Genomic DNA, 57,671 nt, shown 5'->3' with positions numbered 1-57,671 from the left:
CCACGCTGCTCATACAGGACATGGAGCCTTACACCACCTATTACCTGGACCTGAGCCGCAGCGCTTTTGATAATATTGCCTGGCGGGCAAAAAATCAGGTGATCAGCGTGGTGGTAGTACCTAACCAGCTAAAGCTGATTGAAGTGCCGGTAGTGGTGGTAGGAGAAGTATCAGGCCAGGTGCTTTTACATGAAAGCGAAACCTCAAAAGGGCTGGGCCGCATCAGGGTTTGCTTTTACCGGCCGGATTCCAGCATGGCGGCCAGCACCTTAACAGAAACAGATGGTTTCTTTAACTATATGGGCTTAGCCCCCGGAGCATACACCGCCCGGATAGATCCGGAGCAATTAAAAAAACTGGGGCTGCGCTCCACTCCTCCTGCTCTTCCATTTCATATTTCGGCAAACAAGGAAGGCGATGTAATAGACGGGCTGCGGTTTATAGTGGAACGTGAAGCCGGGGCAATTGGGAAAGCGTGGTAGTTACTAACGCAGCACCACAACCATGGTTAGGCTAAACAGGATATGCCCGTTGCCAATAACGGGAAGATAAGATGATAACTGAACGCCCGGCGGTTTATAACGCAGCGCAAAAGTAATCCGCCACACCACCATCGCTAAAATACCAATAGCAACGCCGTACAAAGCCGCACTGGCAAATGAATAGCTGGTAACACCTGCATCAGCCAGCTTACGGTATGCTATAGCAAATAAGATCCCTATTGCATAATGAACAATACCTGCTGTTATCAATCGCCCGCGTGTGTAAGGCACGGGCTGCACCTGTAACCGTGGGCCGCTGAGCACCGCTGCCAGCACATGTATCACCCGCCAGTTTTTGTGCGCTAACAAAGACAATAAATAAGAAAAGCCAGTCATGACTGCAGTACCGGCAATACCAGCTAAAATGGGCTTCATTTTATGATCACTTTAAATTAAACATGGTTATTTATTCTACCGGCGCCGCTAAGATCTCCCGGAGCTGCTTAAAACCTCAACCAACATTCATGCCTTTCATTCCTCCTGGATCCACAAATTTTCACATTTTATTAGCAAATGGTTTGAAATTTCACCATTAATTTGGCGCTGTTTAAAAAACATTCTACTGTAGGAAAATAAATAGCTGTTATTTCATAAAGGACGTAATTATTATTTATTAATTCTATGATAGCGATTTTAACTACCAGAAAACTGCATCGGCGGCTTATTCAGCTGCGTCCACGTATCCTTCTTTCAGGCTTCTTTTTACTGATGTTATGCGGCCGCCACGCCGCCGCACAAACAGCTAACCGTTCAGCGCCACCTTTTACCGCAAGGCTTATGAACCTGGAAGCCGCAGCCAACACCACATTCACCTACAATGCACAATTACGCAATGCAGCCCCTGTACCGCGTATATTCCGGCTTTCAGGCAGGGTACCTGAAGGCTGGGGCATTTCCTTCAAGGTAGAAGGTATGCAGGTAACCTCCATCAACATTGATTCCGGCCGAACGCAGGACATACAGGTAGAGATCAGTCCTACACCGGAAGCAAAACCGGCTAAGTACGATATTCCCCTGGTGGCCGTAACCGGTATGGACTCTTCCAAACTAGCCCTGGAAGCCGTGGTAAAGGGCACCTACAATGTGCAGCTGACCACACCAACCGGCAGGCTGAGTGATGATGTAACGGAAGGCAGCCGTAAAGAGATCCGCCTGGTGGTGAAGAACATGGGCACCATCCCGCTTGACAATCTAACCCTTTCCTCCCAAACGCCCAGCCAGTGGCAGGCATCCTTTCAACCGGCCACCATTGCGCAGCTGGCCCCGGGTAAGGAAGCGGAAGTAGTAGCTACCCTGCAGGTACCTGATAAGACCATTGCAGGCGACTACGTAACCAACTTCACCGTTAAAAATAATTATTCCACCGCTACAGCATCTTTCCGTATGACGGTAAAAACTTCCCTGCTTACCGGCTGGATAGGCATACTGGTAATATTACTGGCGCTGGGAGCTGTTTATTACCTTATCCGTAAATATGGCAGGAGGTAAAAGCTATGGAACAACCAATCATTGAGATCCATGGGCTAACCAAACACTATGGTTCCCTGAAAGCGGTCGATGATCTGCACCTGGCTATCCATAAAGGAGAAGTTTTCGGTCTGCTGGGCCCTAACGGTGCAGGCAAATCCACCACTATCCTGATGCTGCTGGGGTTAACGGAACCTACCGCCGGCGAGGCACGTATCTGCGGGGTAAATGCGTCCCGTAATCCTATCTATGTAAAGAAGAAGGTGGGTTATATGCCTGATAATGTTGGCTTTTACAATGACCTTACCGCGCTGGAAAACCTGGTGTATATAGGACGGCTGAACGGCATCCCGGAAAAGGAGGTGAAAGCGCGTGCCGGCACTATGCTGCAGCAGGTAGGCCTGGAAGATGCGCTGCATAAAAAGGCAGGCACCTTTTCCCGTGGCATGAAACAGCGTTTAGGCCTGGCCGATGTACTGATCCGCCAACCGGAAGTGATCATCCTGGATGAGCCTACCCTGGGCATAGACCCTGCCGGGGTAAAGGATTTCCTGGAGCTTATCCGGCAGCTGAACCAGCAGCAGGGAATGACGGTGCTGCTATCATCCCACCATCTTCACCAGGTACAGCAGATCTGTAACCGTGTAGGCATTTTCGTGGGGGGCCAGCTGCTGGCAGAAGGTAATATTGAAACCCTGGCCGCTAACCTGTTCAGATCAGCGCCCTATGAGGTACAGGTAATGGTTAAAAAGCTGCCGGAACAAACGGCGCAGCTGCAGGGACAGCTGCTGGCGCTGCCTGCCGTAAAGCAGGTAACCTTATCCGCCAACAGCGCACAGATTGCCGGACAGGAAAATATTACGCCCGAAATTGTGCGCTTCTTTGTACACAACGGGTATGATGTAACCGGCGTACAGGAGCGCACTTACGGCCTCGATGAGATCTATCAACGTTATTTTGAAAATAATTTAAAGGAAAATATCTCCAATGAAAAGTCAACCGGCTTTTTTAAAAGGTCTTTTACCGGCAAATGGGGAAAGCAATAATGCCAGCCCTTTTTCTGTAATGGTACGAAAGGAAGTGGCAGACCAGGTACGCAGCTGGCGGTTCATTATACTGGCCGGGCTTATACTGGTTACCTTCCTTGGCTCGCTGTACGTATCGCTTACCAACATTGGCAGGGCCGTTACCAACCCGCAGGATCCGGACAGCTTATTCCTTTACCTGAAGCTGCTCACCATCACCGACGGATCCTTACCACCCTTCCATGTATTTATTGGCTTTCTGGGGCCTTTGCTGGGAATTGCCCTGGGCTTTGATGCCATTAACTCGGAGCAGTCCAATGGTACCCTCATACGCCTGGTGGCACAGCCCATTTACCGGGATTCCCTGCTGAATGCAAAATTTACGGCCTCCCTCATTGTGGTCAGTATTCTGTTCTTTTCACTCAGTCTTTTAATGATAGGCGGCGGGCTTATAACAACCGGTGTTAAGATGGAGCCTTCGGAGTTTATAAGGATCATGTGTTTCACTGCCCTCAGCGTGATCTACATTGCCTTCTGGCTGAACCTTTCCATTCTTTTATCCGTGAAGTTCCGGCAAACAGCCACTTCCGCGCTAACTGCCATTGCCATCTGGTTATTCTTTACAGTTTTTTACCAGATCCTTTTAAGGATTGTTGTGAGCGCATTCCTGCCTGATCCCGGTACTTTGAGCCAGGAACAGGTAGCATCTTATAATGGCGCCATCATCACCATCATGCGGCTGGTACCCAGCCAGCTGTATACCGATGCCACTACCACCCTGCTAATGCCCTCCGTGCGCAGCCTGGGACCGCTGACAATGGAACAGATGGCAGGTGCCATCCCATCGCCCTTGTCAATACGGGAAAGCCTGCTGGTGGTATGGCCGCAGGTAAGCGGGCTCATAGCAGCAACAGTAGTGTGCTTTGCGCTTTCCTATTATTTATTTATGAGAAGGGAGATCAGGACCTGAGAAAGAATGTAAAATTTCAAATGTAAAAGTAAAAGCCACGGATATAGGTTTACTTGGTTTCGCGGTATTTTACTTTTACATTTATGATTTAAAATTTTACATTTTACATTCTTTTTAGCAGGGCTTTAAACTCCTTTCCCGAATGATCGAGATCTTCGACAATATCAGGAAGTTGTACAACTTCAGCAGCCCTTGCCCGGAGCTGGCTGATTACATTGAATTTTTCTCTGAATCCTCTCCTGCAGCTACCAGCCGGCATGCGGCCAATGAATGTTTTACAGTAAAAATGTTCCCCAGCTGGACGCCCACCATCTGGATCAACCTGGGCGCGCCCTATCATCTGGTTACTGGCAAAGATTGCCATATGATCCACCCTGCAGATGATGTACTTGTTTTAAGGGACTCGCCCTAAAAAATACTTTTCCATTCTGCGTGCAAGAATGGCTTTAACAGCTTATGTAGCCAATAAAAAAGCCTTTGCACCCTGCAACTATGGCTATTATGATATGAGCCACTTTTATAGGGAAATGATCCGGTTCACCGGTCAAAGCGTGAGCAGCTCCCTTTAAAATGTCCGTTTTTTACCTTCCATATTCCCCGCCCCCGTTCTATTTTTGATTAAAACAGCTCCCGGATGAAACCTGTACTCCTGATGTTTATAGCTTTTTGCTGCTGCGTACCAGCTGCCCGCTCTCAGCAAAAATCAGTTTATACGCCAGCCATTGTTCCCTGTGCCTGCCCTGTTAAAATAGACAGCAGCTTTAAAACCCGCTGCGGTTACCTGGTAGTGCCGGAGAACAGGAAAAAGAAGAATGGAAAAACTATTCAGCTCCCGTTTATTGTAGTAGAAAGTAAAAACCCGCATAAAAGGAAAGACCCGCTGCTGTTCACTACCGGGGGGCCCGGGGGCAGCTCACTTGGTTGGGCAGCAGGCGCCGCCAAAAGCACTATTATTAATGACCGGGATTGTATTGCATTTGAGCAAAGAGGCACCAATTATGCCCAGCCTAACCTCTACGGTCCGGCGTTGGCGAACGCCATTAAAACCGCTTACCGTAAGAACCTTAATAAAGACAGCATGGTGATTGAAGGTGTAAAACAGTACCGGAAAGACCTGCAAGCCCGTGGCATTGACCTTTCCGCTTATAATACAGATGAAACAGTGGCAGACATTCACGACCTGCTGACCAGCTTGCGCATTGATTCCGTTAATCTCTGGGGCATTTCTTACAGCGGCGGCCTTATGCTGGCAGTGCTGCAGCATGATCCTTCCCGCATCCGCTCTTTGATACTGGATTCCCCGCTGCCCACCTTTGTGCATATTGATGAAGATGAACCGGCTAATTTTAACGAAGCGCTTACCATATTATTCGCACGTTGTGAAAAGGATTCAGCAGATAAGGTTTTATACGGCAACCTGATGGAAAAGTTTCAGCAATATTTTACCTCCATTGCAGGAAAGGTCTTTTACATTCCTTACCTGGAAAAAGGCGCCACAGATACCCTCAACATTCAATACACCCGGAACGATCTGCTGGATATTGTCCAGAACTATCTTTCCGGTCAGCGGAAAGCGTTAGCTTTTGTTGTTACAGAGCTCATTAAAGGTAACCATCACGGCTATGTGAAACAGCTGCTGGACGATCTGTTCCAGTATGGCCGGGGACCTTCCGGCATGCGCATCTCAGTATACTGTGCAGACCAGGCAGCCTATAACTATGAAAATGTTAAACGTCAGCTTTATAATGCCTACCCTTACATGGAAGGCTATCACATTAATGATGTTTACAACGCCATGTGTGATTGCTGGGCATCGTCCCCTGTTAAAGCAAGCACCAAACAACCTTTTTATTCCAATAAGCCGGCATTGCTGGCCGATGGAGAGCTGGATAATGCCTGCAGGCCGCTTTATATTGATATGATCCATCATTACATGCCTAACAGTCAGCGGCTGCTGTTCACCAACCGCGGGCATGGCGTAGGCGGCCGGGATTTTCAGACTTTCATGCAGCAGTTCCTTAACGATCCGTATAAAAAAGTAGCGTCCGGGAAAAATGATATTGTTGTTTATTGAATAACATGCATGATTCAGGAAGTGTAAAAGGTCACGGCATTTTAAGCCGCTGCGTTCTTTCAACGATCCCTTTTATCACATTATCCAGCTCATTACCGGAAACAGATAGGAACCCGATATATTTAAGGAAATCTTCCCGGGAAAGGTCTTTATCCTTTAATACATCTATTAACGCCATTATGCGGGCAAGGGGAGCGCGCACAACATGCGACTGGATCCATGCAATTTCCCTGAGCCGGGCATTCTGTTCTTCAATGGCATTCATATAAGCCAGATGGGCGCTAACATCAATAGCAAGTACCAGTCTTGCTTCCTGCCCGTCAAAGTCTATCACATTCCCCTGGATCTTCACATTAATTACCTCCCCGCTTTTCGTACAGTGTTTAAAAATCCCTTCATTAAAACGCTCGGTTCCCCTGATCTTATTCACTTCCGCCTCCAGCCTGCCTATCTCGCTAACGGGTCTTATATCTTTAAGGGTCATTGAAAGAAATTCCTCCCGGGTATACCCATAATGGCGGATGGCTGCATTATTCACACTCAGGAACTTATAGGTTTCCATATCATACACCCACATTGGAAGCGGGCTTGAATTAAACAGGTTGCGGTATTTCTTTTCACTTCTTTTAACCAGCAGCTCCGCCGTCTTTTTTTCGGTCATTGCTTTTTGATAAACATCCCTGATGGCAGGTGTGAGCTCCCGGCTAAAAACATCAAATATATTCTTACCTATCAGCTCACTACGCTTTTTGCCGGTCATTTCTTCAGCAGCCTTATTCCAGCCGGTTATGGTCCAGGATTCATTTACCGTGCATAACCCGTCCGTTATACTCTCAATGATCCGGCCCATCTGGTCATGCAGGGAGTTACCCGCGCCATCAACCGGGCTCTCTCCTATAGTGCTGGCCACACCATAAAATGCCTGGTGCTCCGGCTGCCATTTCAGGGTCCATTCAACACTTATAATTTTATGATGGTTAGCCAGGAAATGGCATGCAAACTTTACCGGCGCCAGGGTGGATGCCGATTGCTCAAACACATGCTGAACATCTGCCCCGGCAGGGTTTGTGATGCGTTTAATCAGGCTGCCCAATGGTTTGCCTGATAGTGATGCGGGATCATACCCCCAGGGCATTCCTCCGGCGCCGGCAACTTCTGCGAACTGCAGTTGCCGGTCAAAAATGCAAAATACGTCGGAAGACAGGGCCAGCATGGTATTCAGTTGAACATTGCTCATCATAGCAGATCCTGCATTTAAAGTAGCAGTTTTCGGATAGTTAAAATTTTTTCCTGGTAAACAATTATAGCGCCAGCGCTCAGAACAATGGTTGCTGCCCGCGTTAGGTCAGTAGGTGATCTGGTACTATCAGTGTTTCATACGCTATTTCACAACAGGAAAATAGTGCCGTAAAATGTTCTACTAAAATAAACATTCACGGCAACCATCACAAGTGTTCTTCCAACCCGGTTTAAAGTTTGTGACGCAGTGGTGATGGCTTACCTGTTTGCTATGTGTAAGGGCCTTTTAGTAAAAAATTTAAGGGAATGATGATTACGGTAAGTTCCCGAACATACCGTGTACCGTGTCACTGCTACCCTTCCGTATAAAAGCAATATTAATTAAGCCTCCTGCGGCAGCAATTGTTCCAGCACAGTGTAAAGGTTTTGAATGTGAAAGGGCTTTTCCATAAATGCGTCTGCCCCGCAGGCCGTTATAGATGCCGGGTTATAGCTTTTGGCGGAAAATAGTACAATAGGTAAGTGCTCTTCCGAAGGAGAGCTTTTAAGCTGGTAACATAACTCCCTCCCGTCATAACAGCCCATGCTGATATCCATTAACAGCAGGTCAGGCTTATGCATTTGCAAATACGGCAGCAACAAAGCAGGGTCGGCAATAGTAACTACTACTATCTTTCTTCTGCTTAGAATAAAATGAATGGCCTCCAGAATAGCCTCATTATCGTCGAGTACTAAAATTTTACTCATATAATGGAGAGGTTGTGAGAGTATTGTTGAGTATGCTGACCGTTTCGTGTAACTGCTTCTATTATAAAGTTAAATCGTTTTTCCCTTAAAATTGCAATGTTCTCAATTCCCGGCAGATTGTATTCAATCTTTAAAGGATTGAAAAGTCTTCGGCCAGGTTGTAAGTAACGGCTGTGCTTACCATGGCATTTAAATTGAATGTGCTCCTTTATTAAACACAGCAATATGAAAGACCTTGGTATTACGGAAAAAATAGCCCGTTTTGCTTTGCAATCGGCCTATTCCCATCTCAGCAATGATATACGCGATCAGCTTAAAAAGCATTTATTGGATTCCATTGGCTCCATGTTATATTCCCTGCAGGCACCTACTGTGCAAAAGCTATTAAGACAAACAGCAAGCTTACAGCAGGACGGCGCCTGCCAGGTACCGGTGATTGGCCATACTGCTGTAGACAGGGCTGCACAATTATACACGCTGCTCATACGCTATCCTGATTTTATGGACAATTTCCTGGGCAAAGAAGCTACCTGCCACCCCAGTGATAATATTGGCGCTGTGTTAGCCGCCGCCCAGCTGGCAGGCGCAAGCGGCCGTGATCTTTTAACTACCATGGCAGTTGCCTACCAGTTGGAATGCACGCTGGTAGAACAAATGCCGCTAATGGCCAAAGGTATTGACCATACGGTATTACTGGCCATGTCAGTAACTGCGGCGCTTGGCAAAATGTTCTCACTAACAGAGGAGGAAACAGCCCATGCCATTGGTATTACAGCCAGCACCTTTAACACCACCGTTACTACGCGCGCTTCATATACCTATGAGTGGAAAGGCTTTGCATCTTCACTGGTAGCATTAGGCTGCACGAATGTAGTTTTGCTGGCAAAGGAAGGCGTTACCGGCCCTGTAAGCTATTTTGAAGGCCCCAAGGGATTCAAGGAAGAATTTGGAATGGATCCCGCTTTTGATTGCGCCACCGGGGATTTTTCCCTCATCAAAAAATGTATACTAAAAAGCTATAACGCAGAAGTACATACGCAGCCCGCAGTGGAAGCTATGCTGGAGCTGCGGCAGCAATATAATATAGCGCCTGCGGAGGTGGAAAAGATAGACGTAACCACTTTTCTCACCGCTTATAACATTGTAGGCGGAGGCCAGTATGGCAACCGTAAGCTGGTGCAAACCAAAGAGCAGGCGGATCACAGCTTGCCCTACCTGATGGCAGTAGCCCTGCTGGATGGCGAAGTATGGCCACAGCAATTTTTGCCGGAGCGTATTCGCCGGGCAGATGTGCAGGCATTGCTGCAAAAGGTGGAAACAGGCACCGGTTTGCCTTTACATTCACCCCGAAAGCTCATAGAAAAAATTGATCCGTATACGGCTCCATATCCTGAAAAAATGAATACCAAAGTTTGTGTAAAATTAAAAAGCGGAGAAGAGCACTGTATAAAAAAAGAAGACTTCAAAGGCTTCCACACCCGCCCCCTTAGCTGGGATGATGTAATCGCAAAATTTCACAGGCTGGGCGCCGGCAGCCTGGATGAAGCCACCCGGGAACAGATCATAAGAACAGTGCAAAACCTGGAAAATGAAGATGTTTCCACTTTAACAAATGAGCTGTCAGGCTCACATGCGCTGGCATAACGCGGGTTAAAAATTAATAATTAATAATCGTGCTGCATGCACTTCATGCACAAACTGTCCTCTTTATTATTAATTATAAACAGAAGCAGGCGGCAATTCATCTGCATCGGCAAAAGCCCGTTTAAATGCCAGCTGGTATTTACGCGCCGCGGTTGTTTTATGCTGCATCATCAAACTTTGATATAAACCCAGCAAAGACCAGCCATTACCGGGGTTAAGCACCAGGTCCTGCCGGTATACTTTCTCTGCCCGGGATACCTGTTTCATTTTCAACAAATGAGCGCCTAAAAAATGACGTGCAGGTATGGGCCAGTCTTTCGGCTCCCGGTATATCAGCTCATCCTCATATGCCACGGCCTTTTTCAGCGATTGTGCTGCAGCATCCATTTTGCCCTGTGCAGCAAACAGCTCGCCCTCCAGTATAGCAGCTGCAATTTTTGCGGAGCCCAGCGCCGCATTAAAAGGAAGGTTCCTTACCGGCAGGGAGCTGTCTTTTAATAAACCCTTCAGCCCCTGTAGCTGCCTGCCCGCAGCTGCCGTATCATGCAGCTTAATGGATGCCAGCCCTTTCCCAAAATGGTCCAGCAGCAGGGCGTAATGCAGGTCTGTGCCCGGTTCCGGCATAGCGGTAACTGCTTCCCATTTACCGGATCTTATGGCCGTGAACATGGGCAGCATGTATAAATATTGAAAAAAGGTATTAGACAAACGCGCCCTGTGATCCGTTGCTAAAATATCATGCAGCTGCCCGGCCATCTCACTGCCCTTTTTATACATGTTTGCATTCATAGCGCAGAAAGATCCTACGGCATTAAAATGGGTTAAGCTGAATACACCCAGCTTCAGGTTTGGCGCCATAACATTATACTCCGTTTGTAATGCGCCAGCAGCCTGGTTTACATCAACACCTTTTGCATACAGGCCATTGCGCTGGTACATATGGCTGGCCATATGCACCATATGGGATACCCCTGGCATAGCCACTTTCAGCACGTCTGCATTATGCAGCGCTTTTTCAGGATGCAGGGATGCTTCAACCAGGTGTATCTGGTAATGCAAAGCCGCCGGGTGTTCAGGATGCACCTTCAGGATCTCATCACAATCATTCACCAGCTCCGCGGTCCATGCTTTGGGAGTACCGTCGTTGTTCCAGAAGTCCCAGGTATGTTCCAGCATTACAGCATCCACATACAAAGCTTTTATGTCTGCATCACCGGGATATTTTTTCACCAGGGCTGCCAGGGCTGCCGCATAAGCGCGGTTTAGCTCACTGCGTTTCCTGTCAGTGGTATCAGTTGAATATCTTTTATTAATGGCATTCACCAGGTCTTTTTCCTTTTCCGTACTGTTAGCAGCTGCCCGGTTCATTTGCGCCAGCACAGGTAAAACAGCGGCCGGCATTTTATAAACGTAGCTGTTATAATAAGGCCCCATTGATAAGGCCTGGCCCCAGTAGGCCATGGTACAGGAAGCATCATGCCGGGCAGCCTCCTTAAAGGAAGCCAGTGCTTCGGTAAGGTGATAGCTGTAGTACATATTCAGCCCCTGGTTAAAAAACAGCTGGGCGCTGTCGCTGCTGGTATGCACCGGGTAGCTATACCTGCCCCATCCGGGAAAAACCGGTACATATCTTCCGCTTGCATCCGGCCGCAGATCCAGGCTGGCAGGCGGCGCACAGCCAATGTAGCTGCGGTTATCCGATACCTCCCTGTTGTTTTGATGATCAGCAATGAACCGGAAAGAAAGCATCCCTAAAAGTAAAAAGGCTGACCCCACAAATAAGAAGTGAACTTTCATAATAACCAGTATTATTGAGTTAGAGGTTGGCTGATCCCTGAACCGGCAATTCGTTTGAGGTTAGTTTGTTTTACCAGACTGTTATTGTAAGTTAAGCTGTTTTTGCCATATGATGTTACCTTAACATTAATTCTATTTCAGAAAGCCCTCTTGTACGCGCAGGAGGGCTTCTTATCATGTGAAAAATTGGTTATATTGCAATACTACTATCTGACTCAATTAGAAAAACCGTCCTTCACCCCACAACCCTGTAAGGACCATTGTAATCGCTAAAAGCAACTCATTATGCTGGTTAGTAACAAGCATTTTACGCCGGTGATTGGTTTGGACATTCACATTGTGCTGATCTTAGGCGTTCCGGTTCCTTTGCCGCACCCCTACATAGGCCTTGTGGTAGACCCGATGGATTACATTCCGTTTATAGGCGCCACTACTAAGATCAATCATGTGCCCCGCGGTAAAAGCGACACCAGTGGTATCCTGATCATCCTTTTTCACATTCCCATGGGCGGCCCTTTCCTGCTGGCGCCCATGATAGGCCACGATTCCGTGAATTTTTTCGGCAGTCAGAAAACCAAGGTGGAAGGCAATCTTATGAGCCCCTCCGGTTACATGATGATGACCTGTAACGATATAGGCATGCCGCTCTCCATAAAACCGGGCAAAAAGTTCAAGCCCATTCCCAGCATGTACCTGCCTACCTCCTATTCCATACCGGTTTCTTTTGGTAAGCCGGTAAGTGTAGGCGGCCCCTATGTGCCGGATTGGGCCGGGGCTTTATTGAACATCGTCATGTCTTTTGGATTTGGCGCATTAATGAAAGGCCTGGGAGCAGCCGGTAAAAAGCTGGCCACCAAATTTAACCACGCCTTAAAAGGAAAAGTAGGCAGCAATAAGCTGAGTAAGTTCCTCTGTAAAAAAGGCCTTGAACCGGTTGACCTGGTGCAGGGTATTGTAATATATGACGGTACTGATTTTGAGCTGCCCGGTCCCATTCCCCTGAAATGGACCCGCTCCTGGAACAGCGACAGCTCATTTAACGGTGTATTAGGCCATGGAACCCACCTGGGTTATGACATGCGCATCCGGGAATTTGCCGCAGAAAATGCTACCGTAGTGCTGCTGGGCGATGGCCGCAGCACCGTGTTTGAGCCGCTGCCTTACACAGGAAATACAGATTACAACCGGCATGAGAAATTAACCCTTACCCGCACAGATCTGGAAGAATACCAGGTGCTGGATCATACGGAACGCTTGCAATACCATTTCCGCAAAGTGCATCCAACGGATGAGGACTACCGCCTGTATGCCATCCGCAACCAGGCTGGTTTTATGATCAGCTTCCACCACAACAGCAAGGGCCAGCTGGTGCAGGTAATAGACAGCGCAGGGCGCCACCTGCAGGTAAGCAATGATCCGCAGGGCCGCATCACCAGCGTAACCGCACAGCACCGCGGCGCACAGCAGCTCATGGTCCGTTATACTTATAATGAAGCCGGCGACCTGGCCGCCATTACCGATGCGCTGAACCAAACTACCCACATACGGTATCACAACCACCTGATGGTGGAAAAAACAGACCGTAACGGGTTATCCTTTTACTGGGAATATGATCATAAGGCCCGCTGTACCCACAGCTGGGGCGAGGGCGGTGTTGCAGAAGGCTGGCTGGAATACCATCCGGAAAAAGGTTATAACTTATTCACTACTTCACAGGGCCATACTACAACCTACTACTATACGCCGGATTTTGTAGTAAGCCAGGTAAAAGATCCTATGGGTAATTCAAAGTTCTTTGAGTATACCGAAGATTTTGAAATATACCGGGAGATAGATGAAGAAGCTAACGTTACCGGTTATACTTACGGCGAACGCGGTAACCGCACCGGCATTGTACAGCCGGATGGCAGCACCGCCACTTTCAACTATGATGCTGCAGGCAGGCTGGTATTAGCCACCAATGCCCAGGGCGCCGCCCGTACTTACATTTACTATAAAACCGGGCCACACACAGGCTTGCTGCACACCGTCACAGAAGCAGACGGCAGCATCCAGATCTTCCGCTATAATGAGCATAACCTGGTAAAAAAAGTGGAGAATGAACGCGGGCAGCAAACCCTGTTGGCGTACGACTCCGATCATAACCTGGCCGCATTTACCTTACCGGATGGCAACCGCAGCTTATGGGAGTATGATGCCTGGGGTAAATGCACCTGCACGGAAAATCCCCTGCATGAGCAGCAGTACCTGCACTATGATGCGCTGGGCCGTATCACGGCCATGGACCTCGCAGATGGCAACCAGGTTACTTTCCGCTATAATGCTTACGGGAAAATACTGGAAGCCACAGACCGCAACCAGCATGTAAAATTCACCTACACACCACTGGGTAATATTAAGATCCGTGAAGAGAACGGGGCCAAAGTACATTTCATGTACGATAAAGAGGAGTTGCTTACCGGCGTAGTGAATGAGCACGGGGAAACCTACCGTTTCACCAGGAATAAACGCGGCGATATTATCCGGGAAACAGGCTTTGACGGCCTTACCCGCCAGTACGAGCGTGATGCTGCCGGCAGGATCACCAAAATACTGCGGCCCGGCAAACGCTGGACAATCCATGAATATGACTATAACGGAAACCTTACCCGCACAGAGCACAGTGACGGTACCTGGGAAACCTTCAGCTACAACCGCAGCGGCCAGGTAATAGAAGCCGCCAATGAGCACAGCACCGTTAAGCTGCAGCGGGATATAATGGGTCGCGTAACAGAAGAAGAGCAGAACGGTTACAAAGTATCCGGCACATACGATCTCAATGGCCGCCACAAACAGGTACAAAGCACATTGGGTGCGCTGCTGCAATTTCAGCGGAATGATAACGGCAGCATAAGCGGCATACAGGCTAATACACCTGGTATAAACACGCCCTGGATCTTAAACATCCAACATAACCAGTTAGGCCTGGAAACAGAATACACATTTCCCGGGCAGGTACAAAGTAGCTGGAATTACGGGAAAGCAGGCCTTCCGGAAAGCCATACCGTTAAGGTAACAGATCACGACACACTGCGCAGCCATTACCGCTGGGGGCCTGACCTGCACCTGAAACAGATCATTAACGGGCTTACCCATGGTACTACCCAATACCGGCACGATGATGCTGGCAACCTGGTATGGGCGCAGTATGAAAATGGTAAGGAAGATCACCGCACACCGGATAAAGCAGGTAACATATATAACAGCACGGATCGTAAAGACCGGCATTACGGCCCGGGTGGCAAATTGCAGGAAACAGAGAGCAGCAGGTATCATTATGATGAGGAAGGCAACCTCGTAAGGAAGGTCACCCGCAACCCTTCCGGCCTGAATGAGGTGTGGGAATATGAATGGTACGGCAATGGTCTGTTAAAGCAGGTAACCCGCCCGGATGGCAAAAAGGTAAGCTTCCGTTATGATCCCTTTGGCCGCCGTATTGAAAAAGAATTTCATGGCCAGCTAACCCGCTTTGTATGGGATGGTAATGTGCTGCTGCATGAATGGAAATATAAATCCGCCGAAAGGCCGGTTATCACTATCAATGAGCTGGGCGATCTGCAGCAGGATCATCCCGAACCCATACCGCCGGAATCGCTTATTACCTGGGTATTTGAAGAAAAGAACCTGGCGCCGGTAGCTAAAATTCAGAATGGCCGGCAATACTCCATTGTCCGGGATCACCTGGGCACGCCGGCAGCAGCCTATAATGAAGCCGGGGAAAAAGTATGGGAATGCCGGCTTACTATTTACGGCAAGCCGCAAGCCTTAACCGGCTCACAGGAATTTATACCCTTCAGGTACCCCGGCCAGTATGAAGATGAGGAAACCGGCCTGCACTACAACCGGTTCCGGTACTACGATCCTGAAAGAGGTGGTTATATTTCCCAGGATCCAATAAAACTCTACAGCAATACCTTAAACCTGTATGGTTATGTGCATGATCCGTTATCCTGGATGGATCCCTTTGGCCTCATAGGTTTCCTTACCGGCTTAGCAAAAGACATATCCGATTCCGGCGATCACTTCTTTTCACAAAAGCTACGCACCGTAGCAGTGGGTCAGGATGCGGATGGTAAGCTCTTTGCAGCATCCAGCAATGGTTTGGATGCAGGGCAGCGCGCTAAGGCCATTGAGCTGGGCGTAACGCCGTTAAACAGCTCCACTGTAATGGTAGATGGGAAGAACCTGCACGCAGAAGAAGTGCTGCTCAAAGAAGTGGATGACCTGAAAGCAGTAGGCACCTGGAAACGTGCCCCCTGTGGCGCCGATGAACATAACTGCTTGCAGCAGCTGATTGATAAAGGTGTTAAAATTGAATGCGATTAATTAACTTTCAGCATGATCTACAATGAATTAAAGAACGACCTTATTAATGCTACCTCCGTCCTGTCGGCGCAGCAGCAGGCACTTTTCTGCATCTACTGCACGGAAAAGATCATTGACCTGTACCGGCCGGTGGTAGATAAATTCAATTTCGGCAACTACCAGCTGATCCGGAAAATGGGCGATTTCGTATGGAGTAACCTTGCAGCCTATACGCGGGAAAACATGCAGCGGGCCGGCCAGCTCAGGGAGCAGCTGGAACCCATTGTACCGGATGGCGATGAATACCCCGGCCTGGAAAGCACCCTTGCCATGAACGCCTGTATATGCCTGGATACTTCACTCAACACCTTCTCCGGCAAAATGAATGTTGCACACATAGCAGGTCTTTATGTGTATGATACCATTACACAGATCCTGTTCAGTAAGCTAACGGAAGAAAAGCTGCTTACGGAAGAAGTGCTTACCCGGGTAGATAATATGACGGCAGTAAAAAATGAGATCGCAGACCAGGAAAGTGTGCTGCAGCTGATCACTGCATCCGCCTTCAGTCAACAGCTGGCAGATAGTTTAAGGCAGCAGTCAGTAGTGAAAAAATATACCGTTGAAAATATCAATCTAAGCTGACAACGTGTGCCACACCTCAAAGTGAAAAGCTTCGGAACCCGTGCTATGCGCGGGTTTTGTGTTTTTATCCGGGTAATGCAGTGTTGTATCATTTTTTGCTTCCAAACAATAAAAAAATAACCTTTATTGCAACTTTCCCAATTGCAGGCTGTCATATTTCATTCGGATGAAAGAAATAAACGAACATAGTCTCTCTGATAGATCACTCGTTCCCTCCCGCCCCAGCTTGCAAACCATTTACTTTTTTGTATTTTTAATGAAACCCTGCAAGGCCAACTTACCTTGTATTATTCACTAAAATCCACGTTAAACAAAACTTTATGTCAAACCAGGACCATAACTCCCGCAGAAGATTTTTAAGAAACATAGGCGCTACCAGCTTACTGGCAGTAGCCTCACCGCTCGCCAGCTTAGCTGCAAAAGAGACAGCAGAGGAAAGAATGCTGTTCTATGAAAAGAAAATATCAACAGGCGACAAAATACGCCTGGGGGTTATTGGCTTTGGCGTACAGGGCCATTTTGATCTGCAAACAGCATTAAAAGTACCCGGCGTGGAGCTGGCAGGCATTTGCGACCTGTATACCGGCAGGCTGGAAAATGCAAAGGAATTATTCGGCAAAGAACTGTTCACCACCCGCAACTATAAAGAGCTGCTGGACAAGCCCGATATTGATGCAGTGATCATTGCCACCACCGACTGCTGGCACGCACGCATCACCAAAGATGCGCTGGCAAAAGGCAAGGCCGTGTATTGTGAAAAACCCATGGTATACAAAATAAGCGAAGGCCCCGAAGTAATAGCCGCCCAACGCAAATCCGGCAAGGTATTGCAGGTAGGCAGCCAGCGGGTAAGCAGCATTGGCCTGGCAAAAGCAAAAGAGCTGCTGGCCGCAGGCGAAATAGGAAAGCTGAATATGGTAAATGCCGTGTACGACCGGCAAAGCTCCATTGGCGCATGGCAATATACCATCCCCAAAGATGCAAACGCAGCAACAACAGACTGGGACCGCTTTATAGAAGTAACAGAAAAAATGGCGTACGACTCCAAAAAGTTTTTCTGGTGGCGGGCCTTTAAAGAAGTAGGCACCGGCGTTGCCGGCGATCTGTTCATACACCTCTTAAGCGGTACGCATTTTATTACTAATTCCAAAGGCCCGCACACCATTTACAGCACCGGGCAGCTCAGCTATTGGAAAGATGGCCGCAATATGCCCGATGTAATGTCAGGGGTAATGCAGTATGCAGATACGCCGGAGCATCCCGCATTCCAGTTAACCCTGCAGGTGAACTTTGTGAGCGGCACCGGCGGACAGGAGATCATACGGTTTGTAGGTTCAGAAGGCGTAATGGAGGTGAATGGAAACGATATTGCCATCCGCCATAGCATTATGCCGGAAGCGCCCGGCTTTGGCGGTTATGATTCTCTGTTTACATTTCCCAAAGCCATGCAGCAGGAAATGCAGAAAGAATACGACGCTAAATGGACAGCAGCACAAAGACGAAGCCCCCGCAAAGAAGATATTAATTTTAAAGCACCTGATGGGTACGATGAGCACCTCGATCATTTCACCCACTTTTTTGATGCCATCAGAACAGGCAAGCCCGTGGTAGAAGATGCAACATTTGGCTTCAGGGCAGCAGCTCCTGCCCTCTCCTGCAATGAAAGTTATTTTCAGAAAAAGGTCATTAGCTGGGACCCCGTTAATATGAAATTGATATAATTAACAGCGCGCACACTAAACACCCGCACTTGTTTAGTGTGCGTTCAATCTCCCACAACCGCCAACCGCCAACAGCTAACAGCTAACCGCTAACAGCTCTCTTCACTCCGCCAAACTCCGCTGTAACACTGCATTACACAATCATATACACTGCGTGGAACATTGTTCTCAATTCACCAACTTGTAGACAATAATTGCACTTAATTATTTTGTTGTTGTAAAAACATTTATCCCGTTTTCACACAATCATTTATAGAACCGCTTCTACAAAGCGTTTCAAACGCTTCCTTTTTTCTACACCTGCACCACTCCCTTATAACCCGCTCTACGCGCAATTATAAAAGATTAGCACGTTAAAGCGTTTGGTTTGTTTATTGAATGATTTGTTTTATCAAACATTCTCTATCAGTAAACAGAGCAGTATGCAAACACAGCGGAAGCCAGCTTTGAAAATATTCACGTGGCATATACATGGCAGCTATCTCTACTATCTCTCGCAGGGCGATTATGATATTTACATCCCGGTAAATGAAAGCCGCACGGAAGGCTATTATGGAAGGGGCCTTACTTTTCCTTTCGGCAATAATGTACATGAAGTACCTGCAGCAGAAGTAAAGAATATGCAGTTTGATTGCATCCTTTTTCAGTCGGAGCGTAATTACCAGCAGGATCAGTATGAGCTGTTATCCGAAGCGCAGCGGCAGCTGCCCCGTGTTTACCTGGAGCATAACACACCGGCCGGCAGCGCCTGCAACACACGGCATGTAGTCAATGATCCTTCCATCCTGTTAGTGCACGTTACTTACTATAATCAGCTTATGTGGAACAACGGGCATACGTCCACCACGGTAATTGAGCATGGTGTTACAGATGCAGCAGTGCCTTACAACGGTGATCTGGCAAGAGGCCTGGTAGTAGTGAACCACCTGCCGGACAGGGGCCGCACACTGGGCTGGGACCTTTATCAGCAGGTAAGCAAACACCTGCCGCTTGACCTGGTTGGTATGGGTAATGGCAATCATGGTTTGGGAGAAGTGCTGCACCCGCAGCTGCCGGAATTCCGTAGCCGCTATCGTTTTTATTTTCACCCGGTAAGGCATACCAGCCTGGGCCTGGCCGTATGCGAAGCCATGATGCAGGGTGTGCCCGTAGTGGGTTTGGCAACAACTGAATTACCCACTGTGATCGTTAACGGGGAGAATGGATATGTACATACAGACATCAATTACCTCATACAAAAAATGCAGGGATTGCTGGACAATCATGGCCTGGCCAACTGCATAGGCAGGGCCGGGCAGGAAACAGCGCAACGCCGTTTTAACATTCACCGCTTTACCACAGACTGGTCACATACTTTTCATAAAGCTATAGCACAGCAGCAACAGCCTTCAGGAACTGTAGCAGCATTACAAACAGCCGTTTCTGAATAAAAGGGACAATAAGCAATTCTGCCGGAAACCTCATCATTTAACTTTAACTGTTACGTATATGAAATCACGGATCGCATTCATTAGTGAGCACGCCTCTCCCCTTTCTACTATTGGTGGCGTAGATGCCGGCGGGCAAAATGTTTATGTGGGAGAGCTGGCCAGGCAGCTGGTTAAAAAAGGATATGAAGTAGATATCTTTACCCGTCGTGAAAATGCGCAGCTGCCACAATGCCTGCAATGGGCAAGCGGCGTAAGGATCGTACATGTGGATGCCGGTCCCGCTCAAATCATTCCTAAAGAGCAGCTGCTGCCCTACATGGCAGCATTCCGGGATAACATGATCCGGTTCATACAGGAGCATGGCATCACCTACAAGCTGGTGCACGCCAACTTTTTTATGTCGGCACAGGTAGCGGTGGATCTGAAGCAGATGCTGCACATCCCCTTCGTAGTAACCTTCCATGCGCTGGGGCACATTCGCCGTTTGCACCAAGGCGAGCAGGATAAATTTCCCGCAGAGCGTTTAACAATTGAAGAAGAAGCCATCCGCCAGGCCGACTGCATTATTGCAGAATGCCCGCAGGATAAAGAAGACCTGATGCAGTATTACCAGGCGCCGGCCAATAAGATCAGCATTATTCCCGGCGGGGTAAACCCGGATGAAATGTACCCCGTAGATAAACAGATTGCGCGTATGCGGTTAAAGTTAGCCCCGCAGGAAATAGTGTTGCTGCAGCTGGGCCGCATGGTGCCGCGTAAGGGAGTTGATAATGTAATACAGGCTTTACCCAGGTTAAAATATACCGGCGCTAAGGTGCGCCTGATCATTGTGGGCGGGGAAGATGGAGCCCGGGACCCGGAAATAGCCCGCTTAAAGCAAATGGCTAAAGACCTGGGCGTAGCCGCCAGTGTAACCTTTGCAGGCCAGCGTAACCGCGATGAGCTGAAATATTATTATGCAGCCGCAGACCTGTTCATTACCACACCCTGGTATGAGCCCTTTGGCATTACGCCGCTGGAAGCCATGGCCTGCGGCACACCGGTTATTGGCGCCAATGTAGGCGGTATTAAATACAGTGTGCTGGATGGTAAAACCGGCTTGCTGGTACCCCCGCAAAACCCGGATGCGCTGGCAGAAAAGATCAGTGAGCTGCTGCTTAACAGAACGCTGCTGCAGGAAATGAGCGTAAACGCGGTTAAACGCGTACAAACCTTATTCACCTGGCAGCGCGTAGCGCACCTCATGAATAATGTATATGAAAAAGTGATCCTGAACCATAGCATTGCAGTAAACAGCACACTGCCGGAAGATCTCTCGCTCATAGATAATGCTTTTGAAAACCTGGTAAGTACTATTACCGTTTGCAAACAGCAGCTGCGGGCGCCTTTGCAGGAAGCTGCACGCCAAATGTACCGCTGCCTGCTGCATGGTAAAAAGATCCTGGTATGCGGCAACGGTGGTTCCGCCTCGCAAAGCCAGCATTTTGCAGCCGAGCTGGTAGGCCGGTTTGAGATCCCGGACCGCCCGGGCATGCCTGCCATTGCGCTTACCGCCGATTCAGCCGTACTTACCGCATGGTCTAATGACTATGGGTACGACCAGGTATTCTCCCGCCAGGTGCAGGCATTAGGCCGTAAGGGCGATATACTGCTTTGCCTTAGCACCAGCGGTAATTCAAACAACATTTTGCTGGCAATGGAAGCGGCGCATCAGCAGCAAATGACCTGTATTGCATTGTTAGGTAAGGATGGCGGCCCGGCCGCAGACTATGCAGACATTGGCCTGATAGTACCTTCCGGTAATACCGCCCGCATACAGGAGCTGCACATGCATCTGCTGCATGTATTATGCACGCTGGTAGAACGTAAGATTGCCGGCCTGTATGCAAATAATGAGCCGCCTGCACCCAAAACCGAAGCGCTGGCTATTCCTGTAATGAACGGATGATCATGAAAAAAGCAGTATTCCTGGATAAAGACGGTACCCTGGTAACAGATGTGCCTTACAACGCAGATCCTGCACAGGTACAATGGGCGCCGGATGCTATTGCTGCATTACAGCTGCTGCGGGCCCATGGATATGCGCTCATTGTAGTATCCAACCAGTCGGGAATAGCCAGGGGTTATTTTGATGAAACACAGCTGCAAAAGCTCATCACCGCTATGCATAGCTTATTACATTATAACGGCCTGCACCTGGATGGTTTTTATTACTGCCCGCACCTTCCGGAAGGAGCGGTAAAAGCATATGCCATTCATTGCAGCTGCCGCAAACCTTTACCCGGTATGCTGCAGCAGGCAGCCAGGGAGCTGGATATCTGCTTACGATCCTCCTGGATGGTGGGCGATATATTGAACGATGTGGAAGCAGGCAACCGTGCAGGCTGCCGTACAGTGCTGATAGATAACGGCAATGAAACAGAATGGATCATGGCAGATTACAGAACGCCCGCTTATAAAGCCCGTAACCTGGCAGATGCCGCAGCGTACATTATTTCTTCAACGACCACTAAAAATTAACAAGGTATGTATACCCATATTACAGAGCAGTTTGCCGGCTTAAAGATCCTGTGCATCGGAGATCTGATGATGGATGTGTACCTGCGTGGCGCCAGCACCCGGCTTTCACCGGAAGCGCCGGTGCCGGTAGTAAATGTTACCTCCACTACAATAACATTAGGCGGCGGCGCCAATACAGCCGCTAACCTCAGCCACCTGGGCGCTCAGGTTACTTACTGTAGCGTAACCGGTGCCGATGCGGAAGGCGACCGTGCCTGCACCCTCTTGGAAAATGCAGGCGTAAGCTGTAAGATCATACAGCATAACAGCCGTAACACCATTGTAAAAACAAGGGTCATGGCCGGCGCGCAAATGCTTACCCGCTATGATGCAGGATCAGAGCATGCTATTTTACCGGAAGTGGAAACTGCATTTATACAGCTGCTGCAGGAGCAGTACCCCCAGCACCAGGCATTGGTAATTGCAGATTATTGCAAGGGGCTGCTAACACCGGCTGTAGTAAATGCGCTGGTACAATTAAAACAGGCGTTTCCCATTTGCATTGCAGTGGATTCCAAACGGCTTGAATATTTTGTGCCGCTGCGTCCCACACTGGTAAAGCCAAACTATAAAGAAGCCATAACCATGCTGCAGCTGGAAGAGCAGCCTTACAACAGGCCGCAGCAGCTGGAAAGCAAAGGCAGCAGCCTGTTTGAAAGAACAGGCGCCGCTATTACCGCCTTAACGCTGGATGAAGCCGGCGCGCTGATATTTGAAGGCGATAAACCCGTGTACCGCGCTTTTGCAAAACAGATGCCCTCCCCCAATGTTTCCGGCGCAGGCGATACCTACATCAGCGCATTTACGCTGGCTTACCTGGCAGGCGCCAATATACCGGCAGCCGCTGAAATTGCCGGCGCTGCAGCTGCAGTAGCCATCAGCAAACCGGAAACCGCGCATTGCCTGCAGCAGGAGCTGGATGCTTTTTTTGCAGTGAATGAAAAGTATGTAACCGATCTTCAGCAGCTGCACCATATCTGCAACATCTATAAAGCGCAGGGTAAAAAAGTAGTGTTCACCAATGGCTGCTTTGATATTTTGCACAGCGGCCATGTAAGTTACCTGAACCGCGCCCGTGAGCTGGGCGATGTGCTGCTGGTAGGCATCAACAATGACGATAGCATTCGCCGTTTAAAGGGCAGCGCACGGCCGGTGAACCAGCTGTATGATCGTATGCAGGTATTAGCCGGGCTGGAAGCCGTACAGCATATCATTCCTTTTGGCAGCCTGGAAAATGATACGCCTGCCCCGCTCATAGAAATTATTCAGCCCCATGTTTTTGCAAAAGGGGGAGATTATACAAAGGAGAACCTGCCGGAAGCTGCGGTGGTAGAGCAGTTTGGAGGGGAAATAGTTTTACTTCCCTTAGTGCCCGACCAGTCTACCACGCACATTATACGGCGCATAAATATGCCGCCTGCCTTAAAGGTGGCTAAGTGAATTGAATGATAGTACAACAAGCAACAGCTGCAGACTGGCAACATTGTAAACGCATCCTGTGTGTGCGCCTGGATAATATGGGCGACCTGTTAATGAGCGCACCCGCCATGCGCGCGCTAAAAGCGGCGCCGGGCTGCCATCTTACCTTACTAACCTCCACCATGGCGCAGCCATTGGTAAAAAACCTTCCTGAAATAGATGATGTGCTGCTGTTTGATGCGCCCTGGGTAAAAACAGCCACTGCCGCTAATGCAGAGGCGTTTAACAACCTGGTGCAGCAGCTGCGCAGCGGGAACTTTGATGCCGCGGTAATATTTACCGTGTATAGCCAAAATCCCATGCCCGCCATTATGCTCACTTACCTGGCCGGTATTCCTTTACGGCTGGCCTATTGCCGGGAAAACCCCTATGGCCTGCTTACACACTGGGTACCGGAAAAAGAGCCTTACACATTTGTACGCCACCAGGTGCAGCGCGACCTGGACCTGGTGCGGGAAACAGGCGCAGTTATCACCGATGAAAGATTGTACCTGCAAACAGATGAGAGTTTGTGGCCGGCCATTACCCAACAGCTGGAAAGCGCCGGTGCAGATCCGCAGCAACCCTGGCTGTTACTGCATCCTGGTGTAAGCGAGCTTAAACGACAGTACCCTGCAGAACAGTGGATCCAGCTGGGGCGCCTGTTGCAGCAGCAGCTGCCAGGGTACCAGTTAGTGTTCACCGGTGTGCAGGAAGAACAAACGTTGATCAATGTTATACAGCAAGGTATAGGCCCCGGTGCTTTTTCACTGGCCGGCCGGCTGCAGCTTGCAGCTTTTATTACCCTCATAAAACACAGCCCCCTGCTGCTGTCTGTAAACACCAGCGCAGCCCATTTTGCGGCAGCTACCGGCACGCCGGTGGTAGTGCTGTATGCAAAAACAAATCCCCAGCATACCCCCTGGCAGGCCCGGGGAAGGGTATTGTATTTTGATGTTCCTGCCCCGTTGCAAAGCAGCAATGAAATAATACGGTATGCTTACCGCGGATTTGAAAAAGAAAATTTACCACCGGCTACAGTAGCAAATGTAGTACAGGCCGTTTTGGAGGTGTTAGAAGAAACGGGCCAGCGGCTGGGTGGGGAGCTTACCCAGGCGCTCCGCTAATAAAGATTGTGCCGCCGCTGTAACAGCGGTTATATCCTGTTCTTTTGTCCAGTCAATGGTGCGGTGCAGCTCCGTATCCAGCGCGGCCCAGCGCAGGGCTTCCCCATCCATGCTAATGATCACGCTGGGTGTTTGCAGGGCATCTGCCATATGCGCCACACCGGTGCAATTAGAGAGTAACATGGCAGCCCCTTTTAACAGCACGCCCATTGCGCCCAGGTTAGTTTTCCCGGCTGTATTAAGGCTGGGGTTTTGCATTTGATCTGCTACTGCTGCCATTAACGGGTGCTCATCAGCCGTGCCTGTAAGCACTACCTGGTAGCCCATTTCCGCTATCTTATCTGCCACCACCGCAAATGCGGCAGGTGGCCACTGCCGCCATGCGCCCCTTGATCCGGGATGCACACAAACATAAGGATACTTTAATTTCAGATGAGCTGTTTGCAGCTCTTTCTGGTCCTGCGGGGTTAACGGAAACTCCAGCTGCTCGCCCTGCGGTTTTATGCCTAAATGTTCCATCAGCATCAGGTGCCGTATCACCTCCGGTACAGTATCAGGGTATTCAAGATAGTGATCCGGGTCCGGGCAGTAATCTGCCTTTCGCCAGAACCCGGCTGTATGGCGGGCGCCCATCAGCGCTACCATGGGGTTTACAATGCTGCCATTACCCTGCATTTGCAGCACCAGGCTAAATTCCTGCTGCTGCATAGCGGTAAAAAATGCCGGCAGCTGGCGCACATCCACCTCCTGCTCCGGCAGCCCCGGAAAACCGGGAAAAGGAATAAATGCATCAAAGTATTGGTTAAACCGCTGCACAAGATCTTTTGCCCAGGGTAATCCCAATAGCGTAATATGTGCTTTGGGATGTGCTATCCGCAGGGATCGTATAGCGGGTATAGCGCAAAGCATATCCCCCAGCTGCAATGCGCGGAAAACCGCAATCTTTTTCATCATGTTGGCATAGTTTAAAGAAACAGCACCTTATACCTGAAAGCGCCATACAAGGTCCAGTACACGGAAAGGAACGGAATGAGCACAGAGGTCACCACCATTTCCATTACATGCGGCCATGCATGCGTAGTATAGGTAAGGCGCTTTTTAATAAAAGCGGTCAGTAAGATCATCCATACTACTAAAGCTGTTACACTAAGCCAGGTGGCCTGCAGCAGCAATCCTGTTATTACAGCTACCAGCGCCAGCACCATTACATAGTAATTCCAGGGCGGCTGTTGCTGTATCTTATGCCGGTATAGCTGCGGGTATTTTTTATATAACAAAGCGTTAAACATGCTCTTGCGTTGCTCCTTCAGGCTTACCCCCCAATCTGCTTTCCTTACAGGATGCACTACCAGCGCATGTTGCAGGTGTATAATAGGAATGTTGTGCTGCAGCAGCTTAAATTCAAGATCACTGTCTTCCCGCCAGGCAATTTCAAAACGTTCATCAAAACCACCGGTCTTTTCCAGCGCCAGGCGCGTGCAGGCACAGTTGGCAGTAATGAACTCCGCTTTTTCCAGCTGCGCAGTGTTCCATTCATAGTCGGTAGGTTTTTCCGGTGCAGGCACCATCACACGGCCGGTAAAAGCAAGGTACGGCTGGGATGCGTAGCTTTCCCAGATGTTACATAACCATCCTTTATCAGGCATCGTATCATCGTCTGTAAAGGCTATAACACAACCCAGTGCAGCTTTCCAGCCGGCGTTACGCGCAGCCGCAGGCCCTTTTTTTACGGGCAGCGGAATGTAGCGTATATCCAGCAGCCCCGTATGTTTCCAGGACACCACCATTTTTTTGGTAACGTTATCCGGCCCGTCACTCACTATGATCACTTCAAAATCATCCCGCTTAAAATGCTGCCGGGCCAGCGCTGTTATGCATTCCATCAGCAGCTGCGGGCGCCGGTAAGTAGGGATCACTACTGAGATCTTTTTTTCCATATTACTTTTCAGTTCATAATTTATTTTTCAATTAAGAAGGAACCCATCACCAGCGCATCAAAAGGCGATGACCAGAAACATTCCAGCGCATCCCGCGGCGTACATACAATAGGTTTTCCCAACGTATTAAAAGAAGTGTTGATCAGCACCGGCACACCGGTCTTTTTTTCAAAAGCGCTCAGCAGGTCATAATAGCGCGGGTGCTGCTGCCGGTTAATGGTTTGTATGCGCGCAGTGCCATCCACATGGGTTACAGCCGGAATTTTACTGCGTTTGTCCTCTTTTACCTTGTGCACAAATAACATGAAGGGCGAATAACCTGCCTGCTCAAACCATTCCGCAGCATGTTCTTCCATTACCACCGGCGCTACCGGGCGAAAGTCTTCCCGGTCCTTTACCTCGTTCAGCCTTGCCTGCATATCTGCATGTATGGGCGATGCCAGTATGGACCGGCTTCCCAGCGCACGCGGGCCAAACTCCATACGGCCCTGGTACCAGCCTATGATCTTGTCCTGCGCCAGCAGCGCTGCAGCGGCTTCCGCCACATTATCCAGCTGGCGGTACGGTGTTTTTGTCCAGTCCAGGAAAGCCCTGATCTCTTCATCCTTATACTCAGGCCCCCAGTAAGCATGCTCCATCACAAAAGAGCGGCTGCTGCCTTTACGTTCCTGCGCATCAATCCACATGGCTGCGCCCAGTGCAGTACCGGCATCACCGGCAGCAGGCTGTACCCATATGTTTTTGAAAATGCCGGCATCCCGTAAAGTAGCGTTTAATACACAGTTCAGCGCCACACCACCCGCAAAGCAAAGGTTCTCCTGGTTAGTGCTGCGCTGTAACGATTGGGCAAGGTCCAGCACAGATTCCTGCAGCACGGCCTGCAAGGAGTGTGCAATGTTAAAATGATGCGCAGTGAACTCCGCATTCCGTGTTCTTACGGGGCCAAAGCGTTCAGTCAAACGTTCGTTATCAATCGTGTAGCTGCCGTTTTCATGCATATGTATCATTTCCCGGAAATCCTTTACAAACACGGGCTTCCCGTAAGAGGCCAGCGCCATTACCTTGTATTCATCGGAAGAGCGCAGGAAACCCAGGTAGCTGGTCACCTCTTCATACAACAGCCCAAGGGAATGGGGCATGTTCACCTGTGCAATACGCTGCAGGTTATTTTCAATACCAACATTAAAAGTAGTAGTGGCTTTTTCGCCACGGCCATCCACCGTTAGCACCGCTGCTTCCCGGAAAGGAGAAGGCAAAAAAGCGCTGGCAGCATGCGCCAGGTGATGTTCTACAAAATGCCATTGCTCCGGCTGCAGGGTAGCGCCGCTGAAACGTTGCTGCAAATGATGCGGGTAACCATCCACCAGCTGCCCCGGCGCATTCACAATAGACGAGAGGAATAAGGGATCCCAGGGCGACATCCACTTTTCCGCAACCCGCTGCCCTGCCGGCTTTAAAGGCAGGTTAATATTGTTTTGATCTTTTACCTGCTCTCCCAGCAGTATAAAAGGATCAAAGGAATAAGCTACATGATCTACATCGGAAAGATGTATGCCGGCTGTTTTAAGGCAATAATCAATAGCGTGAAATGGCAGCTCGTAAGCAGAAAAAGGGATGGGTCTTTTGCCATGTTTGATATGTGTGAACCGCTCGTCTTCCGCGGCTGCCAGCAGCTGCCCATCTTTCATAAGGCACGCGGAGGAGTCATGAAACGCTGCATTAATGCCCAGTGTGTACATGTAATAATTTTAAGAAGTAATTAAAAGGTTAAAGCAGTATACAATGCCCGTTGTAAATGGCTAACACAAATTGTTCCAGAGTATATGCCGGTTTCATCCTTTCCGTTTATGCAATTTCGCCAAAACCCTTTACTGCAGCAGGTTCCAGAGAAGCTACAACTAAAGTTATGGGTAACAGCGCTTCTTTTTTGTAATAAAACCCGGTAATTTTGTGCAACGATTTTAGTAGTACCGCCACAACATTATTTTTTTATACCACAACATTATGTACCAGCATGTTATTACATGCCATAAAGAAGAACGTGTGAACCTATGAAATTGATTCCTTCGGAAGATCTGTCTGAGGCCCAGGTACAGCGGGGCCTGCATTTGGTGATCCGTGACGGGCTGGCTGCAGAAACAATGATCGTTTTAACAGGCGGCGCTTTCTTAACCGCGCTGGCATTACAGCTGGGCGCATCCAATTTCCAGATAGGGGTGCTGGCAGCATTGCCTACTTTCACCAATATTTTTCAGCTGCTGGCCATCTGGCTGGTGCAGCGCTATCGCAACCGCCGCGCCATAGCCGTAGTGGGCGGTGTGCTGGCCCGCTTTCCGCTCATTATGATAGGCCTGCTGCCCCGGCTGTTTTCCGGAGGCGCCAGCCTGTATGCGCTCATCAGCTTTTTGTGCTTCCATTATTTTTTCAGCTCCATAGTTGGCGCCAGCTGGAACTCCTGGATGAAAGACCTGATCCCCGACCGCATACTGGGTACTTACTTTTCCCGCCGTACACGGCTTTGCCAAACGTTAAACGTTACGCTCAGCCTTTTATCTGCATTAGCCGTTGACTACCTGAAATCCCATTACCCGGGTTCAGAGGTTATCACTTACACTGCTATGTTCCTGCTGGCCGGCCTGGCCGGTATGCTGGGCGTATGGGCGCTTGCCCGTGTGCCGGAGCCTGCACTGCAGGCGGTAGATGAAAATGTTTTCAGGCAGCTGCGCAAGCCTTTACAGGATGTTAATTTCCGCAACATGCTGCTGTTTAATGCCTGCTGGATCTTTGCGCTGAACCTGGCTACGCCCTTCTTTAATGTATATATGATACAGTCGCTTCGCCTGCCCCTGTCCGGCATTATTGCGCTGGGCATCCTTTCACAGGTTAGCAGCATTTGTGCAGTAAGCATCTGGGGGCGGTATATTGACCGCTATAGCAATAAGAATATATTATACATCTGCGCGCCGGTTTATATATGCTGCCTGCTGGCATGGGCGCTCACTGCGCTGATCCCTTCCTTTACAGGTATAATAGCATTGCTGATCCTTATTAATATCGGCACCGGCGTATCTAATGCCGGCATCACACTTTCGCTGAATAACATTGGAATTAAGCTGGCCGCTAAAGAGCAGGCCATGGTATATCTTACCGCCAAAAATATGATCATTGCATTTGCATCCGCAGCAGCGCCGCTGCTGGGTGGCTTGCTGGCCGATTCCTTTACGTCCTGGCAGCAAACGCTTACAGGGCCTTTACAGCACCTGCAAACCTGGAATTTCTTTTTTGTGTTCAGCGCCTTGTTTGCTATACTGGCTATGCGTATGCTGCGCAGTGTAAAGGAAACCGGTGAGGTAAGCCGCAACATTATTACGCTGAGAATGATAGCAGGCTTCCGCTACCGTATAAAGGATGTGCATTCCGGGCAGGTGCTGCGCCGCATCCTTTACACACCAGCCAAATGGAAGCAGCCCGGCGAGCGTAAAAAGCGTGCCTGATGCCCATCATGGCTTTAGCACCACCTTTACACAGCCATCTTCCTTTTTATTGAAAATATCATACATGTTCGCAGCCTCCGTTAAGGGAACAGTATGTGTAATGATATCGTCCAGGGTTACCTTTTCCTGCACCACCAGGTCAATAAGCTGGTCCAGCCAGCGCTGCACCCAGGCCTGCCCGCCCATCAGGCGAATGCTTTTTTCAAACCACTGGTATAAAGGAAAGTTATCGTATGGCGATCCATACACCCCTACTACTGATACGCGCCCGCCTCTGCGTACGGTATCAAAACATTGCTTTAATGCATTGATGCTGCCTTTCTCCATTTGCAGCACATTCACGGCTTTTTCAAGCACGCTTCTATGCGCTTCCATGCCTACCGCATCTATGCACACATCTGCACCATAACCACCGGTCATTTCCCGCACTGCCTCCGCAATATCCACCTCTGTGTAATTAAGCACCTCTGATTGTGCGGTGTTCCTTGCTTTATCCAAACGGTAAGGCAAACGGTCTACCCCTATCACTTTTTTAGCGCCATGCAGCCAGGCTGCCTTTTGCGCCATAATACCTACCGGGCCGCATCCAAACACCACCACCACATCTCCGTTCGTTACCTCCGCCCATTCACAGGCAGCCCAGCCGGTAGAGAAAATATCCGTAAGGAAAAGTATTTTCTCATCCGGAATGCCCTCCGGCACAATCCGCGGATTGTGATCAGCATACAATACCCTTGCATATTCCGCCTGCCCCCCGTTAATAGCGCCGTAAATATCCGTGTAGCCATATAAGGCAGCGCCGGCGCCCTTCATTTTAACGATCTCCCCGGAAGGCCCGTACATAGATGGATTGGAGTTTTCACAATGGGTAGGCAGCTCCATATCACAAAAGTGGCAATGCCCGCAGGCAATTGGAAAAGGCACAATAATGCGGTCCCCGCGTTTTAGCCTGGTAACACCGGAGCCTACCTCCTCTACCACGCCCATAAATTCATGCCCCAGCACCATATCATGCGGTTGGGGTATCATACCATTATAGATATGGAGGTCTGAACCACAGATAGCCGTGGAGGTTACGCGGATAATAGCATCGGTAGGTGCCTGTATCACAGGATCATCAACCGTATCAACACTTACATCCTTGGGCTTGTGGAATACTAATGCTTTCATAAAATGAATGTTAAATGGTTTCTTATCCATCTCTCAATTATGAAACCTATTTTCTGCAATACAGGAAAGGCAGCCGTAACAATGAAACCGTCTCCTTCGTAGCAGCTAAAAAACGCAGTAAATATTTTCCAGCGCTGAAAGGCAGGCCCTAAGCATGATTGTGGAGTTGAGTATATTTTTCCTGACAGTGGGTAACGGTTTCATCCGGAATTACAATATCTCCCGGGTATGTTGGATGGCATCAGCGCTGTGAATGAACTGTAACGTTTGTACGCCGCAGGCAGCAATCTGTTTTAGCACCTGTTCCGTTTTAAAGGAATGGCTGCCATATACATTACGGATATAAACGGCAAAGATGCGGCCGGCATATTTTTCAGTAATGGTTTTATAGATCTCCGGATCGCTTTGAGAATTATCGCCCAGCAAAATAAACTGCTGGTTGGGAAAGCTTTCCAGTATACGCACTATGCGTAGCAGCTTGCCTTCATGTTTTGTTTTGCCTGTTTTCCATATTTCAAACCATCGTTTTATCTGGTTAAGCAGGAAAGTGCCTTCGGGTATGCTGTTTTGCTTAAATACGCTTTGCAGGTAATCATACAGGTTCCATTCGCTGCTGGAAACATAAAAAAAGGGATTCGGCATGTCCGCAGTTGTTTGCGCCAGCGCCAGCAGCCGGTAATGCCCGCCTATATCCTTAAAGATCTCCCGGGTACCGGGGTGCCGGGTAAATAATACTTTTAACCGTTTTAAAATAGTAGCAGAGTGCGATACCATAACCGTATCGTCAATATCTGATATAATGCCGTATTGCGTAATGTGCGGAACCTGGATCACCCCCTGCCCCCCTGCAATGGGCTGCCCCTGCTCATTCATACATTGTACTGTTACAGTATGGCGGCCTGCCGGCACGCTCTCTATGCTTTGCCATTCAAAATGGAAAAATCCGTCATCCTCCGTGGTGCCTTCTATTTGCTGCTGCTCCCACAACAGCCGCACCGGAACGCCGCCAAGCGGTTTCACGAAAAAAAGGCGAAGCAGGTTGTAGAGGTTGGCCAACAGGTTGTTGCCCGTTCGCAGGCCGGGAGGCTGTTTTTTTAATACATGCCCGAAAACATGAAGGTCATGGGCATGCCCAAAACCATGATACACCTTTACAAAAGGAGCCTGTTTATTTTTTGGATACAATTTTGCCATAACTGTTGTCTATAAAAAAACACTATGCCCAATCAGTCTTTAAAGCTCCTGTTCATCATTAACCCCGCTTCCGGCAGCAATGATACTGACTGGCAAAAGGAAATAGACAACTATTTTGCCAGGTTGCCACATCACATCACTTATTACCAGCTTCCCCAACAGCCTGACCTGGCTAAGCTAAAGGAAGTAATAAGATCCGGCGCTGCAAACAGGGTAATAGCAGCCGGGGGCGATGGCACCGTGAAGCTGGTAGCAGAAGCTGTAATGGGCACACAAATACCAATGGCTATACTGCCTGCCGGTTCCGCAAACGGCATGGCCACTGAGCTGGGCATACCTGCCACTCCCTCATTAGCGCTGGATATAGTTTTAAATGGTACCGGCAAAAAAATACACCTCGTAAAAGTAAATAATGAGCTTTGCATACACCTTAGCGATATTGGCTTTAACGCATTTGTAATAAAAAAGTTTGAAGCAGAAAATACCCGCGGCATGTGGGGCTATGTTAAAGCGGCATGGAAAGTTCTCTGGAGCCATGCCTGCATGAAAGTGGCCATTATGATAGATGGCCGGTATATTCAAAGAGAGGCGGCCATGGTGGTAATTGCCAATGCCACACAGTATGGCAATAAGGTTAAGATAAATCCTGAAGGGAATATAGAGGATGATCTTTTTGAAGTGGTGATCATTAAGAAGATCTCAATGGCCGAAATATTTAAAATGCGTTTTACGCATGGCGCTTTTCACCCGGCAAAAACAGAGCTGTTACAAACAAGATCCCTTAAAATAGATTCACACCGGAAAGTTCATTTCCAGGTAGATGGTGAGTACCAGGGTAAGGTGAATACCGTGCAGGCCAGCATTATCCCCCATGCGCTGGAAATAATAATGCCGGCTGAATAACACCACTTACATCTTTTATCTCATATATAAAACCCTTGCAGCAATCAATGTATAGCGGCATCTGCCATTTTATTTCTTGATGGCACAACCTTTGCTTCTAGGGGGTTGTTATTTGTTTATATTAAACAGCAGTTATATGAAAATATATTTGTTATCGTCAGCAATGCTGGCGGTGGTTATGTTAGGCACCGGTTGCGTGAGCAATAAGAAATTTGCTCAGCTGCAATCCAACTATAATAGCCTGCAGAACCAGAACAGGGATCTTGACGGTAAATACCAATCCTCGCAAAGGGATCTTTCCGTCGCTAATTCAAGGGTGCAAAGCCTGGAGGAACAAATTGCAGCACAGCGTACCGGCCTTGCCGCCCTACAGGCTGCATTGGACAAATGTTTAAATTCCACCAGCCAGGGTAATGTCAACATCTCAAAACTGGTGGATGAGATCAATGCCTCCAATAAATACATCCAGCACCTGGTGAACACCAAGAACAAAAGCGATTCGCTTAACATGGTGCTCACCAACAACCTTACACGCTCTTTAAGCAGGGAGGAAATGAGGGATGTGGATGTACAGGTTTTAAAAGGCGTTGTGTACATATCGCTGTCTGATAACATGCTGTATAAATCCGGCAGCTATGAGATCTCTGCTGCCGCAGGCGAAACACTCAGCAAGATCGCAAAGATCATCAAGGATTATAAAGACTATGATGTGCTGATTGAAGGTAACACGGATAATGTACCCATTTCCCAGAAAAATATCCGTAACAACTGGGATCTGAGTGCACTCAGGGCATCTTCCGTTGTGCAGTCATTACAGAACGATCATGGTGTAGATCCTAAAAGGTTAACAGCCGGCGGCCGTGGCGAATACAATCCCATCGCCTCTAACGATACAGATGCGGGCAAAACCAAGAACAGGCGCACCCAGATCATCATCACACCAAAACTTGACCAGTTTATGGAGCTGATAGATAAAGCACCTGAAAACGATAGCACCAGTACTAAATAATAAGTTCAGACCTGCTGAATAAATTAAAAAAACCGTCCTTAAATTAATAAGGACGGTTTTTTATTGCAGTCCGTTAGCGTTAACTTTTCTGAAACTGGTTATCATCCGCGCTGGGTCCATAAAGTACTTTTCATAATTAGGTTTTGATGGTTAAGTATTTATTTAATTTAATATCTTCATAGCTAACAACCAAAAAAACAATCCAAACATGCACGTTATGAACTACCCGCTATTTTTCACCACCATAGCCATCACAGGCATACTATCTGCCTGTAACCAAACCGGCACAACTAATAAAGAAGCTGAAAAAGATACCACCGCTGCTGCCGTTACTGAAAAAACATACCTTTCGCAGCCCCTGGTTACGAATATTTATACGGCCGATCCGTCAGCACATGTCTTTAACGGCAGGATCTATGTTTACCCCTCGCACGATACCGCTACCGGCATACCCGAAGATGATCTCGGCAGCCATTTCGATATGCAGGATTATCACATTCTTTCCATGGATAGTGTAGGCGCAAAGGTTACAGACCATGGCACAGCGCTTAAAATAACAGATGTTCCCTGGGCAAGCCGCCAGTTATGGGCGCCGGATGCCGCATTTGCCAATAACAAATATTACCTCTACTTCCCGGCCAAAGACAGTAAAGGTGTATTTCACATTGGTGTAGCTACCAGCTCCAAACCGGAAGGCCCTTTCACAGCAGCCAAAACTCCCATCAAAGGCAGCTATAGCATTGATCCCTGTGTTTTCCGGGATGATGATGGCAAATATTATATGTACTTTGGCGGCATCTGGGGCGGACAGCTGCAGCGCTGGAACAATAACCAGTATGACTCTACGAAAGCAAACCGCGCTGGTGATGAACAGGCCGTACTGCCACGCGTAGCCCGCTTAACGCCTGATATGATGAGCTTTGCAGAGCCGGTAAAAGAAATAAAGCTGCTCAATGAAAAAGGTGAGCTGTATAAAGAAAAAGATAACAGCCAGCGTTTTTTTGAAGCCGCCTGGATGCACAAATACATCGGCAAATATTACTTCTCCTATTCCACCGGCGATACCCATAATCTCTGTTATGCCATTGGTGAAAGCCCTTATGGCCCCTTCACTTATAAGGGCGTTATATTAAAACCCGTTGAAGGCTGGACCTCTCACCACTCTATCATTGAGCAGAACGGGAAATGGTACCTCTTTTATCACGATGTGCAGCTTTCCGGTAAAACATTTCTCCGTAATGTAAAAGTTACTGAGCTGCATTATAACCCGGATGGCAGCATACAAACAATAGATCCTGCAGGTAAGCAATAAGCGGTTAGCTATTTTGAAAAAATTTCGCCATTTTTACCGGCCATGTTTTTAACCAAACGTTCCCGCTGTTTTTCCCTTTACTGCCTGTTAATAATGCTGCTGGCCGCTGCTGCTGCCACTGCGCAGCAATTCAGTGTTGCGCAGGTACCTGACCCTATGCTGCAGGGAGGCCATGTCAGCAACCCGGATCAGCTGATCACGCCCGCTGCAGAGCAGGCGCTGAACCAGCTGCTGGATAGTCTTGACCATTCAGGCAGGGCACAGGTAGCAGTAGTGCTGCTTAAAACCATAGGTAATAATGTGCCGAAGGATGTAGCGCATGAGCTTTTCCGCACCTGGAAACCCGGCGCCATTGAAAAGAACAACGGCCTGGTGGTATTACTGGTAGATGATCAGCACCGTATTGAATTTGAAACAGGCTACGGGCTGGAAGGCGATCTTCCCGATGTGGTCTGTTTCCGCATTCAGCAGCAGGTAATGCTGCCCCATTTCAAACAGCAGGATTATGATGCAGGTATGCTGCAGGGCATGCAGGCAGTAGTAAGCGTATTACAGCAGCAGGATGGCAATGGAGCGCAAACCGATCCCCTTGCACTATTTGCCCAGCCGGAAGAAAATACCCGGCAATTACCCGGCAAATTCAGCGTGTTCCTGGTCATTGGCTGTTTTCTGCTTGGCAACGCCGGTTTTTTGGTGATGTTTCACCGGAGAAAGTCGCCGGCGGTAATAGCCGGCCTTACCAAAGTGCCGGACCTGTACCGCCCCGGCTGGCTGGCCTGGATCTGGTTGTTCGTGGCGCCATTGGCGTTAATATTTTACCTGGTAAACTATACCTCCTGGTCTATTGGGTTTCCCACAGTGGCGCTGATCATTTATTGCGATTGGGTATTGTTCTTTTGTGCCTATGCCGGCATCGTGCGCCTGAAAGCAGCCCGCAGGCTTAAGAACAGCGACCGGCATCAAAGTTATCTTACCTGGAAAACAGCTGAAAGAAGCCTGCTGTTAAGCGTGCTTTTCCCGGTACCCATGTTCTTTTACTCCCGCTGGCTGCAGCGGCGTTTATACCAGCTGCGCTCCACACCTTATCAATGCAGCAGCTGCAATAAGGATATGAAGCGGCTGAGTGAAAAAGCAGACGACCAGTTCCTGGAAAAATACCAGGTGATAGAAGAAAAGCTCCATTCCGTTGATTATGATGTATGGCAGTGTAAAGACTGCCATACACAACAAATACTGGCGTACGATATCGCATCCGCAAAAGCCACTGTCTGCCCGCAATGCCATCATAAAACGCTGACGGCCGGGAAAAGGGAAGTACAGCAGGCTGCAACCATTAACAACGCAGGCTGGGGCTTGCAGCTTTTTGCATGCGATGCTTGTGGTTATAAGAACAAAGAAAAGTATAACATCCCGGCCATCAGTACTTCCAGCAGCTCCTCATCGTCTTCCGGTTTTTCATCCGGCTCTTCGTCGTCCGGTTCTTCCTCTTCTTCCGGCAGCTGGGGTGGCGGCTCTTCCGGTGGCGGCGGCGCAGGCAGCAGCTGGTAGGGAATAGCGCTTTAAGGAATGATCTGCCACAGCTCAGCATCATACTGGTTCTCATACCACTGTTCCAGCTTGGTGCCCGGCGTTTGGTTGCTGTAAGGAACATTTAACGCCATCAGGCTTCTGCGGTTTATGAGCTTAAAGTACCCGTTACCCATATCCTGCACCCGCCAATGCTGCGCTATGTTGTTATTATCCGTCCACTGGATCAGGATATTCCCCGCGTTTAATGATCCTCCCGCATCATCCAGGCATAAATTGGAAGCAACGGATTTGATCTTATAATACCCGTTACCCAGGCTGATGAAGTTCCATTGCTGCGCGGTATTGCCATAGTCTGTCCACTGCTGTATCTGTACACCTGCAGTGGTAGTGCCATTGGGCACATCCACACATTGGCTGGTAACTTTCGACTTAATTTTATAGATCCCGTTGGCAATAGGCATGGCATAGCTGCTGCCTATGGAAGGTGAAGGAATGGGGATGCCTTTTTCAATAGGATATCCGAAATAAGGAATATCTCCATCCCAGGAAAATTGCTGGGTCATTACTCTCCTGTCCCATCCTGAACCATCGCTGTTAGCGGAATGATATACGATCCAGGATTGAATACCATCCGGCGACTTTACAAAAGAAGCATGCCCCGGGCCATACACATTGCCGAACCTGGAAAATGCAGCTGTATTGGGTTTGTTCCAGGATGTTTTTGTTAGCAGATCGCCATTGGTGCAGGAAATGCGGCCCAGGCAATAATCATTTGTCCAGCTGCCGCTTGCAGAGTAAATAATGTTTACCGTATTACCGCTTATGAGCGGCGTAGGGCCTTCATTCACCGTAGGCGAACCTACTTTTTCCCAGGCATAATCCGGTCTTGAAATTTCTACTCTTTCGCCGGAAATAGTGTAAGGATTGCTCATGCGGGCAATGTATATCAGCTGCGAAACATTATTAGTGCCTTCCCAGCCCGACCATACAAAATATTGCTGGCCGTTGAAATCAAAAGGCGATCCGTCTATGGCCCAGCGGTCTGTAGTGGCGCTTAACTTCGCTTTAAAATTATAAGCGCCATCCAGGGGATCATTGGCGTTGGAGTCGCCTTCTAATACATACATCCGGTGGTTGGCATTATTACCATCATCCGCAGCAAAATACACATACCATCTTCCACTGCGGTAATGCAGCTCCGGCGCCCACAGGTTACCGGAATACATGGTGCCGCCAGGCGGGGTGAAAATATATGTTTTTGCGGGCAGCAAAATATCCTGCAAGGTTGCGGATCTGGTGATCCACAAACGGCCGCCGTCAGATCCGCAATAGTAATAATAAGCGCCTACCCTGATCACCCAGGGATCGTAATAGCTGCCATTATCTATAGAAGGCAATGCATTGGTAAAAATGGGCGAAGCGCTCAAAGCCGTATTAGCGCTTTCTATAGCTGGGGAGCCTGATAGCTTTTCCAATGCTGCATTGGATGGTTTTTCACAACGCTGGAATAATAATACAATAGCGGATAAAGCGCATAGGACTAACAACTGAGTAGTTTTCATAGCGTGGGTTTTGTTGGGTTATAAAGATTGGGTTTTCGGTACTAAGGCAGTAATTTACATAACAACGCCCAAACGTTTGTCCATATTTTCCTGAGGTCATCTTTATGGTATTTTAGGCCGTATCTCTTTGTCTCCCTCGGACCATATATTAAAAACTAATCAAATGCGTTAACTTTGATTAAATGACCACAAAAAGACAGCCAACACCAGAGGAACTCATGCCGGTGCTGCAGATGTTAAATTCATTTCATCCTATAGGCAAGGGAGTTGCACAATACCTGTTGAAAAATGCATATTGTCAAAATCTTCCAAAGGGACATGCCTATACTTAAAACGCTTACATGCTCTCCGGTTGCTATTGGTAACCTAAAATACGCTTATCTTCAACAGCTTCTATGTCAAGATAAATATTGCCCGTATTATTTATTATACTATCGTAATCGGGGCCTTGACCCTGCCAGCTTCCGTAATCTTCAATTATTTTAAAGTATAACATTCCTTTCGAATAGTGATAGTTAACTTTTAAGCTTTCATTAAATAAAGATTCATATTTATAATAATGGGCCAGAGAATCCAGTAACCTGGAATTAAACTTAACCGGTCGTATTTTCCTTTTCCATGGAAATTGTATCCTGATGGAGGAATCGCTAAGATAGCTTTCTATAAAAGCAATTACATAATTGGAATTCCCCTTTTTGAGTATAAAAGTTCTGGATGTATCTAAGATCCGCGTTGAAATCCTGAGTAGTTTGTTTAGCTGGAATCTGGTCTTGGAAAAAAAGAAGGGTATCTCGTTATGATACATTAAAGTATCTTGTTTAATACAAACGTTGTTATGTTTGTATTCTAAAGAGTTTAGTTGATTTTTTCTATAATTAGCCGTTATTTCAAGCCCATCTGTACAATCTGAAGAAGGATTTAGTTTTTTAAAGCTAAAACCACAATATTTCACATCTCCATTGATATTCTTACAGGAAAAAGCAATAAGCCCGATTGCGAAAATTTTTACTGTTTTAGTTAACATCTTTACCAACATTATAAAACTTTAATCCAAACTCTCCTTCAACTTGAACCATCAATGAGAAGCTTTTCGTAAACTAAAATACATTTATCTGTTTTAGAATACTATCCTTTCTAAATAAGGAGCCTTCTTTATATAAAGAGCTAACCACCTTAAATGTATAATTTCCAGCCTTGGTAAATACTGTATCGAAAGTCGCAATATGATTACTATTCAATTTTATACCTATTTTTTCTCCATTTAGTTCACCCTTTATATAGTTTTTATACCCATCAGGAGCTGCATAAAATAAACATATTTTGTAAGCAACTTCTGATGGCACCATAGTGCCCGGGAAATTTTCAAATATGCCAGGACTCACTGCAACTCCTTCCTCTTTTATAAGTGCCCCACTTGTATCATATTTTTTAACATAGTATACATTCGAATTCCAGTCTCTTTCATTATATAATACTTCTTTACCACCGTAATAGTCCCTGACAGGACCTACAGCCCTGCCTCTCCAAAAAAAACCTTTCGCCTTTATGGTTTGATCCGCAAAATATTCAATCATATTACCGTTAAGAGTGTCATTCACAAACTGATAATGGCTTTTCAACTTTCCATTTTCGTAAAATTCTCTGGCCTCCCCGTTTTTTCTTCCGTCCCTGTAAGTGATCTCTGATTCAATCTTTCCACTTTTATAATAGGTTCTTCTTGTTTCCTGACTATTACATCCAATTAAAGAAAACATAAGTAACCAGGCTATAATGCTATAATTCATACTATGGATTTATTTACAAAGCCTCCACCCTATACATAATATCCGTTCTCAAAACATACTTCACGCCATCCGTTAACAACGTTCCTTCATGCCGCAACGGATGATAAAAAACAAGCGCTGTACCGGACTGCGGCCGGATAACTTCACCGGATGCAAACACCGTTTCCCCACCGCTGTATCCATCATTCAGGTATATCATAAAAGTATACTGGCTGGCTTCTGAAGGGTCCCTTACAAAGCTGCCATCCTTATGCATTTTAAATCGCTGGCCGGGGCTGTATTTGTAAAAACGGAACAGCTCATTCAATCCGCATGCCGTACGGTCAAAATTTCCTTGCGGTGCAAACTCCTTCAGCCGATCCCAGATAAGAGCAGCATAAATTTCATCTTTATACAACACCCGTTCATTATTCCTGACGCCTTTGATCATACGCTGTTCTCCGCCGCCCACATCTACCATCGCTTCCTCATAACCAATGGCTTCACTTTTTTCAATAAGAGCATTGCATTCTTCCGGGCTAAAAAAATTTGTAATGGTGAAAATGTCCTGGGTATAAACCTGCTTTTCCATAAGAAAATTTAAGGCAGCTTTTATGAAGCAATATAAAAGCCGGGGTTGTTTGTGTTATTATGACGCAAAGAAAACTATTTTCAGTGATATTACCAAGCACAACATCTCCCCTCCCTTTCCCAATCCATGTTTTTTTAAACAAAACCCTCTCCACGGTTGTTATTCTTTAATCCCTAACAGGCAATAGAGTACTATGCGTTCATCTCCCCCCAGCTTTTATTTACGCGCCAACAAATTAGGTTTAATTGTTTTCTATAATATATATTTTTTACTAATTACAAACATCATCCACGCACAGGCGCCCACAATAACATCCTTCTCACCCAATCCTGCTTGTCAGGGCCAGCAGGTTACCATTACCGGAACAAATTTCACCAACGCCACCCAGGTAAAATTCGGCAATACCAATGCAGTTAATTTTACCGTAAACAGTGCTGCCAGTATAACCGCTACTGTTTCAGACCAGGCTGTCAGCGGGCAAATAACCGTAACTACTCCTGCAAATGGCTCGGTTACCAGCACTGGCACCTTAACCGTACTACCTGCTCCCAAACCGGTTTTAACAGACATAAGCACCGTAGATGATCCTTTTACCAACTGTGATGGCAATACCACCTACAAGCTCACAGTAAGTAATAATTCTGTTGTCACAGCCACGGGCAACACTTATCAAATTGACTGGGGCGATAACACACCCGTTTTTACACAAACAGACTGGCCCATAGGAGCGCAAATTTCCCATATCTATACCACACAGGGTTATTTCCCGCTAACGCTCACTATTACGCCCGCAAACGGCTGTACCCAAAGCGCTGTTTACCAGTTCTATAATGGTAAAAATCCATTAGCCAGCTTTACCACCACCTCCTCTACCACCGGCTTATGTGCGCCGGCAGATGTGGAATTTCAGATCGGTAACTGGTTTAATAATACACCCGGCACTACTTACGATGTTGATTTTGGCGACAACACACCGCATGTTATTTTAACGCATCCATTGGAGGCCTCAAACATTACGCATTTATTAACCCATAGGTACAATACATCCTCCTGCCCCTCTCCTGATTTTACAGCAACGCTAAAAGCTATCAACGGGTGTTTTACCACCACCTATACGCTCAACCAGATCATTATAAGGCTGAAGCCTGTTGCGGACTTCGATGCACCGCCTTCACCCGTTTGTATTAATACGCCTGTTTGTTTTACCAATAAAACAGTGGGTGGCTATAACGGTAACGGCTGTAGCAGAATAAGTACTTTTCTATGGGATTTTGGAGATAACACCACCTCCACTTTAGAAGATCCGCCCTGCCATACCTACGCCGCTCCCGGCACTTATACCGTTAAGCTAACGGCAGCCAATACCGGTTGTGGCGCCAACACTAAAATAAAAACCGTAACCGTAAGCCCCATTTCTCCGCCACCCACAGTTGCAGCTCCCTCCCCGGTTTACTGCCAGGGCCAGCCTGCAGCGCAGCTTACGGCCGCCGGTACCGGCTTGTTATGGTACACCAGCGCTACCGGCGGTACAGGATCCGCTACCGCCCCTACGCCATCCACAAATGTTCCGGGCACGCAAACCTGGTACGTAAGCCAAACACTTCCCGCTCATTGTGAAAGCACACGCGTGCCTGTTTCTGTGATCGTAAATGCTATCCCCGCCGCGCCGGGTGTAACAACACCCGTGCAGCTTTGCCTTAATCAAACAGCTACCCCGCTTACAGCCACAGGCACTGGTTTATTATGGTACACCACCGCTACTGGCGGCACAGGTTCACCCACTGCCCCAACACCATCAACAGCAACAGTGGGCAGCACTATCTGGTACGTAAGTCAAACCATCAATGGCTGCGAAAGTCCGCGTGCAGCCATTACTGTTACTGTTAACGCATTGGCCACAGCGCCGGGTGTCACCTCTCCTGTTACTTATTGTCAAAACCAAACGGCTGTTCCTTTAACTGCAAATGGAAGCGGCTTGTTATGGTACACCACCCCTGCCGGCGGCGTGGGTTCTTCCACTGCTCCCACGCCTTCAACAGCCACTCCGGGCAGCACCACCTGGTATGTAAGCCAGGTTACAGGCTGCGGTGAAGGGCCCAGGGCATCCATCACGGTAATAGTGAATACAAGCCCCACAGCAGCTATTTCCTACACCCCGTCCGTACTCTGTAATATCAATACGCCGCCGGTTGCGGTAACCCATACCGGTGCAACCGGAGGCACGTATTCAATAACACCTGCCGGGTTAACAATAGATCCAAACACAGGTACCATCAGCCCCACCGGTGCTGCCGCCGGCGTATATACGATCAGGTATACCATTCCCGGTACAGGGGGCTGCACGGATTATATTACTACGGCAACAGTTACGGTGAATGGCGCGCCGGCAGCCACTATCAGCTATCCACCCATTTGTACGGCAGATGCAGCCACCCCTGTAACCCTTACCGGCAGTGCCGGCGGTACTTTCAGCTCCACCGCAGGATTAACCATCAATGCAGCAACAGGTGTTATTACCCCCGCTACCAGTACACCCGGCAATTATACCGTAACCTATACCATAACACCAGCTGCGCCATGCCCGGGACTTACAACAACCGCCCAGGTTACGGTTACCCGCGCACCCTCAGCTACTATTTCCTATACACCGGCCACCCTGTGTAATGTGGCTAACACGCCAACTACGCCCAACTTACCGGTAGCAGTAATACTTACCGGAACACCGGGCGGTACTTACTCCATTACACCGGCAATAGGTTTACCCATCATTACATCATCAGGTATTATTAATCCTGCAGGAGCTATCGCAGGCGTATACACGATAAAATATACCGTAGCAGGTACTGGTGGCTGCGCAGATTACAGCACCACAACAACAGTTACCGTAAACAATACACCAACAGCCGCTATCAGCTATGCAGGCTCCCCATATTGCGGCAGCAACGCTGTTCCACAACCCGTTTCACTATCAGGTACTGCAGGCGGCGTCTTTAGCTCCACTGCAGGCCTGTCCATCAATGCAGCCACCGGCGCTATTAATCCGTCCCTGAGCACAGCAGGCACTTATACGGTAACGTATACCATTGCAGCTGCACCTCCCTGCCCGGGTTATGTTACCAGCACCACGGTGCAGATAGAGGAAAGCCCGGTAATAACATTCCCAACACCCGCGCAATCCATTTGCTCCGGTGAAACAGCCGTGTTTATACCTGCTTCCACCGTTGCAGGCACTACCTATACATGGGCTGTTGTGGGGCCATTGCCCGCAAATGTAGCTGGTATCAGCGCGGGTGCAGCATCCGGCCCCAATGCTGCTATTGCTTTATCTTTTACAAATACCGGTGCTGCCGGCCAGGTGCTCACAGTGCGGGTAATACCTACCAATCCTGCACAAAAACCCTGTGCCGGCGCGTCTTATGATTTGCTGCTAACAGTAAAACCGGCCACACCCGCACCGCTTACCGATACTGCGCATTTCTGCATGGCAGCCCCGCCAGCTGCTTTACACGTAAATGCCTTACCAGGCACCACGCTTAAATGGTATGATCAAAACGGGGGGCTGTTAAATGCGGCGCCGGTTATCAGCACAGCTGCGCCCGCACAATTCACCTATTATGTAAGCCAAACAAACAGTTATGGATGTGAAAGTCCGAAGTCAAAGATCATAGCCATCGTGCATCCCACGGTTAAAATTGTAAGTTCATCCTTTACCAACCCCACTGCCTGCGGCGTACCATCAGGCGCGGTTGTATTAAATGTGAAGGACCTGAATAACGGCGCCTTACCCAATATTCCCGTAGTGGTGCATTACAACAAGTTCCAGCTGGCACAAACATTTACCGGCAGCACAGATGCTGCCGGCAACATTACCATACCGCTAACTGCAGGCACTTATTCCAACATGTATGTGGAAACAACCGGCAGCTGCAGCTCGCAAAAAATACCGGATGTATTTATTTTAAGGGATCCTTCCCCGCCCGCAGCGCCAGTGGCAGGTTATAACCCGCCCTTATGTACGGAAATGCCCTTAACACTTACTGCGCTCACCGCTACCAGTGAGCAGGCAGGCCCTATTAATTATGTTTGGGCCGGCCCGGCCTTTGGCCCTTATGCAGATACGGTGCGCAATACCGTGATCACCTTCCCTTCCGCCACGCAGGCGTATACAGGTACATATGTAGTATATGCCATGCAAAACAACTGTATCTCCTTGCCGGCAAGCTTTGAGGTGCTTATCAAACAATCACCTTCCAAACCAATTATTACTACCAGAACACCCTTGTGTGTGGGCGAAGATCTTGTGCTGCAGGCTTCCAGCTCCATCCCCGGTAATGCAGCTATTAATTATGTATGGAAAGGCCCGGGACGGGGATTCCCGGTTAACGCGCCCAATGCCGGCATCAACAGCGTAAAGGTTGAGGATGCAGGCATCTATACCATAACAGTCAGCTCTCCTGAAACAGGCTGCAGCGCAAGCACCGATACGCTGATACAAATAGGCGGCTACCCTGTTGTAAAATTTGCGCAGGATACGCTTACGCTGCCTACAGGCTACCGCTTACCGCTTGATCCGGTAATTACCAACGCAACCGATCCGGGTATCTTACCCATAAAATCCTACACCTGGACGCCCCTGCAGGACCTGGATTGTAATGATGCCGCCTGTTCCGCACCCATAGCCAATATAAAAAATGATGTTTGTTATAACGTAACGGTTACTAACGTATACGGCTGTACCGGGAGCGATGAGCTGTGTGTGAAAGTATTTTGCCAAAGCTCGCAGGTGTTTATTCCCAATGCCTTTGCACCAAATGGAAATGTGCCGGAAAACAGGAAGCTGATGGTAAGGGCCAGCGGCATTAACGCGGTTAAATCATTCAGGATCTTTAACCGCTGGGGAAAGATGCTCTTTGAAAGAAGCAATTTTGCGCCCAACAGCCCTGACTTTGGCTGGGATGGCCGCGTGAACGGAAAGCTGGCAGATACCGGTGTATACATCTACACCGTAGAGGTGATCTGCGAGAATGGTGTCCCCTATACTTTCAAAGGCAATGTTACATTACTCTAAAACAACTTATTTATGAAACGGTATTATAAAACAGGTTGTTTACTCCTTATTAGCTGCCGGCTTATTTTAACAGCAGCTGCGCAGGATGTGGGTTTCTCCCAGTTCTATGACCAGCCCTTGCTGCGCAACCCCGCATTAGCCGGCATCTTTGAAGGCGATGTAAGAATTACAGCATCCTACCGTAACCAGTGGCAAAGCGTTACCATCCCCTATCGTACGTTTGCCTTAAGCTCGGAAGTTAAGCTCACCCCTGGTTTTATGAGCGATGATAACCTTACCATTGGCCTGCAGCTCATGCGCGATGTGGCAGGCACCTCAGAGTTCAGCACTACACAAATACTGCCGGCAGTTAACTACAGCTTCCCGCTCAGCAGGGAACATAATTCCTATTTATCCGTAGCTTTCATGGGCGGTTTAATGCAGCAGCGGTTTGATCCCAGTAAGTTGGTAATGAACGACCAGTTCGTGGCCGGCAGCAATGGCGCCTTCAGTATCCTGCCATCTTCCCGCCAGGTCTTTAACAATACCAGCATTAACTATTTCGACTTCTCCACCGGTTTAAGTTATAACGGTGTTATAAAAGAGCAAACAGATTATTTCGCCGGCATCGGCTTATTCCATCTTAAAAGGCCACAGGTAGGCTTTTACGACGGCCACACCATTACCCTGAACAGGAAGCTGGCCCTCAATGCCGGGCTCTCAACCCCCACCAGCGAAAAAGACCGCTTCATTATTTACGCAGATTATTTCAAACAATTTGGCGAACGTTTTACGCCCGTAGGCATCAGCTCCATGCAGGCAGGCGTAATGTTAAGTCATGATTTTTTTGGAGATGAGCAGCAGATCATTACCGGCGGTGTACTTTATCGTATGAGCGATGCCGTTATACCCGTTATACAGCTACAGCTGTATAATTTTATGGTAGGTATGAGCTACGATGTGAACATTGATAAGCTGGCCACTGCATCAAAATACCGCGGAGGATTGGAACTGGTATTATCCTACCGCGGTTTCCTGAACACCCGGCAAAGCGAGCGCCGGCAAACCCTCTGCCCTAACTTCCGCCGGTAAAAAAGAAACGCATTATTTTTTAAGGAACTCCACAATCATGGCCGTTACCAGAGCAGGTATTACACTATTTGGGTCCGGTGCGCAGATCTCTCCGATATAATCACCATGCCCGCCCGGCAGTATGGCCAGCTGCGCATGCGGCAGCAAACGGGATAGTGCCAGCGCAGACTCAGGAAGTATTACATCAGCATCAGCATTCAGTACTAACGTTGGCGCCTGTATGGCTTTTATATCTGCATCGCTGATGTCTTTAAAGGTCAGCATCCGGTTACTGTCCCGGTTAAACATAGCCTGTAATCCTTTCGGGTCCGGGTTGGCTTTCAGGTAAGCGGCTTTCAGCAAAGGCGGCATATTATCCAGCGTAGCATGTTGCATACCGTCAAAAAAGCCGGGCACCATATTGGAACGTTTGTAAGCGGCAGAAGCCAGCACCAGCTTGTTAACTACTTCCGGGTGGCGTATAGCCAGCTCCAGGGCCGACGTGCCCCCATTGCTAAAGCCCATAACATCCGCTTTGGGTATCTGCAGCTGTTTCAGTAACGCTGCTACATCATCCGCATCCTCTGCAAAACCAAACGGGCGGTCAGCATCCAGCGTATGCCCATGCGCCTGCAGCTCAATAGCAATTACCTGCTGGGTTTTAGCCAGCTCCGGCAATATCCTGCCAAAGGTAGATTCAATGGTAGATCCGCCGCCATGTAGTAAAACCAGTGGTTTACCGCTGCCATGGATCTCGTAATACATCTGTAACCCGTTCACTGCTGCGTAACGGCCTGTAGGTTGCTGCTGTGCATTCATTTGTAAATGTGTTATGATCAGTAAAAATATAATTATTATTCTTGGCATGTTATAGCGTTTTCGATAGCACAAACTTACACCGGGGCGCTTAATAATGCAGGCCGCAGGTACGTCAATTTACAGGGTGGAATGCGTCAGCCCATGCGTTAAACACTGTTAATGTTTGCCTTCCCTTAACAATAAATAACACTCCCAATGCCGGTCTGGCACAGTTTTGTCATTTACTATAACGAAACCAAAAAGTAGAAACCGCCTGCAGACGTTCCACTTTGAGCTATTCATCACATTCAAAACTTATAAGCATGAAACCATTAAAATATTTCATCATCGCAGTAGCACTTATTGCAGGATTCAGCAGCTGCATGGTTGAAAGCAGGGGACCGGGTTATTATCATCCCCGTCCGCATTATCATCACCATCATCATGGGCATGGGTATTACCGGTAAACACCATTAATAAGAAGCCGGGATGTTAGAGCATTCCGGCTTTTCACATCACACGCATATGATCATATGATATCTCAAATGTTATAGGGCAGCATACTTTGTTTTGGGTAATTAAATGCTTATCTTCTCTCTCTCCTTTACCTATGCAACAAGTACAAACAAACGCCCCATCAAATGCTGCCGCCAGGGTACCTGCTGCCACCAATAACAGCACACACACCGGCGCCGCTAAACCAGCGGTTGCGCCACTTCAGCTTTTAAAAGATCTTGCAGCGGAGGAACCTGTTGAAACCGGGCATCAAGGGCACACCCCACAGGAATCATGGTCTGCCGTGCAGCAAAAACAGGAACGGCTGCAGCCGGCTTTGCAAAAAAAAGAAAGCACCGGCGCTCATGTGCTGCAGAGAAGATGCGCCCCCCAGCAATTGCAATGGGTGGCTAATTATGAAGATAGCGGGCTTACGGTTGAAGGTGTATTCTCTGATGCCGATATACAACGCGGATATGTAATTAATGATGAGGACAAAGGGACTGTTGCACATGAGTTTATACAAAAAGCAAATGGTGGCTGGATACGGGAATACGGCATACCACCAGTACCACCAGACGTAGCATGGCATTATGCAGATATGGTAAAAGACAAAGATATCTATGAAATAAAACCGGAGGGCGGGGTAGAGAATGCCGTTGCCCAGGCAACAAGATATGTTAACTGGGCTAATGTTGCTAACCCGGGCCATAAACTTGCAACAGCTGCCTTTAATGAAAATACACCATTGCTTAGGAAGGAGTTGCCGTTACTTAGTCCTGCCACCGGACAGGTAGAAAATGACACGTTTGAATTAGGCTTACATTATTGGAATGACGAGGCAGGAGAAATACTTTATAAATGGGGAATAAAGAATCTATCAGCAGAAGCACGAAGGAGGGCTAAAGAAAAAAGAAAACGTGAAGAAAAAAAGGGGAAAGAGCAAAAGGAAAAAAATGAAAAGATCCAAAAGGGACAAGCATTTAGTATAGCCTCATGGGCTAAAAAGAAACCGGCGCCGGCAAAAACAGCTTCCGCTGTAGCGGAAAGCCCTTCTGCAACAGCAGAACCAACGGAGGCTCCTGAGCCAGAAGCAGAGGAACCAGTGGTGATAGAAGAGGAAGAGTCTACCTCCTGACCGCCAACCGCCCACAGCTAACCGCTAACCGCTAACTGCCAACCGCTAATTACATACATCCGTTCACGTAATACCATATATCCGGCACATTCCTTGCTACTTCCACCCCTCACATTCATCAGCAGGCAAGGGCTGGCGCCCGCGCCTAAATACCCACAGTGCATTACTTAGCGCTAATTGCAATTGGTAATCACCATTTTTTACCTTTCTTTGCACTTAGTTTTGAGTAAACCCCGGCCTGGCCAGGGAAAAGCAGGGAATTATAAGAACAGGAATACGGATTGATTGTACATGTCCATTATCACGCTCACATCAGACATCGGTTATCAGGATTACCTCGTAGGTGCCATCAAAGGGCAGCTGTGGCAGGACTGTCCGGGTTGTCACGTGGCGGATATCACCCATCACATCTCCCCCTTTAACTTACCACAGGCCACTTACATCTGCAAAAGCGCCTTTGCCTGGTACCCGCCCGCCACCTTTCATATCGTGCTCATTAACCTGTTTGACCGTAAAGCAGATCACGTGCTGCTGGCCGAATGGAATGGCCAATACATTGGCTGCGCGGATAACGGCCTGATCTCCATGATCACCGGCGGCCAGGCCATTAAAGTGCTGAAGCTGCAGCTGGACAGCACCAAACCAAAGAACACCTTTACCATTATACAACGGTTTACCCAGGCATTAAAGAGCATCCAGGATGGGCAGCCCTGGGAGCAGCTGGGCACACCCGCTACGGATATTACCATTAAGAACAACCTGCAGCCCCTTACCGGCGACGATTATATTGAAGGACAGATCATCCATATCGACAATTTCGAGAACGTGGTAGTGAACATTACCCGCCAGCAGTTTGAAGAACACCGCAGGCAGCGTAAGTTCAAGATCTTCTTCCGCCGGGATGAGGTCATTAACCAGCTCTCCGAAACCTATGCCGATGTGGCGGAAGGCCAGAAGCTGGCCCTGTTCAATGCCGCCGGTTACCTGGAAATTGCCATCAATAAAGGCAATGCCGCCGGCCTGTTTGGCCTGCAAAGCTTTGGCCGTGACCAGCTTACGCAATCCGGCGGTTACCAGCACCTCTCTTTTTATCAAACGGTGCGTATTATTTTTGAATGACCTTAACACAAAAAAACAACACGCAGGTTTTTTTTCCGCAATAGCCAGTCCCGGTATTCAAACCACCCTCCACTTCCCGATATTCACACTTTTCACCATTACCCGCTGATTACTAACCATTTCCCTGCTTTCAAAACCCCGTAATGGCGCTGCAACCCGTGCGCAACCCGTGCGCAATTCGGGTGCAACCAGGGTCCCTTCCTCCTAAAACACCCCTTTTCCCCTACTAACATCCCTGCGCAACTCCTCCCCCCTACATAAAACCCCACATTACCCTACCCCTGACTGCCAACCGCCACTCTTCCCTTATTTTTCATACATAAAAAGATATTATATAAAAAGTTAAATCTGTTTCGCTAAATACCATAATTTGCTACTTTTTCTATTTTTGTCGGAATTTAAACCCAACGTAATGAATTTTAAACGGACGAATAACATTGTAGGCTGGGTAATTTGTATAATAGCCTGCACTGTGTATATCATGACAATGGAAGCTACCGGCAGTTTATGGGACTGCGGTGAGTTCATTTCCAGCGCTTACAAAGTGCAGGTGCCTCACCCTCCCGGAGCCCCATTGTTCGTGTTGCTGGGAAGATTGTTCACTATGTTCCTGAAACCCTCTGAAGCTGCCCTGGGCGTAAACCTTATGTCGGCCCTTTCCAGCGGTTTCACTATCCTTTTCCTTTTCTGGACCATCACCCACTTTGCCCGCCGTTTAATGGTAGCCCCCGGTGAAGTGATCAGCAGCGAAAAAATGATCGCTATCATGGGCGCCGGTATCGTTGGCGCTTTAGCTTATACCTTTTCAGATTCTTTCTGGTTCTCCGCCGTTGAAGGCGAAGTATATGCCATGTCATCCCTGTTCACCGCCCTGGTATTCTGGGCTATCCTGAAATGGGAGCACGAGGCAGATGAACCCTATGCCGATCGCTGGATCGTGTTCATAGCCTTTATGATGGGCCTTTCCATTGGCGTACACTTACTGAACCTGTTAACCATTCCCGCCATGGTAATGGTATACTATTTCAAACGTTACAAAGTAACCGCCTGGGGCACTTTCTGGGCCTTTATAGTAGGTTGTGCCATAACCGGCCTGGTACAGAAGTTCATTATCCAGGATACCATCAAGGCATCCGGTTACATGGATGTATTCTTTGTAAACAGCCTGAGCATGCCCTTCTTCACCGGTTTTGCCTTTTATTTTATAGCGCTGGTAGTGGTGCTGCTGTTAGGTTACCGCAATGCAAAGCTGGGCCTCTACGCCCCGCTTATCCTGATAGCCTCCGTGATCATCATCCCCGCATTTAATACAACCGATGGTGGTGGCGTTATCCTGGTAAAGCTGGTAATAGCCGCCGCTGTGCTGCTGATCCCGTACTTCCTGAAGCTGGCAGGCATAAAAACAAATGCCGCATCTACCGTACATTTCAGCAAGCTCACTATTTCGTGTATCCTCTTCCTGTTATTGGGTTACTCCACATATGTTACTACTATGGTGCGCTCAACCGCCAACCCATCTGTAGATATGTATAATGTGGACAATCCCATTTCCCTGGTAGGATACCTGGGCCGCGAGCAGTATGGCGATTTCCCGCTGGTATATGGACAGGTGTTCACCGCCCGCCCAACCGAGTACAAAGAAACCGGTAACGTATATGCCCGTGGAAAAGATAAATATGAAATAGCCGGCAAAAAGGTAGAACCCGTATATGCCGCCGACGATAAAATGCTGTTTCCCCGCGTATGGGACGGCAGCAACGACCAGGGACACGCGGATTACTACCGCACCTACCTGGGCCTGCAGCAGGGCGAAAAACCCTCCTTTGCAGATAACATCAAGTTCTTCCTGGGATACCAGGTGAATTTCATGTACTTCCGCTACTTCATGTGGAACTTTGTTGGGAAACAGAACGATACCCAGGGCTATGGCAACGTACGCGATGGTAACTGGATCTCCGGTATCCCCTTCCTGGACAACTTCCTGTATGGCGATCAGTCCAACATGCCGGACAGCTTAAAAGATAACAAGGCCCACAACCGCCTGTTCTTCCTGCCGCTGATCCTGGGCATTATTGGTTTATTATACCATTATAAGAAACACCGCAGGGATAGCCTGATCGTAGGCCTGCTCTTTTTCTTCACCGGTTTTGCGATTGTTATTTATCTGAACCAGGCCGGTAACCAGCCCCGCGAACGTGATTATGCTTACGTAGGCTCCTTCTATGCCTTTGCAATCTGGATAGGGCTGGGCGTATTATCTGTATATGAGTTCTTTAAGGAAAAGCTCAAACAGCCAAAGATCTCCGCACCGCTGGCATCAGCCCTGTGTATACTGGCCGTACCGGTATTAATGGGCAGCCAGGAATGGAATGACCACGACCGCTCTACCAAAACCGTAGCACGCGACGTGGCCAAAGATTACCTGGAATCCTGCGCACCCAACGCCATCCTGTTCACCGTAGGTGATAACGATACTTATCCTTTATGGTATGCCCAGGAAGTGGAAAACATCCGTCCGGATGTACGCGTGATCAACCTGAGCCTGTTGGGCGTAGACTGGTACATAGATCAGCAGCGCCAGAAAGTGAACCAGAGCGATCCCGTGCCCATGACCTGGAGCGCCGACAAATACCGCGGCGAGAACCGCAACTACATCCGCTTCTACGATGCAGGTGTGTTCCCGCAGGATAAATTCTACAACCTGAAAGAAGTAATGGGCTTCATGGCATCCGATGATCCCCGCGCTAAGCTCAGCACCACAGATGGCAGCCAGGAAAACTTCCTGCCCACTCAAAAGCTGTTCATACCGGTGAATGTAGCCGCCGTGATCAAAGCCGGTGTAGTGGATATTAAGGATAGCGCCAAAGTACAACCGCAGCTGCCCTTCCAGATATCTAAAAGCTACCTGCTGAAGAACGACCTGGCTGTATACGATATTATTGCTGCCAATGACTGGAAACGCCCCATCTACTTCACCAGCCCCACAGACCTGGGCCTGAATGATTATTTGCAGATGGATGGTTTAACCTACCGCCTGGTGCCCATGCATAAAGAGCCTAACAACGATATGCTGGGCGCGGATTTCAATGTAAATTCACCGGTGATGTACAAGAACCTGATGACGAAGTTCGACTTTGGCGGCGCCAACACCAGCACCACTTACTTTGACGAACCTAACCGCAAGCTGCTGCAGTACCTCCGTAACGCCTATACGCGTTTAGGAACCGTGCTGGCGCAGGATGGCGCAAAAGATTCTGCGCTCACCGTGCTGAATAAGGCTGACAAGAACCTGCTGGAAAGTACTTTCCCGTATGCCATGACAGCCCCCAACAACATGCATAACTATAGCTCTCTGCAAACAGCATATGCATATTACCTGGCCGGCGACGTGAAGAAAGCCAATGAAATTGCAGGCAAGATCACCCGCGACTGCCAGCAGCAGCTGCAGTACTACCGCTCCCTGCCCTCCGGCAAGTTAAGCAACGATCTGCAGCACGATGGCCAGCTGGCCGAACAGTTCATTTCCCTGCTGCAACGCATGAAGAACGACTTTGGCGACAGCACCAAACAACGTGAGCTACCCGGCAGCATCAATACTGTACCGGATAGCGGGAAGTAGTTAATTCGTAATTAACACAAATACAAAAGCGGAAGGTTTGAAGCAGGCATCAATCGCCTTTAACTTCAAACCTTCCGCTTTTATTTCAAATGATTATTAAGTACATCTTGCTACAATGCTACAGCTTCGCTACCTGCGCCTTCCAAAACTCCGCGCTCGCCTTCACCTCCGGTACACTATTCTCCCAATGGTATTCATACTCCGCAGACATATTCCCTTTAAAATGCTGTTTTTTCAGCTCTTTCAGCACACCAACAATATTGCTGTGTCCCTGTCCCCAGATCACATCATGAGCTTTGGGTGATTTTTCGCTCATATCTTTCAGGTGCAGGCTCAGTACATGGCCCTGCAGTTTTTTAATGCACTCAACGGGGTCCAGGCCGGAGCGTACCCAGTGGCCAATATCAGCACAGGCGCCAAACAACGGGCTTCTGCCCTGTATAGCTGCCAGCACGCTGTCGGGAGTCCAGTAATGGGCTGGTTTCGGGTGGTCGTGGATCGCTACTTTGATCTGGTATTGATCGCACAGTTTGGAGATCAGGTCCCAATGCTCATCCTTGGGTTCAGCAGTGATCACCTTTATGCCCATATCTTTGGCAAAGTCAAACATCTGCTTCCATTCTGCTTCATTTTGGGGCGATACCACGCCGTATGCCACCAGGGTTTTATGTTTCTTTTTAAATAATGCTTTCAGTTGCTCGCGGCGGGAGGCCGGCATTTTAAAATCCGTGGTACCTTCAATACCATCGCCGATCTGCTGGCTGGAGTAACATTCTACATACTGTATACCGCAGCTGTCCATTTTGTCCAGCGCTTCTGCCAGGGTAAAACGGTTAAAGGTATAGGCCTGTGCGCTCAGCTGCCATCCCATATCATCTGCTTTGGCCTGTGCATGGGCCGCCTGCCAGGCTGCTCCTGTGGTGGTGAGGGCACCCGCCAGCAGGAACACGTTCATCAGTTTTTTCATGCTTTTTAAATATTTGTTTAGTTAGATAGTTGAAAAATAATGGCTTTTGCCCAACAATGCAAGGGAATTAATTCCCCCCCTCTCAAAACCTACACTCCATCCCCATACATCTCCTACCATCCTTCTCCGCTCCCATTCCATGCGCTCCCCCATTCCCATATAACTCCATCTCCCCCAACAGCTAACCGCCAACAGCTAACTGCTAACTGCCACTCCCCGCGGTATCTCCGTAGGCGAATACCCAAAATGCTTCTTGAAAGCAAAGGAAAAATGCGACAGGTTTTCAAATCCTGCTTCCAGGTAAATATCCGCCGGTTTGCGGGCTTTCTCGCTGAGCTCATAATGGGCCAGCTCCAACCGTTTTTGCGTCAGCCACCGCTGCGGGCTTACAGAGAATGCCTTTTTGAAGTCCGTTTTAAAAGTAGTGAGACTGCGGCCGGTAAAGTAGGCAAACTTCAGCAGCGGCATGTTAAACATAAAGTTCTTCTCCATAAAATCAACCAGGTCTATCTTACCAGGCAAAGAAAAATTTGCCAGGCAGCGGTCTATGGTGGGGTCTAGCGTACGCAGAATGGTGATCGCCTCTTCCAGTTTTACGGATACGATCGCCGGCGGAATACCTTCTTCCAGCTCAAAGTATGGGAGCAGCGAGCCGAAAAAGCTTTCCAGCAAAGGGTGGGTCCCATAGCTCCTGATACCATGGCCCTGGCAAGGTGTTAGCACAGGCTCATGGCGGGTATAGTAGGCTTTCAGTCGTTCCTCCCGGAGGCTGATAGTGATCGATTTGTAAGGTTTGCCGTCTTTAGAATATTTGATGAACGTTGCCAGCTGGTTACGGGGACAGAACCAGGTATCCCCCGGCTTTAAAATATAGGTTTGATCGGCAATAATAACCTTTACCTCACCGGATATAAGGTGGCCAAACGAGTGATCCCCCGAAAGCAGGTCGAGCTTGAGATACTTATCCTGGATACAGGGCAGCATGATCTCTTCTGAAGCAGTCCAGTATGTAGACATGATATAACTTTTGATATTACAAAGGAACGCATCAATCCTCATTGAAAGATGCGTTCCTTAAAGTAGTTTATTCCACGGCGAATTTAATGCCGGTTAATTGCTCGCTCAGCGCCCAGAGCTTTTGAGCGTTTTCCGCATCAACAGCTTCCGGTGTTACACCTTTGGTCATCACGAATTTTTCCGGGTTGTAACCTTTCCATTCCTTATCCAGCGGCGCCACTTCAGTATCGTCACAATAAACGCCGCCAATATTCGCCAATTTGGGGCTGGTGGCGCACCAAACGGTAGTAGAGGCGCCCTCTTCCAGGTTTTTGTAACCATTATAAGGGTCGTGCCGGAAACTGCCGTCTTCATTATAGATCCCGAAAGCGCTTAACGTTTCATGGGATAGGTCACGGCCCAGGTCAGTTCCTGCTATAGCGCCCGGATGCAGGCTATAGGACCTTATTCCAGCGGCCTGCGCACGCTTATCCAGTTCTACCGTAAAAAGAATATTCGCTGTTTTTGCACGGGCATAGGCAGCTGAGGGGTCATAAGGCTGATGCTCAAAATTAGGATCATCCAGGTCAAGGGGCGCCATATGATGTCCCCAGGACGAAACATTGACCACCCGGGCTCCGTTTGCGTTCTTTAAGGCCGGCCACAAGCGGGCTGTCAGCTGAAAATGCCCCAGGTGATTGGTGGAGAACTGCGATTCATAACCACGGGCATCACGGCGTAAAGGCGTCAACATAACACCCGCATTGTTGATCAGCAGGTGTAATGGTTTATGCAGCGCCAGGAACTGATCCGCAAAGGCATTGATCGAGGCCGGATCCATCAGGTCCATTTCCAGTACGGTCACATTGGGTATTCCGGTAAGGTTCTTCGTAGCCTTTTCGGGGTTCCGGGCTGGTACATACACCGCTGCCCCAGCTGCAACCAGTGCCTTTACAGTTTCTACGCCAATACCTGCATAACCGCCTGTTACAATAGCTGTTTTTCCGCTAAGATCTATGCCCTTTATAACGTCCATGGCCGTTGATGCTGCGTCAAATCCCGAACCTATGGGCTGCTGTAAAGCGCCGTAATAATTATTTGCTTTAGTTTCCATCAGTTTAATGATTTTATTAAAAGCAAAGTTCACACATTACTTGCCGGGCTGG

The 57,671-nt window shown here is 48.4% G+C and carries 44 protein-coding genes (1 of these 44 cut by a window edge); 27 read left to right on the top strand and 17 right to left on the bottom strand.

Going from position 1 to position 57,671, the window contains the following annotated elements; genetic code table 11:
• Positions 1–482, top strand: the final stretch of a protein-coding gene (locus KVT36_RS03735) for a hypothetical protein (protein ID WP_217602160.1). It extends 2,173 nt beyond the left edge of the window; only the last 482 of its 2,655 coding nucleotides appear in the window; its start codon lies beyond the left edge, outside the window; the stop codon is at positions 480–482.
• A gap of 3 nt (positions 483–485) precedes the next feature.
• Here the strand turns inward: KVT36_RS03735 and KVT36_RS03730 are convergent, their stop codons facing one another.
• A complete protein-coding gene (locus tag KVT36_RS03730; protein ID WP_217602159.1) occupies positions 486–917 on the bottom strand; it encodes a hypothetical protein in 432 nt (143 codons plus the stop codon).
• A 246-nt stretch (positions 918–1,163) separates the two neighbouring features.
• Between KVT36_RS03730 and KVT36_RS03725 the strand changes: the two genes are divergently transcribed.
• From KVT36_RS03725 to KVT36_RS03705, 6 genes are all read left to right on the top strand, one after another.
• Positions 1,164–2,030, top strand: a complete 867-nt coding sequence (locus KVT36_RS03725; RefSeq protein WP_254639828.1) for an NEW3 domain-containing protein — start codon at positions 1,164–1,166, stop codon at positions 2,028–2,030.
• Between the two features lie 5 nt (positions 2,031–2,035).
• Positions 2,036–3,055 (top strand): ABC transporter ATP-binding protein, encoded by a 1,020-nt coding sequence (locus tag KVT36_RS03720; protein ID WP_217602158.1) that lies wholly within the window; start codon positions 2,036–2,038, stop codon positions 3,053–3,055.
• Positions 2,997–4,004: an ABC transporter permease gene (locus KVT36_RS03715; RefSeq protein ID WP_217602157.1), complete on the top strand. Its 1,008-nt coding sequence runs from the start codon at positions 2,997–2,999 to the stop codon at positions 4,002–4,004. Before KVT36_RS03720 ends, KVT36_RS03715 begins: the two co-directional genes overlap by 59 nt.
• Before the next feature lie 142 nt (positions 4,005–4,146).
• Positions 4,147–4,416 carry a hypothetical protein gene (locus tag KVT36_RS03710; RefSeq protein WP_217602156.1) on the top strand — a complete coding sequence of 90 codons (270 nt, stop codon included), beginning with the start codon at positions 4,147–4,149 and terminating at the stop codon, positions 4,414–4,416.
• 28 nt (positions 4,417–4,444) lie between these two features.
• A complete protein-coding gene (locus KVT36_RS32940) occupies positions 4,445–4,573 on the top strand; it encodes a hypothetical protein (protein ID WP_256449937.1) in 129 nt (42 codons plus the stop codon).
• Between the two features lie 65 nt (positions 4,574–4,638).
• Positions 4,639–6,078 (top strand): alpha/beta fold hydrolase, encoded by a 1,440-nt coding sequence (locus KVT36_RS03705; RefSeq protein WP_217602155.1) that lies wholly within the window; start codon positions 4,639–4,641, stop codon positions 6,076–6,078.
• A gap of 31 nt (positions 6,079–6,109) precedes the next feature.
• Here KVT36_RS03705 and KVT36_RS03700 read toward each other — a convergent pair whose 3' ends face one another.
• Positions 6,110–7,318, bottom strand: a complete 1,209-nt coding sequence (locus tag KVT36_RS03700; protein ID WP_217602154.1) for a PAS domain-containing protein — start codon at positions 7,316–7,318, stop codon at positions 6,110–6,112.
• Positions 7,319–7,698: 380 nt separating this feature from the next.
• Positions 7,699–8,064 carry a PleD family two-component system response regulator gene (locus KVT36_RS03695; RefSeq protein ID WP_217602153.1) on the bottom strand — a complete coding sequence of 122 codons (366 nt, stop codon included), beginning with the start codon at positions 8,062–8,064 and terminating at the stop codon, positions 7,699–7,701.
• 225 nt (positions 8,065–8,289) lie between these two features.
• Between KVT36_RS03695 and KVT36_RS03690 the strand changes: the two genes are divergently transcribed.
• Entirely contained in the window at positions 8,290–9,708 is a 1,419-nt protein-coding gene (locus KVT36_RS03690) for an MmgE/PrpD family protein (protein ID WP_217602152.1), read from the top strand.
• Positions 9,709–9,777: 69 nt separating this feature from the next.
• Here the strand turns inward: KVT36_RS03690 and KVT36_RS03685 are convergent, their stop codons facing one another.
• Positions 9,778–11,505 carry a hypothetical protein gene (locus tag KVT36_RS03685; RefSeq protein WP_217602151.1) on the bottom strand — a complete coding sequence of 576 codons (1,728 nt, stop codon included), beginning with the start codon at positions 11,503–11,505 and terminating at the stop codon, positions 9,778–9,780.
• Positions 11,506–11,790: 285 nt separating this feature from the next.
• Between KVT36_RS03685 and KVT36_RS03680 the strand changes: the two genes are divergently transcribed.
• From KVT36_RS03680 to KVT36_RS03645, 8 genes are all read left to right on the top strand, one after another.
• Complete coding sequence (locus tag KVT36_RS03680; RefSeq protein ID WP_217602150.1) at positions 11,791–15,870, top strand: RHS repeat-associated core domain-containing protein; 4,080 nt, start codon at positions 11,791–11,793, stop codon at positions 15,868–15,870.
• Between the two features lie 12 nt (positions 15,871–15,882).
• A complete protein-coding gene (locus tag KVT36_RS03675) occupies positions 15,883–16,494 on the top strand; it encodes a DUF416 family protein (RefSeq protein ID WP_217602149.1) in 612 nt (203 codons plus the stop codon).
• A 320-nt stretch (positions 16,495–16,814) separates the two neighbouring features.
• Positions 16,815–18,215: a Gfo/Idh/MocA family protein gene (locus tag KVT36_RS03670; RefSeq protein ID WP_217602148.1), complete on the top strand. Its 1,401-nt coding sequence runs from the start codon at positions 16,815–16,817 to the stop codon at positions 18,213–18,215.
• A 422-nt stretch (positions 18,216–18,637) separates the two neighbouring features.
• Positions 18,638–19,645: a glycosyltransferase gene (locus KVT36_RS03665; RefSeq protein ID WP_217602147.1), complete on the top strand. Its 1,008-nt coding sequence runs from the start codon at positions 18,638–18,640 to the stop codon at positions 19,643–19,645.
• A gap of 58 nt (positions 19,646–19,703) precedes the next feature.
• Entirely contained in the window at positions 19,704–21,593 is a 1,890-nt protein-coding gene (locus KVT36_RS03660) for a glycosyltransferase (protein ID WP_217602146.1), read from the top strand.
• Positions 21,594–21,595: 2 nt separating this feature from the next.
• On the top strand, positions 21,596–22,165 hold the full coding sequence (locus KVT36_RS03655) for an HAD-IIIA family hydrolase (protein ID WP_217602145.1): 570 nt from the start codon (positions 21,596–21,598) through the stop codon (positions 22,163–22,165).
• Between the two features lie 6 nt (positions 22,166–22,171).
• Positions 22,172–23,644, top strand: a complete 1,473-nt coding sequence (gene rfaE2 / locus KVT36_RS03650) for a D-glycero-beta-D-manno-heptose 1-phosphate adenylyltransferase (protein WP_217602144.1) — start codon at positions 22,172–22,174, stop codon at positions 23,642–23,644.
• 5 nt (positions 23,645–23,649) lie between these two features.
• Positions 23,650–24,789 carry a glycosyltransferase family 9 protein gene (locus KVT36_RS03645; RefSeq protein WP_217602143.1) on the top strand — a complete coding sequence of 380 codons (1,140 nt, stop codon included), beginning with the start codon at positions 23,650–23,652 and terminating at the stop codon, positions 24,787–24,789.
• Here KVT36_RS03645 and KVT36_RS03640 read toward each other — a convergent pair.
• Genes KVT36_RS03640 through KVT36_RS03630 form a run of 3 tightly spaced genes read right to left on the bottom strand, consistent with a single transcriptional unit; the run spans position 24,736 to position 28,465 of the window.
• Complete coding sequence (locus KVT36_RS03640) at positions 24,736–25,743, bottom strand: glycosyltransferase family 9 protein (protein ID WP_217602142.1); 1,008 nt, start codon at positions 25,741–25,743, stop codon at positions 24,736–24,738. The two genes, KVT36_RS03645 and KVT36_RS03640, sit on opposite strands and share 54 nt — an antisense overlap.
• An 11-nt stretch (positions 25,744–25,754) precedes the next feature.
• Entirely contained in the window at positions 25,755–26,726 is a 972-nt protein-coding gene (locus KVT36_RS03635) for a glycosyltransferase family 2 protein (protein WP_217602141.1), read from the bottom strand.
• Positions 26,727–26,746: 20 nt separating this feature from the next.
• Positions 26,747–28,465, bottom strand: coding sequence for a carbamoyltransferase C-terminal domain-containing protein (locus KVT36_RS03630; protein ID WP_217602140.1), 1,719 nt, complete (start codon positions 28,463–28,465; stop codon positions 26,747–26,749).
• 312 nt (positions 28,466–28,777) lie between these two features.
• Here KVT36_RS03630 and KVT36_RS03625 point away from each other — a divergent pair, with 312 nt between their 5' ends.
• The gene (locus KVT36_RS03625; protein WP_217602139.1) at positions 28,778–30,220 is read left to right on the top strand and encodes an MFS transporter; all 1,443 of its coding nucleotides are present in this window, start codon (positions 28,778–28,780) and stop codon (positions 30,218–30,220) included.
• 6 nt (positions 30,221–30,226) lie between these two features.
• Here the strand turns inward: KVT36_RS03625 and KVT36_RS03620 are convergent, their stop codons facing one another.
• Positions 30,227–31,390: a zinc-dependent alcohol dehydrogenase gene (locus KVT36_RS03620; protein WP_217602138.1), complete on the bottom strand. Its 1,164-nt coding sequence runs from the start codon at positions 31,388–31,390 to the stop codon at positions 30,227–30,229.
• 210 nt (positions 31,391–31,600) lie between these two features.
• Complete coding sequence (locus tag KVT36_RS03615; protein ID WP_217602137.1) at positions 31,601–32,584, bottom strand: App1 family protein; 984 nt, start codon at positions 32,582–32,584, stop codon at positions 31,601–31,603.
• A gap of 24 nt (positions 32,585–32,608) precedes the next feature.
• On the opposite strand from KVT36_RS03615, the gene KVT36_RS03610 reads away from it, so the two are divergent.
• The 4 genes from KVT36_RS03610 to KVT36_RS03595 all read left to right on the top strand — a co-directional run bounded on the left by KVT36_RS03610 (position 32,609) and on the right by KVT36_RS03595 (position 37,356).
• The gene (locus KVT36_RS03610; protein ID WP_217602136.1) at positions 32,609–33,487 is read left to right on the top strand and encodes a diacylglycerol kinase family protein; all 879 of its coding nucleotides are present in this window, start codon (positions 32,609–32,611) and stop codon (positions 33,485–33,487) included.
• A gap of 136 nt (positions 33,488–33,623) precedes the next feature.
• Positions 33,624–34,496, top strand: coding sequence for an OmpA family protein (locus KVT36_RS03605; RefSeq protein WP_217602135.1), 873 nt, complete (start codon positions 33,624–33,626; stop codon positions 34,494–34,496).
• A gap of 217 nt (positions 34,497–34,713) precedes the next feature.
• Positions 34,714–35,808, top strand: coding sequence for a glycoside hydrolase family 43 protein (locus KVT36_RS03600; protein WP_217602134.1), 1,095 nt, complete (start codon positions 34,714–34,716; stop codon positions 35,806–35,808).
• 42 nt (positions 35,809–35,850) lie between these two features.
• Complete coding sequence (locus tag KVT36_RS03595; protein ID WP_217602133.1) at positions 35,851–37,356, top strand: YgcG family protein; 1,506 nt, start codon at positions 35,851–35,853, stop codon at positions 37,354–37,356.
• Positions 37,357–37,367: 11 nt separating this feature from the next.
• Here KVT36_RS03595 and KVT36_RS03590 read toward each other — a convergent pair whose 3' ends face one another.
• The 4 genes from KVT36_RS03590 to KVT36_RS03575 all read right to left on the bottom strand — a co-directional run bounded on the left by KVT36_RS03590 (position 37,368) and on the right by KVT36_RS03575 (position 41,255).
• Positions 37,368–38,900, bottom strand: a complete 1,533-nt coding sequence (locus KVT36_RS03590; protein WP_217602132.1) for a family 43 glycosylhydrolase — start codon at positions 38,898–38,900, stop codon at positions 37,368–37,370.
• Positions 38,901–39,255: 355 nt separating this feature from the next.
• Entirely contained in the window at positions 39,256–39,924 is a 669-nt protein-coding gene (locus KVT36_RS03585) for a hypothetical protein (protein WP_217602131.1), read from the bottom strand.
• A 73-nt stretch (positions 39,925–39,997) separates the two neighbouring features.
• Complete coding sequence (locus tag KVT36_RS03580; RefSeq protein ID WP_217602130.1) at positions 39,998–40,684, bottom strand: toxin-antitoxin system YwqK family antitoxin; 687 nt, start codon at positions 40,682–40,684, stop codon at positions 39,998–40,000.
• Between the two features lie 13 nt (positions 40,685–40,697).
• Positions 40,698–41,255: a 2OG-Fe(II) oxygenase gene (locus KVT36_RS03575; RefSeq protein ID WP_217602129.1), complete on the bottom strand. Its 558-nt coding sequence runs from the start codon at positions 41,253–41,255 to the stop codon at positions 40,698–40,700.
• A 193-nt stretch (positions 41,256–41,448) separates the two neighbouring features.
• Between KVT36_RS03575 and KVT36_RS03570 the strand changes: the two genes are divergently transcribed.
• Together KVT36_RS03570 and KVT36_RS03565 are read left to right on the top strand one after the other, a co-directional pair.
• Positions 41,449–46,323: a PKD domain-containing protein gene (locus KVT36_RS03570; RefSeq protein ID WP_217602128.1), complete on the top strand. Its 4,875-nt coding sequence runs from the start codon at positions 41,449–41,451 to the stop codon at positions 46,321–46,323.
• A gap of 12 nt (positions 46,324–46,335) precedes the next feature.
• Positions 46,336–47,394 (top strand): PorP/SprF family type IX secretion system membrane protein, encoded by a 1,059-nt coding sequence (locus KVT36_RS03565; RefSeq protein ID WP_217602127.1) that lies wholly within the window; start codon positions 46,336–46,338, stop codon positions 47,392–47,394.
• Positions 47,395–47,406: 12 nt separating this feature from the next.
• On the opposite strand, the gene KVT36_RS03560 is transcribed toward KVT36_RS03565, so the two are convergent.
• Positions 47,407–48,240, bottom strand: coding sequence for an alpha/beta fold hydrolase (locus KVT36_RS03560; protein ID WP_217602126.1), 834 nt, complete (start codon positions 48,238–48,240; stop codon positions 47,407–47,409).
• 254 nt (positions 48,241–48,494) lie between these two features.
• Between KVT36_RS03560 and KVT36_RS03555 the strand changes: the two genes are divergently transcribed.
• The 4 genes from KVT36_RS03555 to KVT36_RS03540 all read left to right on the top strand — a co-directional run bounded on the left by KVT36_RS03555 (position 48,495) and on the right by KVT36_RS03540 (position 54,542).
• Positions 48,495–48,638 (top strand): hypothetical protein, encoded by a 144-nt coding sequence (locus KVT36_RS03555; protein WP_217602125.1) that lies wholly within the window; start codon positions 48,495–48,497, stop codon positions 48,636–48,638.
• A 143-nt stretch (positions 48,639–48,781) separates the two neighbouring features.
• Positions 48,782–49,804: a hypothetical protein gene (locus KVT36_RS03550; protein WP_217602124.1), complete on the top strand. Its 1,023-nt coding sequence runs from the start codon at positions 48,782–48,784 to the stop codon at positions 49,802–49,804.
• A gap of 291 nt (positions 49,805–50,095) precedes the next feature.
• Positions 50,096–50,923, top strand: coding sequence for an S-adenosyl-l-methionine hydroxide adenosyltransferase family protein (locus KVT36_RS03545; RefSeq protein ID WP_217602123.1), 828 nt, complete (start codon positions 50,096–50,098; stop codon positions 50,921–50,923).
• 412 nt (positions 50,924–51,335) lie between these two features.
• Positions 51,336–54,542: a DUF2723 domain-containing protein gene (locus KVT36_RS03540; RefSeq protein ID WP_217602122.1), complete on the top strand. Its 3,207-nt coding sequence runs from the start codon at positions 51,336–51,338 to the stop codon at positions 54,540–54,542.
• 118 nt (positions 54,543–54,660) lie between these two features.
• On the opposite strand, the gene KVT36_RS03535 is transcribed toward KVT36_RS03540, so the two are convergent.
• The 3 genes from KVT36_RS03535 to KVT36_RS03525 all read right to left on the bottom strand — a co-directional run bounded on the left by KVT36_RS03535 (position 54,661) and on the right by KVT36_RS03525 (position 57,619).
• Positions 54,661–55,509, bottom strand: coding sequence for a sugar phosphate isomerase/epimerase (locus KVT36_RS03535; protein ID WP_217602121.1), 849 nt, complete (start codon positions 55,507–55,509; stop codon positions 54,661–54,663).
• Between the two features lie 195 nt (positions 55,510–55,704).
• On the bottom strand, positions 55,705–56,526 hold the full coding sequence (locus KVT36_RS03530; protein ID WP_217602120.1) for an AraC family transcriptional regulator: 822 nt from the start codon (positions 56,524–56,526) through the stop codon (positions 55,705–55,707).
• A 67-nt stretch (positions 56,527–56,593) separates the two neighbouring features.
• Entirely contained in the window at positions 56,594–57,619 is a 1,026-nt protein-coding gene (locus KVT36_RS03525) for an SDR family NAD(P)-dependent oxidoreductase (protein ID WP_217602119.1), read from the bottom strand.
• Positions 57,620–57,671: the final 52 nt, after the last annotated feature.

Origin of the sequence: Chitinophaga sp. GbtcB8 (genome assembly GCF_019091455.1) — a bacterium.
Lineage (GTDB): Bacteria > Bacteroidota > Bacteroidia > Chitinophagales > Chitinophagaceae > Chitinophaga.
The sequence above is the reverse complement of the archived record's forward strand: the minus strand, read 5'-3'. Positions and strand labels throughout refer to the sequence as shown.

Coding starts and splice junctions, on each gene's coding strand:
- KVT36_RS03635 (WP_217602141.1), bottom strand. CDS start 26,726: ATGGAAAAAAAGATCTCAGTAGTGATCCCTACTTACCGGCGCCCGCAG.
- KVT36_RS03645 (WP_217602143.1), top strand. CDS start 23,650: ATGATAGTACAACAAGCAACAGCTGCAGACTGGCAACATTGTAAACGC.
- KVT36_RS03665 (WP_217602147.1), top strand. CDS start 18,638: ATGCAAACACAGCGGAAGCCAGCTTTGAAAATATTCACGTGGCATATA.
- KVT36_RS03680 (WP_217602150.1), top strand. CDS start 11,791: ATGCTGGTTAGTAACAAGCATTTTACGCCGGTGATTGGTTTGGACATT.
- KVT36_RS03725 (WP_254639828.1), top strand. CDS start 1,164: ATGATAGCGATTTTAACTACCAGAAAACTGCATCGGCGGCTTATTCAG.
- KVT36_RS03690 (WP_217602152.1), top strand. CDS start 8,290: ATGAAAGACCTTGGTATTACGGAAAAAATAGCCCGTTTTGCTTTGCAA.
- KVT36_RS03595 (WP_217602133.1), top strand. CDS start 35,851: ATGTTTTTAACCAAACGTTCCCGCTGTTTTTCCCTTTACTGCCTGTTA.
- KVT36_RS03640 (WP_217602142.1), bottom strand. CDS start 25,743: ATGATGAAAAAGATTGCGGTTTTCCGCGCATTGCAGCTGGGGGATATG.
- KVT36_RS03560 (WP_217602126.1), bottom strand. CDS start 48,240: ATGCCAAGAATAATAATTATATTTTTACTGATCATAACACATTTACAA.
- KVT36_RS03675 (WP_217602149.1), top strand. CDS start 15,883: ATGATCTACAATGAATTAAAGAACGACCTTATTAATGCTACCTCCGTC.
- KVT36_RS03730 (WP_217602159.1), bottom strand. CDS start 917: ATGAAGCCCATTTTAGCTGGTATTGCCGGTACTGCAGTCATGACTGGC.
- KVT36_RS03695 (WP_217602153.1), bottom strand. CDS start 8,064: ATGAGTAAAATTTTAGTACTCGACGATAATGAGGCTATTCTGGAGGCC.
- KVT36_RS03720 (WP_217602158.1), top strand. CDS start 2,036: ATGGAACAACCAATCATTGAGATCCATGGGCTAACCAAACACTATGGT.
- KVT36_RS03580 (WP_217602130.1), bottom strand. CDS start 40,684: ATGAATTATAGCATTATAGCCTGGTTACTTATGTTTTCTTTAATTGGA.
- KVT36_RS03705 (WP_217602155.1), top strand. CDS start 4,639: ATGAAACCTGTACTCCTGATGTTTATAGCTTTTTGCTGCTGCGTACCA.
- KVT36_RS03525 (WP_217602119.1), bottom strand. CDS start 57,619: ATGGAAACTAAAGCAAATAATTATTACGGCGCTTTACAGCAGCCCATA.
- KVT36_RS03600 (WP_217602134.1), top strand. CDS start 34,714: ATGAACTACCCGCTATTTTTCACCACCATAGCCATCACAGGCATACTA.
- KVT36_RS03715 (WP_217602157.1), top strand. CDS start 2,997: ATGAAAAGTCAACCGGCTTTTTTAAAAGGTCTTTTACCGGCAAATGGG.
- KVT36_RS03655 (WP_217602145.1), top strand. CDS start 21,596: ATGAAAAAAGCAGTATTCCTGGATAAAGACGGTACCCTGGTAACAGAT.
- KVT36_RS03530 (WP_217602120.1), bottom strand. CDS start 56,526: ATGTCTACATACTGGACTGCTTCAGAAGAGATCATGCTGCCCTGTATC.
- KVT36_RS03620 (WP_217602138.1), bottom strand. CDS start 31,390: ATGAAAGCATTAGTATTCCACAAGCCCAAGGATGTAAGTGTTGATACG.
- KVT36_RS03670 (WP_217602148.1), top strand. CDS start 16,815: ATGTCAAACCAGGACCATAACTCCCGCAGAAGATTTTTAAGAAACATA.
- KVT36_RS03555 (WP_217602125.1), top strand. CDS start 48,495: ATGAAACCATTAAAATATTTCATCATCGCAGTAGCACTTATTGCAGGA.
- KVT36_RS03545 (WP_217602123.1), top strand. CDS start 50,096: ATGTCCATTATCACGCTCACATCAGACATCGGTTATCAGGATTACCTC.
- KVT36_RS03605 (WP_217602135.1), top strand. CDS start 33,624: ATGAAAATATATTTGTTATCGTCAGCAATGCTGGCGGTGGTTATGTTA.
- KVT36_RS03535 (WP_217602121.1), bottom strand. CDS start 55,509: ATGAAAAAACTGATGAACGTGTTCCTGCTGGCGGGTGCCCTCACCACC.
- KVT36_RS03565 (WP_217602127.1), top strand. CDS start 46,336: ATGAAACGGTATTATAAAACAGGTTGTTTACTCCTTATTAGCTGCCGG.
- KVT36_RS03685 (WP_217602151.1), bottom strand. CDS start 11,505: ATGAAAGTTCACTTCTTATTTGTGGGGTCAGCCTTTTTACTTTTAGGG.
- KVT36_RS03625 (WP_217602139.1), top strand. CDS start 28,778: ATGAAATTGATTCCTTCGGAAGATCTGTCTGAGGCCCAGGTACAGCGG.
- rfaE2 (WP_217602144.1), top strand. CDS start 22,172: ATGTATACCCATATTACAGAGCAGTTTGCCGGCTTAAAGATCCTGTGC.
- KVT36_RS03615 (WP_217602137.1), bottom strand. CDS start 32,584: ATGGCAAAATTGTATCCAAAAAATAAACAGGCTCCTTTTGTAAAGGTG.
- KVT36_RS03700 (WP_217602154.1), bottom strand. CDS start 7,318: ATGATGAGCAATGTTCAACTGAATACCATGCTGGCCCTGTCTTCCGAC.
- KVT36_RS03585 (WP_217602131.1), bottom strand. CDS start 39,924: ATGTTAACTAAAACAGTAAAAATTTTCGCAATCGGGCTTATTGCTTTT.
- KVT36_RS03575 (WP_217602129.1), bottom strand. CDS start 41,255: ATGGAAAAGCAGGTTTATACCCAGGACATTTTCACCATTACAAATTTT.
- KVT36_RS32940 (WP_256449937.1), top strand. CDS start 4,445: ATGGCTTTAACAGCTTATGTAGCCAATAAAAAAGCCTTTGCACCCTGC.
- KVT36_RS03540 (WP_217602122.1), top strand. CDS start 51,336: ATGAATTTTAAACGGACGAATAACATTGTAGGCTGGGTAATTTGTATA.
- KVT36_RS03610 (WP_217602136.1), top strand. CDS start 32,609: ATGCCCAATCAGTCTTTAAAGCTCCTGTTCATCATTAACCCCGCTTCC.
- KVT36_RS03630 (WP_217602140.1), bottom strand. CDS start 28,465: ATGTACACACTGGGCATTAATGCAGCGTTTCATGACTCCTCCGCGTGC.
- KVT36_RS03590 (WP_217602132.1), bottom strand. CDS start 38,900: ATGAAAACTACTCAGTTGTTAGTCCTATGCGCTTTATCCGCTATTGTA.
- KVT36_RS03710 (WP_217602156.1), top strand. CDS start 4,147: ATGATCGAGATCTTCGACAATATCAGGAAGTTGTACAACTTCAGCAGC.
- KVT36_RS03550 (WP_217602124.1), top strand. CDS start 48,782: ATGCAACAAGTACAAACAAACGCCCCATCAAATGCTGCCGCCAGGGTA.
- KVT36_RS03570 (WP_217602128.1), top strand. CDS start 41,449: ATGCGTTCATCTCCCCCCAGCTTTTATTTACGCGCCAACAAATTAGGT.
- KVT36_RS03660 (WP_217602146.1), top strand. CDS start 19,704: ATGAAATCACGGATCGCATTCATTAGTGAGCACGCCTCTCCCCTTTCT.